A 57,102-nucleotide genomic window follows, 5' to 3' on the forward strand; every position below is an offset into this window, starting at 1 on the left:
CTCAGAGGGTGTTGAGAAATGTCAACTTGGCCGAAGCCGACGGAGCATGAGACCCGACATCGCAAGATGGATCCATGCTTCGCTACTCTCCGGCAGGCCCTCGTAGTCCTTGCTCAAACGGCGGCAGCGCCCCAGCCAAGCGAACGTCCTCTCCACAACCCAGCGCTTCGGCAGCACCGAGAAGCCCTTCTGGTCCTTCGGTCGCTCCACGATCTCCAGTTTCCAGCCGAGCGCATGCGTAATCAGTCGCGCACCCCGATAAATCGTGTCTGCGTAGATTACCTCCAGACGCGGACAACGTCCGACCAGCTTCGGCAGCACCTTGAACGCCCCATGAGAGTCCTGCACGTCGGCTGCATGCACCGTGACCGCCCAGAGGAGCCCCATCGTGTCGACGACGATGTGCCGCTTCCGCCCCTTTACCTTCTTGCCCGCATCATACCCACGGACCCCCCTTTTTCAGTCGTCTGAACCGACTGGCTGTCCAGCACTGCTGCGCTGGGCGTTGCCGGCCGGCCTTCGGACTGTCGGGTCCAGGTGCGAAGTACGTCGTGCACGCGCTCGAACGTGCCGTCCTTCTTCCACCTGCGGAAATGATCGTACACGCTGTCCCACGGCGGGAGGTCTGACGGCATCATCCGCCAGGAAATTCCTCCCCGGAGCACGTAGAAGAGCCCGTTGACGATCTCCCGGAGCGGATGGGTACGCGGCCGCCCGCCTCGTGATTTCGGCTTCTCGATGAGCGGGCGCAGCAGCTCCCACTGCGAATCGGTCAAGTCTGTCGGATATCTGAGGCTAGTCATGCCAGCCGCATACACCGTCTACTTGTGCATGTTCGCACTTTGTTCGGTTATCTCAACACCCTCTCAGGATGACACGGCGTTGTGTGCGGGGGAAGTACGGTAGCCCCAGTGATGACAGATGCGTAACTCCGGGAATGTTGACACACCCTCGGGCGCGCACGGCACTGGCTCCTTTCCCCCGCGGCAGTTTGCGGGGGAAGGGTTGGGGATGGGGGGCGCCGGCCCGCGCATCCGAAGTTCGAGTTTCCTCGCGGGCGCGTGTCAGCGCGGACGGGTGAGGGCCCCACGGCAGCTGAGGCCTCGGGCTTCGTGACCGCTGCCGCGCCCAAGTTGAGAAGTGGCCGCGGCTAGATCCTTCGGCCCGCGTAGTGTTGTGTGGGAGCGAGTGCGGGGCGCTTGGGCCTCAGGATGACACGGTGTCGTGTGCGGGGGAAGTATGCGGTACGGATGGGCCTCAGTGATGACAGATGCGTGACTCTGGGAGTGTTGACACACCCTCGGGCGCGCACCGGCACTGGCGCCCTTCCCCGCGGCAGTTTGCGGGGGAAGGGTTGGGGATGGGGTGGCACCGCCCGCGCACCGAAGTGTGAGTGTCCTCGCGGACGCGTGTCAGCGCAGCTCGGTGCGCGCCCGCTCCAGCGTCCACTCGTCCACGTGCGCCGGGGGCCAGGCGCCCTGCCGCGCCCCCTGCACCAGCCGCTCGCCCTCGGTAAACGCGCGTTCCGCGACGGCTGGCGTCAGCAGCCCGGCGCCCACCGCCTCGTCGAATTCGTCGCGGTCGAGCAGCTGGATCTCGCCATCCGCCCCGCGCCAGACGTCCAGGTACAGGTCCGTCGTATCCCAGCGGGTGCCCTCCATCTCCACCGGCGTGAGCACGTTGGCGTACACGCCGGTGAACGTGCCATCCGCCAGGTGAAAGCGTCCCACGTCGTGCCACACGTCGCCCCGGTAGGTGAACCAGACGACGGGCGCGCCCGGCTCCAGCACCACCCGCCCCTCCACCATCACCGGCTTCTTCAGCTGCGCCGCGGGAAGGTAGGTGACGACGAACAGGCCGGCGTCGTGGACCACGGCCTGTTCGAAGAGCTGCACCCGGTCCGGCGGGCGCGTGTAGTGGATGCGGACGGTGTCGCCCGGCGCGTACGCCGGATCAGGCGGCATCGTGCCGGCCGGCGTGCTCCTGCGCATCCACCACGGCCAGCGCCGTCAGGTTCAGCACGTCCGCGGCCTCGCTCCCCCGCTGCAGCACGTGGATGGGGTGCGCCATCCCCAGCAAAATGGGCCCGAAGGCCTCGGCGTTGCCCATGCGCCACATCAGCTTGTAGGCAATGTTGGCCGCGTCCAGGTTGGGAAAGATCAGCACGTTCGGCCGGCCGCGGAGGCTGGTGAACGGGTAGTTCGCCAGGCGAAACTCGTCCATGGTCGCCGTGTCGGCCTGCATCTCGCCGTCGATCTCCAGCTCCGGCCGGCGCTGCTTCACCAGTTCCGTCGCCACTCGCACCTTGTCCGACGCGGGCCCGCGCGCCGAGCCGAAGTTGGAGTACGAGAGCATCGCCACCCGCGGCTCGATCCCCAGCCGGCGCACGAAATCCGCCGAGAGCAGCGCGATGTCGGCCAGGGTCTGCGCGTCGGGATCGGGGTTCACGGTGGTGTCGGCGAAGAACACCACGTCCTGCTGCATCACCATCATGTACAAGCCCGCCACCCGCCGCACCCCGGGCGCCGTGCCGATGGTTTCCAGCGCGGGTCGGATGGTTTCCGGGTAGTACATGTCCTCACCCGCCAGCAGCGCGTCGGCGTCGCCCTCCATCACCATCATGCAGCCGAAGAACACCGGCTCGTGCATCCGCTCGCGCGCCTGCGCCAGCGTGACGCCCTTTCGCTGCCGCCGCTGGTACAGCTGCTGGGCGTAGCGCTCGCGAAGCGCCTCGTCGTGGCGGAAGTCCACGATCTCCGCGCCCTCGATGCTCACGCCCAGCTCGACCGCGCGCTGGCGGATGGCGTCCGCGCGGCCCAGGAGGACGGGGCGGGCCACCTCCTCCGCCAGCACCAGGGCACAGGCGCGGATGATCCGCTCGTTCTCGCCCTCGGGATAGACGACGCGGCGTGGATCGCGGCGAGCGCGGCGCATGATGTCGCGCATCACCTCGCGGCCGCGTCCCAGGCGGGCGATCAATTCCGCGCGGTACTGCTCCAGGTCGATGGTCAGCCGCGCCACGCCCGTTTCCATCGCGGCCTGCGCCACGGCGGGCGCCACCCACAGCATGATGCGCGGATCGAAGGGCTTGGGGATCAGGTAGTTCGCCCCGAAGCGGAAGCGATCCCCGCCGTACGCCTTTTCCACCGCCTCGGGGACATCGCGCCGCGCCAGCTCGGCCAGGGCGCGGGTGGCGGCCATCTTCATCTCGTCGTTGATGGCGCGCGCCCGCACGTCGAGCGCGCCGCGGAAGATGAAGGGAAAGCCCAGGACGTTGTTGATCTGGTTGGGATAGTCCGTTCGCCCCGTGGCCACCATGGCGTCCGGCCGCACCGCCAGCACGTCTTCCGGCAGGATCTCGGGATCGGGGTTCGCCAGGGCGAAGACGATGGGCGCGTCGGCCATCCCCGCCACCATCTCCCGCGTCACCGCGCCGGCGACGGACAGGCCCACGAACATGTCGGCGCCGCGCAGGGCGTCCTGCAGGGTGTGGATGTCGCGCGTGGTGGCGAACCGGGCCTTGTACTTGTCCAGATTGGCGCGGTCCGCGCGGATGACGCCCTTGCTGTCGGTCATCGCGATGTTCTCGCGCCGCATTCCCAGCGAGAGGTACAGCTCGGCGGTTGCGATGGCGGCCGCGCCCGCGCCGCTGAAGACGCACTTCAATTCCTCGATCTTCTTGCCGCTGATCTCCAGCGCGTTCAGCAGGGCGGCGCCGCTGATGACGGCGGTTCCGTGCTGGTCGTCGTGAAAGACGGGAATCTGCAGGCGCCGCTTGAGCTCTTCTTCGATGTAGAAGCAGTCCGGCGCGCCGATGTCTTCCAGGTTGATGCCGCCGACGGTGGGCTCCAGCATCTCGCAGAAGCGGATGACCTCGTCGGCGTTCTTGCTGGCCACCTCGATGTCGAACACGTCGATGTCGGCGAAGCGCTTGAAGAGCACGCCCTTGCCCTCCATCACCGGCTTGGCCGCCAGCGGGCCGATGTCGCCCAGCCCCAGCACGGCGGTGCCGTTGGTGACGACCGCGACGAGGTTGCCGCGCGCCGTGTACCTGAACACGTCTTCGGGGTTCTGCGCGATGTCGCGGCACGGTTCGGCCACGCCGGGCGAGTACGCCAGCGACAGGTCGCGCTGGGTGCTGGCCGGCTTGGTGGGCACCACGGCGATCTTGCCGGGGCGGCCCTCGCTGTGGTAGTCGAGCGCGTCCTGCCTGCGAAACGACATCGGCTTCTGCTTCTTCCGGGTGGGTCCAAATGCGAGGGGGTAGACTGGGACGGGCGGCGGGGAGTGTCAAGGAAACGTCCCGGAAGATGAAAGACGGGCGCGGATGGCAGTGAATCGTCCGGAATTGCGCCTAGGATGATGAGGGGGACGCGCGCTCCCCCGCTCTCCCGCCCGCCGTTCACCCCGGCGGGCTCCCCGCCGGCCCGTCCGGCCTCATCCGGAGGAAACCCCATGAACCGCATCGCCCTCATGCTGCCCGCGCTGCTGCTGGCGGCCTGCGCCGACCAGCCGTCCGCCCCCCCCTCCGCGCCCGCCGGCGCCCTGTCGTCGGCCTCCGCGGCGGACGGATACATCGTGGTGCTGCGCGACGGGGCGGATCCGCGCGCCGTGGCCGCCGCCGCCGGGGTGAATCCCCGCTTCGTCTACACCGCCGCGGTAAACGGCTTCGCGGGAACGCTGAACGCCGGGCAGCTGAACGCGCTGCGCCGCAATCCCCGCGTGGAGTACGTGGAGCCCGACGCACCCGTGCAGCTGTTCACCACGCAGCTGGCCCCGCCCAGCTGGGGGCTGGACCGCATCGACCAGCGCGACCTGCCGCTGAGCGCATCGTTCACCTACGGCTCCACCGGCAAGGGGGTGAACGCGTACGTGCTGGACACGGGGGTCAACAGCAAGCACACCGACCTGTATCCCCGCACGTCGTTCATCCCCAACGGCAGCAACGGCGACTTCGTGGGAGACGGCCACGGCAGCGCGGAAGACTGCCATGGCCATGGCAGCCACGTGGCGGGCACCATCGGCGGCACCAGCCACGGCGTGGCCAAGAACGTGTGGATCTACGCGGGCCGCGTGGTGAACTGCACGGGTGGCGGCAATGCGTCGATGGCGATCGCGGGGATGGACTGGATCGCCCGCAACGGAAAGAAGCCGGCCGTGGTGAACATGAGCCTGGGCTACGGCGACGTGCAGTCGGTGCGCGACGCGGCCGAGCGGCTGGTGAAGGCCGGCTTTTTCGTGGCCGCCGCCGCCGGCAACGGCGACTTCGCGGGAACGCCGCAGAACGCCTGCTTCCAATCGCCGGCAGGTGCGCCCAGCGTGATGACGGTGGGCGCCACCACCAGCACCGACTACGAGTCGTCGTTCAGCAACTACGGCCGCTGCGTCGACATCCTGGCGCCCGGCAGCAGCATCACCTCGCTCGCCGTCGGCAGCTACACCGCCACCGGCGTGCGCAGCGGCACCTCGATGGCCGCGCCGCACGTGGCCGGGGTGGCCGCGCAGTACCTGTCCATCGTCCCCACCGCGACCCCGTACGAGGTCACCTCGAGGCTCGACTACTACGCCACGGTCGACCGAATTCGCCTGCACTCGGCCAGCCTGTCCGGGGGAACGCCCAACCGGCTGCTGTTCACGCGCTTCTGAGCGGATCGCCCCGCTCCGGTGCACTCATTTGTTCCCGGGTGCACCGAAGCGGGGCGCCAGCCGTTTCCGTGCAAAACACTCAAACGCGCTCCAGGCAACGACTTGCGCGTTCGGAGCCGTGTGGCGCGATCGGTGCCTTACCGGGACCCGTTCACCACCACGGCGCACAGCTCCATTCCGGAGCCCCCGCCCGAGAAGCTCTTCGAGGAGTCGTTCCATGAAGCGCACCACGTTCGCTCTCGCCTCCCTGGTTGCCCTGACCGCCTGCTCCGACGGGGAAACGCCGATGTCGGCCGACGCAGGCGCGCCGGTTCTTTCGCAGTCGGCCAGCGGCCGCTACGTGGTGGTGCTGAACGACGACGCCGATCCGCGCTCGGTGGCCGCCATCGCCGGGGTGAGCCCGCGCTACGTGTACACCGCGGCGCTCAAGGGCTTCGCCGGCACGCTGAACGCCGGCCAGCTGAACGCGCTGCAGAACAACCCGAACGTGGCCTACATCGAGGCCGACCTGCCCATGCAGGCGTCGACCATCCAGACCGGCGCCACCTGGGGCATCGACCGCATCGACCAGCGCTCGCTTCCCCTTTCCACCAGCTTCGCCTACACCAACACCGGCGCGGGCGTCAACGCCTACATCCTGGACACCGGCATCCGCCTGAGCCACGCCGAGTTCGCGGGCCGCGCGGTCTCGGGCTTCGACGCGGTGGACGGCGGCAGCGCCGATGACTGCAACGGGCACGGCACGCACGTGGCCGGCACCGTGGGCGGAACGCTGTACGGCGTGGCCAAGGGCGTGAAGCTGGTGGCGGTGCGCGTGCTGGACTGCGCGGGCAGCGGCACCACCTCGGGCGTCGTCGCGGGCATCGACTGGGTCACCGCGAACCACGTGAAGCCGGCGACCGCCAACATGAGCCTGGGCGGCGGCGCGAGCACCGCCATCGACGACGCGGTGACTCGCTCGATTGCCGCGGGCGTGTCGTACGGGGTGGCGGCCGGAAACGGCAACCGCGCCGGGCGCCAGGACGACGCGTGCAAGTACTCGCCCGCCCGCGTGCCGACCGCCATCACCGTGGGCTCCACCACCTCGACCGACGCCAAGTCGTCGTTCTCCAACTACGGCACCTGCGTGGACCTGTTCGCGCCGGGCAGCAGCATCAAGTCGGCCTGGTACACCGGCGACACGGCCACGAACACCATCAGCGGCACCTCGATGGCCACCCCGCACGTGGTAGGCGTGATCTCGCTCTTCCTGCAGAGCAACCCGGGCGCCTCGCCGGCGGCCGTGGAAGCGGCGATCGAAGGCAACGCCACCACCGGCAAGGTGACGTCGGCCGGCACCGGCTCGCCCAACCTGCTGCTCTTCACGGCGTACTGAGCCGCGAACGGTTCCAGCAGTCCTGAACGAGAGGAGCCCCGCCGGATCTTCGGATCCGGCGGGGCTCCTCGCGTGCGGGCCAGGGTTCTGCTTGGGGGGGATCAGATCCCCAGGTACGAGCCGATCGCGAACACCCGGGCCGGGCCCTCGCCGTCGCCGACGCGCCAGTAGTGGCCGATGGTGACGCCCAGGATCATCCCAACGGCGATCTCCGGCCCGATGTACGTCTGGTCCGCCCGAACGTCACCGTGGGGATCCCAGGTACGGATCACGCTCACCTGCGCTCGTTGCGAGCCGAACCACACGGCTCCGGCCCCGAGGGAAGCGCGCATGCCGTCCCGCCCCACCTCGGCGGCCAGCGTTGGGCCGGTGTAGCCCAGCGCGTTTGGCCGGGCCAGCATGACGGCGCCGTAGATGGAGCCGCCCAGCGGAGCCCCGTAGCGCAGCCCCCCGAAGAGACGGGGCTTCGTCTTGGCGCTGCTCGTATCGGCCGGCGCCGGCGCCGGAGTTTCCGTGTCTTGCGCGCGAAGTGGGGCAGCAGTCATGGCCAGGCCCAGGAGGAGCGCCCAACGGAGAAGAGGCAGAGTCATCGGCGTCCAGTTCCGTGGGTGTCGGGTGGGGTGCCGGGGAGCGAGGAGGCGTCGTGGTGCGGCCGGGAGCCGCCGCAACGTAGGCGCGGTGCGGCGCTCCCTGCAAGCATGTCATGTGGGGCGGAAGCGCGACCAGTGGATGCCCAGCTTTCGCATCCGCGCTCGCAGCGTGTGGGGATTCAGCCCCAGGAGCGCGGCGGCGCCGAAGGGGCCCTCGATGCGCCCGTTCACCTTTTGCAGCGCGGCCTCGATGTGCCGCGCCATGGCTGCGTCCAGCGTCTGGAACTCCTCGCCCCGTGGCGCCGCTTCGGCTGCCCCGGGGCGATTCTCCGTCGTCGCGGCGACGCTCGGGGCCGCGGGCCCCAGCGCGGCGGCGATCTCCAGCTGGTGGCCGTTGCCCAGGATCACGGCGCGTTCGATGACCGCGGCAAGCTCGCGCACGTTGCCCGGCCAGGGGTAGGCGATCAGCCGTTCCTGGTCCGCCGCCGTGGGCGCCAGCGGATGGCCGCCCAGCCGCTGCCCCGCGCGCCAGGCGAAGTGCGCGGCCAGCACGGGAATGTCCGCCGGGCGCTCGCGCAGGGGCGGCAGGCGGATGGGAAAGACGCTGATGCGGTACCACAGGTCTTCGCGAAACGTCCCCGCCTGCACCATGGTGTGAAGGTCGCGATTCGTGGCGGTGACGATCCGCACGTCCACGGTGTGCGTCGTACGCCCGCCCACCCGCTCGAAGCTGCCGTCCTGCAGCACGCGCAGCAGCCTCACCTGCGCCTCCAGCGGCAGCTCGCCGATCTCGTCCAGGAAGAGCGTTCCGCCGTCCGCGCGCTCGAACCACCCCGCCCGGTCCGCCACCGCCCCCGTAAAGCTGCCGCGCTCGTGCCCGAACAGCTCGGAGTCGATGAGCCCCGGCGGAATGGCGCCGCAGTTCACGCGCACCACCGGCCCGCGCGACCGCGCCGACTGCCGGTGGATCTCGCGGGCGATCACCTCCTTGCCCGTGCCCGTTTCGCCCAGCAGCAGCACGGGGGCGTCCGTTCCCGCCACCTGTGCAACACGATCCACCACCGCACGCAGCCCGCCGTCCGCGCCCACGATGGCGTCGGCGATCTCCTGCCGCCCCAGGCGCGAGAGGAGCGCGCGGTTGTCCGCCTCGGCCGCCTCGCGCAGCCGGGTGAGCTCGTGCAGCTGGATGTCGCTGCGGAGCGCGGACGACACCGGCTCCAGCACCTGCGCGAACAGGTCCTCGTGCGCCGGGCGGAACGCGGGACCCACCGCCACCAGCGCGCCGATCACCTGCTCGCCATCCAGCAGCGGCCCGGCCAGCACCTCGCCCCGCGCCTCGCCCGCGGCAAGGACGCCGGCCAGCCCCTGCGGCGCGCCTCGCAGCACCTCGCCGGCGTGCGCCCACGAGACCAGCGCGTGAAAGTGCGACTTCGACAGCTCCGTGCGCGTTCGCCCGGGTGGCGCCGCGCCGGGCGCGCCCGCCGCCACCGTCTCCAGCCGCAGCCGCTCGGCATCCAGCCTGCGGATCAGCAGGGCCTGCAGCGGCATCTCGTCCACCAGCCGGTGTGCGATCCGCTCCACCGTCTCCTCCAGCGAAGCGTGCCTCCCCGCCTCGCGCCACACGTCTACAAGCAGCATTCCTGATCCTGATCCCATTGAATATGACGGAAATTCACAACGTTCTCAGCAAATATGCTGGGTAGTCCCGGAAATGTCACGGGCAGAGTTCCTCCCCTGGATGCGGATTTCTCCATCCGCATGTGCAGCAACGGCTTGCGATTCCTGAGTAGATGCGGCACGCCGGGTGCCTTGGAGTGCCTCGTCTCTGCTCCGCTCCGGTCCGCACATCCGCAGGTCCGCAGCCTTCCCGCTCCGAACTCACGTCAGTGCTCTTCATCCACAGGTCCCTTCTTGCCGCCACGCTGCTGGCGGCCACCGCTGCCGCGCGCCTGGACGGCCAATCGACCACTCCCGCGCGTCCTGACAGCACGCCACGTCCCGCGCCTCCCACCGTCACGGCGGGCGAGGACGGCTTCGGATTTCGCTCCGTCGACGGCGCGTTCACCCTGCGCGTGCGTGGCGGGGTGCAGTACGACGGCCGCTTCTTCGCCGAAGACACGGCGGGCGCCGCGGTGAACACCTTCCAGATCCGCCGTGCCCGCGCCGACTTCCAGGGCGCGGTCTACAGCCGCTACGACTACCGCCTGCAGATCGATGTCGCCAACAGCCAGATGGAGCTGCTGGACGCCTACGTCGACGCCCGGGTGACGCCCGCGCTGCGCGTGCGCGCCGGCAAGTTCCGGTCGCCGATGGGACTCCAGCGGCTGCAGACCACTTGGGTCGTGCTCTTCCCGGAGCGCGGCTTTCCCACCGCGCTGGTGCCCAACCGCGACGTCGGCGTGCAGGTGCACGGCGTGCTGGGCGGCGGCGCGCTGGAGTACGCAGCCGGCATCTTCAACGGCGTGACGGACGGCGCCAACCAGGACGTGGACGCTTCCGACGGCAAGGACGTGGTCGGGCGCGTGTTCGTGCACCCCTTCCGCGCGACGGCGGGGCCGTTCAAGGGGCTGGGACTCGGGGTCGCGGCGAGCACCGGCAACCAGCAGGGCAGCATCGCCGCGCCCCTGCTGCCGTCGTTCCGCACGCCGGGACGGGAGATCTTCTTCCGCTACCGCACGGACGGCACCGCCGCCAACACCGCCATCGCGGACGGCGGGCGCACGCGCCTGGCGCCGCAGGGCTACTGGTACTGGGGCCCCGTCGGCGTGCTGGGCGAGTACACCGTCAGCCGCCAGCGGGTGCGCCGCGACGCCACCGAGGCGGAGCTGAAGAGCACCGCCTGGCAGGTGGAGGGCGCCTACGCGCTCACCGGCGAGGCCGAGTCGTACCGCGGCATCACCCCGCCGCGCCCGGGCCCGGGCGGCGCCGGCCGGGGCGCGGTGGAGCTCGTGGCCCGCGCGCAGCAGCTGACGGTGGACGACGACGCCTTCCCCCTGCTGGCCGATCCCGCCCGCTCCATGCGCTCGGCGACCTCCTACGGCGCCGGCGTGAACTGGTACCTGAACCGCGCCGTGCGCGTCCTGCTCTCGTACGAGCACACCACCTTCGATCCCTTCGGCACCGCGGCCGCGCGCCCGGCCGAGAACGCCGTCATCGGGCGCATGCAGGTCGTGTTCTGATCATGAATCATCCCTCATCCGCGAATCCCATGAAGCGAGTTCTGACCGCCGCCGCGCTCCTGCTGGCGGCTGCCTGCGGCGACGGCGGCAGCAGCCCCGAGGGCGCCGCCAAGGCCCCGGCGGTGCGCACCCTGGTGCTGGGCGCCTACACCACGCCGCGCGAGGTGTACGGGCGCGAGATCATCCCCGCCTTCCAGCGGCACTGGAAGGCGAAGACGGGGCAGGAGGTGAAGTTCCAGGAAAGCTACCTGGGGAGCGGCGCCCAGTCGCGCGCCGTCATCGGCGGCTTCGAGGCCGACGTGGTGGCGCTCTCGCTGGAGCCCGACGTCCAGAAGATCGCCGACGCGGGGCTCATCACCCACGACTGGAAGGCCGGCCCCGCGGGGGGAATGGTGTCGCGCTCCGTGGTGGTCCTCGGTGTTCGCCCCGGCAATCCCAAGGCGATCCGCGACTGGGACGACCTGCGTCGCGGCGGCGTGCAGGTGCTCACCCCCAGCCCGCGCACCAGCGGTGGCGCCATGTGGAACATCGCCGCGCTGTACGGCGCCGTGTCGCGCGGCAGGGCCGGCGGCGGCGCACAGCCCGAGGCGGTGCTGCGCGACGTGCTGGGCCACGTTTCCATCATGGACAAGGGCGCGCGCGAGTCCATGCTCACCTTCGAGGGCGGCGTGGGCGACGTGGCCATCACCTACGAGAACGAGGTGCTGGTGGCGCGGCAGGCGGGGAAGGCGATGGACTACGTGATCCCCAGCTCCACCATCCTCATCGAGAACCCGGTGGCGATCGTGGACGAGTACGTGGAGAAGCACGGCACCCGCGACGTGGCCGAGGCGTTCGTGGCGTTCCTGCAGACGCCCGAGGTGCAGCGGATGTACGCCCGCTACGGCCTTCGCGCCATCGACCAGAACGTGGCGCGAGAGACGGCGGCGCAATATCCGGCCATCCCGGACCTGTTCACCATCGCCGACCTGGGCGGCTGGCCCGCGGTGACGAAGAGCATCTTCGACAAGGGCGCCCTGTTCGACCGCGCCTCGGCCGGCGTGAGGTCCGCGCAGTGAGTGCCGGCTCGCCCGTGCTGCGGCCCGGGCGCGGCGGGGTCGCGGTACGATCGGTGTTCATCATCGCCATCGGCCTGCTGGTGGCGGTGCCGCTGGCGGCGGTGGTGGCGCGCGGGGCCAGCGCGGGGTTCGGCGGCGTGTGGGAGGCCGTGAGCGCCCCCGCCGCCGCCGACGCGGTGCTGCGGACGCTGTGGACCGCCGCCCTCGTTGCCGCGCTGAATGCCGTGATGGGAACGGCAACGGCGTGGCTGCTGGTGCGCCACCGCTTTCCGGGGCGCGAAACGCTGGACGCCATCGTCGACCTGCCCTTCGCGGTCCCCACGCTGGTCGCGGGGCTGATGCTGGTGATCCTTTTCGGCCCGCAGGAGCCGGCCGGCGCGGCGCTAGCCGGGTGGGGAATCCCCGTCGCCTACGCCAGCCCCGGGATCGTGCTGGCGCTGGCCTTCGTGACCCTGCCGTTCGTGGTGCGCGCGGTGGAACCGGTGCTCCGCGAGCTGGACCCGGCGGAGGAGGAGGCCGCGGAAACGCTGGGCGCGGGGCGCTGGACCGTCTTCCGGCGCGTGACCCTTCCCGCGCTGGTTCCCGCCATCGCGTACGGAACGGTGCAGTCGTTTGCGCGCGGGCTGGCGGAATTCGGCTCCATCATCGTGGTGTCGGGGAACATCCCCTTCCGTTCGCTCACCGCGCCGGTGCTGGTGTTCGGCGAGGTGGAGGCGGGGCGCACAGCGGAGGCGTCCGCCATCTCGCTCGTGCTGCTGGTGCTGGCGCTGACCCTGGCCATCGTGGCGCACGGGCTCCGCCGGCGCGCGGGAGGCACCGGTGGCTGAGGCGACCGTCATCGAAACGCGGGCTCCCTGGCTGCCGCCCGCCGACGACGAACCGATCCTGGCTCCGCCCCCGGCACGGCGCGCGGGACGTGTCCCACTGGGCACGGTGCTCCTTTTCGCCGCGGTGATCGGCTACCTGGCGCTGGTGCTCGTCGGTCCCCTGGCGGCGCTGGCGGTGCGGGCGCTGGAGACGGGCCCCGGCCCCGTGCTGCGCGCCGTCACCTCGCCCGAGGCGCTTTCGGGGCTGTGGCACTCGCTGATCATCGTCGTGGTCACCCTGGTGGTGAACGGCACGCTGGGAGTCGCCGGCGCCATCGTCCTGGTGCGCCACCGCTTCGTCGGCCGGCGCGTGCTGGACCTGCTGGTCGACCTGCCGCTCGCCGTGTCGCCCGTGATGGTGGGGCTGGCCTTCCTCCTGGTCTTCGGGCGCGGGGGATGGCTTCACCCGGCCATCGACGTCATGGGATTCCAGGTGGCGTTCGCCTTTCCCGGCATCCTGCTGGTGACGCTGTTCGTCACCCTGCCGTACACGCTGCGCGAGGTGGCGTACGTGCTCGACGAGCTGGGGACGGCCGAGGAAGAGGTGGCCGCCACGCTGGGCGCCTCGCCCTGGCAGACCTTCCGGCGGGTGACGCTTCCCAACGTGGCGCATGCGGCGCGATTGGGATTGACGCTCACCGGCGCCCGCGCGCTGGGCGAGTTCGGCGCGGCCGTCGTGGTAGGCGGCGCCATCAGCGGCCGCACGCAGACGGCCACCACCTTCATCTATGCCGCACTGGAGGAGCGCAACCCCGCGGGCGGGTTCGGGATGGCGCTCCTCCTGGCGCTGCTCAGCCTGGGGCTGCTGCTGCTGCTCCGCCGGCTCAAGTCCCGTCAGGAGCACGTATGAGCATCCAGGTACGCAACCTTACCAAGCACTTCACGGGATTCACCGCGGTGGACGACGTGAGCTTCGACGTGAACCCCGGCGAGCTGGTGGCGCTGCTGGGGCCGTCCGGTGGCGGAAAGAGCACGCTGCTGCGCATCATCGCCGGGCTGGAAGAGGCCGACGCGGGAACGGTGAGCCTGGACGGCGAGGCGGTGGACCACCTTCACGCCCGGGCCCGCCGCGTGGGTTTCGTCTTTCAGCACTACGCCCTGTTCCGCCACATGACGGTGGCGCAGAACATCGGCTTTGGGCTGGAGGTGGCCGGCGTGGCCCCGGCCGAGCGGCAGGCGCGCGTGGAGGAGCTGCTGCGGCTGATGGGGCTGGCGGGGCTGGGGGGACGGCGCCCGAGCGAGCTTTCCGGCGGGCAGCGGCAGCGCGTAGCCCTGGCCCGCGCGCTGGCGCCGCGGCCGCGCCTGCTGCTGCTGGACGAGCCCTTTGCCGCCATCGACGCCAAGGTGCGCGAGGAGCTGCGCCAGTGGCTGCGCGCGCTGCACGACGAGGTGCACGTCACCTCGCTCTTCGTGACGCACGACCAGCAGGAGGCATTCGCGCTGGCGGACCGCGTGCTGGTGATCAACCAGGGGCGGCTGGAGCAGGCGGGGACCCCGGCCGAGATCCTGGATTCGCCCGCGACGGAGTTCGTCGCCCGCTTCGTGGGCGAGGTGAACGTGCTGGACGGGCTGATGCACCAGGACCACGCGCACGTGGGCGAGCTGCGCGTGCCCCTGCACCACCCGCCCGCCGGCCGCGGCGTGCGCCTGGTGATCCGCGCGTACGACCTGAAGTTCTGGGCGGCGCACGACGGGCCGGCCACGGTGCGGCGCGTGCTGCCGCTGGGCGACCGCGTGAAGGTGGAGGCGCAGATCCACGGCGCCGGGCCCGTGTTCGCGCAGTTCCCCCGGCGCAGCAGCCTGCTCGAAGGCATCGAGCCCGGCACGCGCATCGCCATCGAGGTCACCCATGCCCGGGCGTATCCGCGCGCGGCATGAGTGTCGGATGAACGAAAGGAGCCCCGCCGAATGGCATCCGGCGGGGCTCCTTCGTCGTATCGATAGACGGTCAGCCGCGCATCCAGCGGCCGTGGTAGAAGCGGGTGTAGAACTTGGCGCCGGTGCTGTCCTTCACGTCGAACTGCCCGTCGCCGTTGCCATAGATGTCACCCGGGTCGTTCGCCCGGCAGCTGACGCAGCGCAGCCGGTTGGGCCACACGGTGTTGCCGCCGTAGGGCTGGCCGTTGTACGTCAGCGACTCGCCGTAGGCCACGCGCGAGTGCACGTGCTCGTCCCAGGGCCCGCCCGTCTTCCCCGCGTAGCCGATGATGGTGTTCATCCCCACGGTGGCGCCCCAGGTGATGCCCGACGCCACGCTGGTCAGGTGCGCCATCAGCGCGCGGTAGCTTCCGTTCCGCACCACCACGTAGTTGCCCAGCGTGTAGTAGCCTTCGCTGTCGTAGTAGTCCCACCCCGCCCACTCCACCGTGCCCTTGATGGCGGAATACACGTTGGCGTTCTTGTGCGCCGGCCAGTCGTTGGCGTAGAACTGGTTCAGCAGGTACGGCTCGCACTTGCGGATGTGGTAGTTCTGCCCCCACCAGCTCCCGTAGTTGCCGCTCATGGCGCTCCATCCCGGATCGCCCGGCCGCATGTTGTAGTAGGTGCCGGAATACGTGGTCGTGTAGCCGCTGTAGAACTTGTTGGTGGCGTCCCACACCGTCTGCCAGAAGAACCCGCTCGGCTGGCCGAACTCACACGCCGCGGCGCTCACCTGCGGCGCGGGCGCGGCGGAAAACCGCGGCTCCCCGCCCTGCTCCGCCACCATCGCCACACGCTCCGCCCGCAACTGCTCGTTCATCGCCCGCTGCGCGGCATCCGGCTCCGCGCGCATCGCTTGGCGGACGGGGACGAGGCCCAGGGAGGCGATCGGCTTGCGCGGCGCCTGCAGCCTCACGTTGCGCAGCACCCCCAGGGCGCGCTCGTCCAGCCCGGGCTGCTCGGTCCACAGCCCGATGCGGTACACGCGGCCGCCATCGGCCACGTAGACCAGGGTGTACGGGTCCGTCCCCGGCAGCCCGCTCACCGCCACCCCGCGCAGCCCCTGGCCCACGGCCACCTCGGTGCGCGTCAGCGGAAACTGCGGATACTTCGCCATCAGCGCGCTCACCAGCTCGCCGATCTGCTCGGGCCGGGCCTCGTACGCCAGGGCGATGCGCGCCACGGGCGACCGCTCGTGCCCGTTCTGCTGGGGGCCGGCCGGATCGAAGAGCGCGAACCCGTAGGTGTTGAACAGCACCGGGTCCTGCACCACCCGCCAGTCCATGGGAACGGCGATGGACACACCCGCGGCCTCGTCGCGGACGGTCTTCGTCGCGACGGCGGATGCGGGATCGATGGCGGTGGGCGATTGGTCGCCGCAGGCGGACGCGAGCAGCGCCACCGCGGCGAGGGCGAGCGGACGGTTCATGGGGCTCCGAACGTGAGGGAAAGAAAGGAGTGATGGGGAGAGCACTTCCGCCGCCGCATGGATGATACCAGCAGGGTACGCGATGTCGGATTCTGGATGCCTGCCTTCGCCCGACGGACGATTCGACCCCGGAAATCACTACCCGCGCGCCAGCCTGTCGCGCCCCACGTAGCTGGAACGGTACAGGTCCACGAGTCCTTCGCCGTTGAAGGGATGGAAAACGCCGGCCAGGCGCGAGTGCCTGGCCGGCCGTACCGCGGACGCGAAGGTGGATCAGCGCCGGACGTTGCGCATTCCGCCCTCCGGATAGCGGTCGCCGGCAGCGGCACCCGCGGGGAAGACGGCGTCGATCCGCCGCAGATCATCGTCCAAAAGCCGCACGTTCGCCGCGGCCGCGTTCTGCTCCAGGTACTTCACGTGCTTGGTCCCGGGGATGGGCACCACGTCCTCCCCCTGCGCCATCACCCACGCCAGCGCCAGCTGCGACGGGGTGGCGCCCTTCTCGGTGGCGATCACCTCCACCTCGCGCACCAGGTCCAGGTTCTTCTGGAAGTTCTCGCCCTGGAAGCGCGGCTGGTTGCGCCGGTAGTCGTCCTCGGGCAGGTCCTCGAATTTCGTGAACCGGCCGGTCAGGAAGCCGCGCCCCAGCGGGCTGTACGCCACGAACCCGATCCCCAGCTCGCGCACCGTGTCGAGCACGCCGTCCGTCTCCACGTCGCGCGTCCACAGCGACCACTCGGTCTGCAGCGCGGCGATGGGGTGCACGGCGTGGGCGCGGCGGATGGTTTCCGGCGCCGCCTCGCTGAGCCCCAGGTGGCGAACCTTGCCCGCGGACACCAGCTCCGCCATGGCCCCCACCGTTTCCTCGATGGGCACGCGCGGGTCCACGCGGTGCTGATAGTAGAGGTCGATGTGGTCCACGCCCAGCCGCTGCAGCGAGGCGTCGCACGCCCGTCGCACGTACTCCGCGTCGCCGCGGATGCCCAGGAAGGCGCCCTCTTCCGAGCGCTCGTTGCCGAACTTGGTGGCCAGCACCACCTCGTCGCGCCGTCCCTGGATTGCCCGGCCCACCAGCCGCTCGTTGGTGAACGGGCCGTACATGTCGGCGGTATCCAGAAAGGTGATCCCCATGTCCAGCGCGCGGTGGATGGTCGCGAGGGACTCGGCCTCGCTTCCGCCGGAGTAGAAGTCGCTCATTCCCATGCACCCCAGCCCCATCTCCGAAACCACCAGCCCCTGCCCCAGCGTCCGCGGCTTCATCATTTCGCCTCTTCAATCCGATCCATTACCCTCCCCCGCCCGCCTGGAGAGCGCCGAAGACCCAGGGATGCATCAAGGATCAGGCCCTGCCCGCCCGTGGACGACGTTCAGCGGTACGCGCGCGCCGATCCATGTCGCGTGAGCGAGCACCGTCCGGATCAACTGGATCCCTGACCCGTAGCAGGCGCGCGGGTTGCTTCTATTCTGCTCAGACCTGATCGTCCCGAGCCGAACCCATGTCCGATCTGCGCGTCGTAGAAGCGTCGCCCCTGCGCTACCTGCTCTCCGTTCCCGACGGCGCGCCCGACGACCCGCGCCCGGTCCTCTGCTTTCTGCACGGGTACGACGAGGCCGCGCCCACGGAGATCATCGAAGGCGTAACCCGCCACGGGCCGCTCAGGCCGGGGAGTGATGGGGTTGCGACGCGGGAAATGATCGTCGTGGCGCCGCAGCTGCCGGCGGCGGGCGACATCTGGCGCCGCTACGCCGACGTGGTGCGCGACATCGTGAGCCGCGTGCAGGCGGAGCACGGGGGTGGTCCGGCCCGCACGTACCTGACCGGGTTCAGCTTCGGCGGGAACGGCGTGTTCGACCTGGCGCTCTGCCAGCCAGGGTTCTGGGCCGCGCTCTGGCCGGTGGATCCCACGCGCGTGCCGGGCGGTGATCCCGGGCTCCCGGTGTGGATGTCCTCCGGCGAGGTGTCGCGCCGCGGAGAGGGACGGTTCATCGAGCAGCTGAACCTGGCACCCGCGACGGACCCGCCCGGCGACCGCGTGTACGTGGACCAGGGGATGGACCACGTGGGCACGGCAACGCTCGCCTACCAGGACGAGCGCATCTACCGCTGGCTCCTCGCCCGCCGGAACCCGGACGCCTGACTCGCGACAGTCCATCTCGTCCGTTCCCGACCCGCCACCGCTTGCCCCGGCCCCGGTTGCATCCGAGCTTCAGGCACGCGTCCCGCTCCGCCGCCGAACCCCGACCATGTGGCGCTATCCGCTCAGCTTCCTGGTCCTGCTCGCGTTCCTGTTCACGGGAGACGCGCTGGCCCACGCCGCGCGCCTGCCGCTGCCCGGGAGCGTGCTCGGCATGCTGCTGCTGGCGGGCAGCCTGCGCCTGGGGTGGATCAGGCCGGTACTCGTGCAGCCCGCCGCCGAGCTGCTGATCCGCCACATGGCGCTGCTGTTCGTGCCCGCGGGGGTGGGGCTGATGACGTACTTCGGCCTGCTCGGGCGGGAGTGGCTGCCCATCGTGGCCGCGAGCGTCGTGAGCACGGTGGCGGTGATGGCGGTGGTGGGATGGATGCAGCAGAGGCTGGAGCCCGATGCGTGACGTGGCCGCAATCGTCCTTTCCCTCGCCGCCACGCTCGCCGTCTACGCCGCCGCGCGAGCATTTCAGCGGCGGATCGGCTCCGTGGTCCTGCACTCGGTGCTGGTGTCGATCGTCGTCCTGATCGTCGCCCTCCGGATGCTCGGCACCGAGTACGAGGACTACGACCGCGGCGGGCGTGTGCTGACGTTCCTGCTGGGCCCGGCGGTGGTCGCGCTCGGGCTTCCACTCTTTCGCCAGATGGAGGAGATCGGGCGCAAGCGCAACGCGGTGCTGATCACGCTCCTCGTCGGCAGCGTGGCCGGAGCGCTGACGGCCACCGTTGCAGCCGCGCTCCTCGGCGCCTCGGACGAGGTGATCCGCTCGCTCATTCCACGCTCCGTGACCACCCCGATCGCCATCGGCATCGCGGGCCCGGTGGGCGGCCTCCCCGCTCTCTCCGCGGCCGTGTCCATCCTCACCGGCGTGCTGGGCGCGGTGATCGGCCCGCCGCTGCTGCGCGCCCTCGGCATCCGCAGCCGCACCGCGTTCGGTCTGGCTTTGGGCGCCGCGGCCCACGGCGTAGGCACCGCCCGCGCCGCGGAGGAGGGCGACGCGGAAGCGGCGAGCGCCGGCCTCGCGATCGGGCTGATGGGCGTCTTCACCGCCGTGCTGGGCCCCGTTGCAGTGGCGGTCCTGATCGCGCTGGATCTGCTCGGGTAACGAGAAGCTTGCATCACGCGAGTTGTTCCCTAAATTTGGGGAACACTGCCCAAAAATGGGGAACAAGACCCACAAACGGGGAACGAGCCCACTTCCGGGTACCAGCGATGCTCTTCCGAACTTTCGACGCCGTCCTCGGGTCCGTGGCAAAGGTCCGCATCCTTCGCGCGCTACTGCCGCTTTCATCCCCGGTGTCGGGGAACGAGGCCCGGCTGCTGGCGGGGATCCGGTCCAAGAGCGGAATGCGAGCCGCCCTCGACGAGTTGACGGACTTGGGCATTTTGGCATGCGACCAGACCCGGCGCATCCGGCTGTTTCGCGTGAACGGCGCCCACGAGCTCGTGGAGCCGTTGAGGGCCCTTTTTCGCGCCGAATCCACACGGCTGACGACACTTCGCGGACAGGTTCAGGACACTCTTGACAGGGCGGGGCTGGCGGAGCACACTCTGTCCGTCATCCTCTTCGGAAGCAACGCCCGGGGCGACGCCCGGCCGGCCAGCGACGTGGACCTGCTGGTCGTCACGTCGTCTCCGGCACACGCGGCGCCGGTGCTGGAGGCGCTCATGGAGGCGGTTCCCGGGTTTCAGGGTAGGCTCGGACTGCGGATTTCTCCCTACGTGCTGGACGAGAGCCGCGCCGTAGAACGGTACCGCGCCGGCGACCCGCTGATGCAGAACGTGCTTTCCGAAGGGCGTACGCTGTACGGAACCCCCTTTCACGAGATGGTCGGCGCATGGTAAGACTGGGCAGCACCACGACGGAAGACGTCTCGCGCGCGGCCAAGTACCTGTCCATCGGCCGCGCGCTGCACCGCAACAGCCAGGAGCTGGAGGCCATCAGCGAAACGCGTTACGGGAACGGGCTGGCCATCATCGCCATCCACGCCGCCATCGCCTACACCGACGCGCTCACGATCGCCTACCGGGGCATCAAGTCGCAGGATGGCGACCACTCGCGCGCCGCCGACGTGCTGGCCCATGCGCTGGGCCAGGACCGCGCGCACGCCGGGCATGTGGCCAAGCTGCGCGGAATCCTGCAGGCCAAGAGCGACGCCTCGTACAGCGGGCAGTACTACACGCTCGACGACGGGCGCCGCATCGTGCGCGAAACGACGGAGTTCGTCCGCTGGGCCGAAGAGATGCTGGCAAGGCGACCGTTCTGACGCTGCCACCCGCACGCTGCCAGGCGCGGCCAAAACGGCAGGAAAGCCGCCGCGATAGCAGGAAAAACCTGGAAAAACGTGGCATGTGCGTTGCCTTGTTCCCTGGCAGCGCTTGCGGGCGCCCCGGTGCTTGATGGCATCGCGAGGCGCCCTTGTTCGTCCCTGACACCCGAATCTGAAGGAGCACCCATGGCGAAGGTCATTGGGATCGATCTTGGAACCACCAACTCCGTGGTCGCCGTGATGGAAGGCGGCGATCCGGTAGTGATTCCCAACGCCGAGGGCGGCCGCACCACGCCCTCCGTCGTGGCGTTCACCAAGGACGGCGAGCGCCTCGTCGGCCAGGTGGCGCGCCGCCAGGCGATCACCAACCCCACCAACACGCTCTTCTCCATCAAGCGCTTCATGGGCCGCAAGGAGGCCGAGGTGAAGCAGGAGGAGAAGCTGGTTCCGTACAAGGTCACCGCGGGCCCCAACGGCCTGGCGCAGGTGGACGTGCCCAACGTGGGCAAGACGTTCACCCCGCCCGAGATCTCGGCGATGATCCTGCAGAAGATGAAGCAGACCGCCGAAGACTACCTGGGCCAGGGCGTCACGCAGGCCGTGATCACCGTGCCCGCGTACTTCAACGACGCCCAGCGGCAGGCCACCAAGGACGCCGGCAAGATCGCGGGCCTCGAGGTGCTGCGCATCATCAACGAGCCCACGGCGGCGGCGCTGGCGTACGGCCTCGACAAGAAGAAGGACGAGAAGATCGCCGTGTACGACCTGGGCGGCGGCACCTACGACATCTCCATCCTGGAGCTGGGCGAGGGCGTCTTCGAGGTGAAGGCCACCAACGGCGACACGCACCTGGGCGGCGACGACTTCGACCAGAAGGTCATCGAGTGGCTGGTGGAGGAGTTCCGTCGCGACCAGGGCATCGACCTGAGCAAGGACCCGATGGCGCTGCAGCGCCTGAAGGAAGCCGCCGAGAAGGCCAAGATGGAGCTGTCGACCACCATGTCGACCGACATCAACCTTCCTTTCATCACGGCCACGCAGGAAGGACCCAAGCACCTGAACGTCAGCCTCAGCCGCGCCAAGTTCGAGCAGCTGGTCGACGACCTGGTGCAGCGCACCAGGGCGCCGATGGAGCAGGCGCTCAAGGACGCCGGCCTTTCCAAGGGCGACATCGACGAAGTGATCCTGGTGGGCGGCAGCACACGCATCCCCAAGATCCAGGAAGTGGTCAAGGAGTTCTTCGGCAAGGACCCGCACCGGGGCGTGAACCCCGACGAGGTGGTGGCCGTGGGCGCCGCCATCCAGGGCGGCGTGCTGGCCGGCGAAGTGAAGGACGTGCTGCTGCTCGACGTGACCCCGCTGTCGCTGGGCATCGAGACGCTGGGCGGCGTGTTCACCAAGCTGATCGAGCGCAACACGACGATCCCCACCAAGAAGTCGGAGACGTTCTCGACGGCCGAGGACAGCCAGACCACGGTGGAGATCCACGTGCTCCAGGGCGAGCGCGAGATGGCGATGTACAACAAGACCATCGGCAAATTCCAGCTGACGGGCATTCCGCCGGCACCCCGCGGCATGCCGCAGGTAGAGGTGACGTTCGACATCGACGCGAACGGCATCCTTCACGTGTCGGCCAAGGACCGCGCCACGGGCAAGGAGCAGAAGATCCGCATCGAGGCCTCGTCGGGCCTGTCGGAGAGCGAGATCGACAAGATGGTGAAGGACGCCGACGCCCACGCGGCCGAGGACAAGGAGCGCCGCGAGCAGGTGGAGGCGCGCAACCAGCTCGACTCGCTGGTCTACACGGTCGAGAAGGACTCCAAGGAGTGGGAGGACAAGCTCGACGACGCCGCCAAGGAGGCGCTGAACACCGCGCTGGAGCGTGCGCGCAAGGCGCTCAAGCAGGACGACATCGGCGAGGTGCGCGGCGCGGCCGAGGGGCTGAACCAGGCCTTCATGGCGGCGGGCTCCGCGATCTACCAGGCCCAGCAGGCGGCCAGCCCCGGTGCGGACGCCGGCTTCAGCGGCGGCGCCACGGCGGGAGCGGGCTTCGACGGTGACGCCACGGCCACCGCGGGCTCCGGTGCCCGCGCCAACGACGACGTGGTCGAGGCCGACTACGAAATCGTGGACGACGACAAGCGCTGATCGCTCGCGACAGCGAATGACAGGGCATTCGGCCCCGCTTCCCGAGCATCGGAAGCGGGGCCGATCTCTTGCAGGCGCTCCTCGGTCGCAGGGACGCATCACTCGGCCCTGCTGGGGCGACTGAAGTCGCGGCAACAAGGGCCCAAAGTCCGCCTGCGCGGACTGCACGGGCGAGTCGAGTGCGCGAGGCCAGCCGGAGCGCATCGAAGGTCTCCCTCTCCCCTGCGCAGCGGGGAAGAGGACCGGGGAGAGCGGGCTCCCCGCGGCATGCGCCGACACTCGTCGAACCTCGCGCGAAGTTCTCCCCTCTCCGCACGTAGTTTGTGCGGGGAGGGGCCGGGGGAGGGGCAACCGGTGAGGTGTCCAGCCTGAATATGACGACCGGGGCCACCCTAACCCCCGCCTAATCGCCGGGCCCTGTCGCGCGCGGTGCAGATGCGGGATGTTGGATTCGGCCAGGACCCGACACGAATGAAGAACGACCAGGAAAACACGATGCTCGATCCCGTACGTGCCAAGCTCAGGATGATCGGCGTCACCGCCGGCGCATTCGCCGGCGGCGTCCTCGTGGCCAGCGGCCTGGACTGGACCACCCGCTCGCACGCGTCGCTCCTGCAGACCACGGGGCGCCCCCCCGCGTCGGAGGTGCGCCCCGTCCAGGAGCTCAGCCAGGCCTTCATCACCATCGCCGAATCGGTGACCCCGGCCGTCGTTTCCATCGAGACGGAGCGCGCCCCAGGCAGGTCCCGCCGCGGCGGCGACGAGGGAGACGAGGAAGGCGGCGAGCGCGGCCAGGGCATGCCCTTCCCGTTCCCCTTCCCCATGCCCGAGGGGCACCCCGACATGCCGCAGCAGGCCAGCGGCTCCGGCTTTCTGATCACCGAAGACGGGTACGTGGTCACCAACAACCACGTGGTGGCCGACGCCGACCAGATCACCGTGGTGCTGGCCGACAACCGGCACCTGCGCGCCCGGCTGGTGGGCCGCGACCCGCTGACCGACATCGCCGTCATCAAGGTGGAGGGAACGGGCTTTCCCGCGGTGCGCATCGGCCGGTCGGAGGGGGTGCGGATCGGCGAGTGGGTGCTGGCCATCGGCAACCCGCTGGACCTGGGCACCACCGTCACCTCGGGCATCGTCAGCGCGCAGGGCCGCTCGCTGAACAACCTGATCGGGCAGAACGCGGGCGCGAACGGGCGGTGGGCCATCGAGGACTTCATCCAGACCGACGCCCCCATCAACCCCGGCAACTCCGGCGGCCCCTTGGTGAACCTGCGCGGCGAGGTGGTGGGGGTGAACTCGGCGATCGCGTCGCCCACCGGGTTCTACTCGGGGTACGGCTTCGCGGTGCCCATCGACCTGGCCCGCAAGGTGGCCGACGACCTGATCCGCTACGGCCGCGTGCGCCGGCCGGCCGTGGGCATCCAGGTGAGCAACGTGACGCCGGAGGACGCCGAGGTCTTCCGCCTGGAACGCATCGAGGGCGTGGTCATCCAGGACTTTCCGGATGACAGCCCGGCGCGCGAGGCCGGGCTGCGGCAGGGCGACGTGATCGTGGCGGTGGATGGAGCGCGGGTGCAGCGCGTGGGCCAGTTCCAGCGGCTGATCGCCACCCGCCGCCCGGGCGAGTCGGTGGCGCTGGACGTGATCCGCTACGGCGACCGCCGCCGGGTGGAGGTGAGGCTTTCCGAGGCGCCGGCCACCGCGCTGGAGGCCCCCGTCGCGCAGGCGCCCCGCGCCGCGGCGGGCGCGTCGAAGCTGGGGCTGGGCGTGCAGCCGATTTCCCCGGAGCTGGTGCGCCAGTACGACCTGGGCGGCCCCGCCGAGGGGCTGGTGGTGACCGACGTGGAGCGGATGAGCGTGGCCGCCCGCAACGGCGTGGGCGAGGGAACGCGCATCGTGGCGGTGGACGGGCAGGCGGTGCGCGACGTGGAGGGTTTCCGCCGGCTGGTGGAGCGCAAGGGCCCCGGGCAGGTGATCTCGCTTCGCATCCGCTTTCGCACGGGCGAGGGCAGCATCATCAACATCCGCCTGCCGGACTGACGTCTGGCGGGACGGACGGAATCGCGGCCCGGAGGCGAACCCTCCGGGCCGCATCTTTTTCCGGCATCGCGCTCGTCTCAACGGCGATACGTAACCCGCCACGGCAAGATTGCACCGCTCGCCCGCGGCGGAACGCCTGCCCCGCTCGCAACACGCGTCCCTTCAAGGTCCGGCGCGTCTACTCCGATTTACGCGCGATGGGAATTCTTCAGCCCCTGCCCGACAATGAACAGGTGTGACAACTCACCTCATGAGCCGTCACCCGGTGAACACGTCTCTTTCGTCTACGATTTGCGTTCGGAAAGAAATGCTTGACGCGTTCGGATGGCGACTTTAATGTGTTTAGCCAGGTCGGTGTGGCTGCCGAACGATGAATTACCGTTGCGCGCTTTATGAGTCACCACGGTTGGAACGCCTTCTTCTGACCATCTCCCGCAAGACATCATGGCCACCCTTGGAAACACGATAGATCTGGCCCGCCCCGAAGCTGATCTTCAAACCAGCCAGTCCCGTGGGGCGCGGCTCGCGGAACTGTCGCCTGCGCGGTTCCGGCTGCTCCTGCTCGGCATCGCGGCCGCCGCTTCGGCCATGGCCGCGGAGGGCGTGCAGTCCTTCGCCGAGCTGGCCGAGCGCAACGCCGTCTCGCATGCCCGGATGAACGCCACGTCCCCCCTTCCCTATCGTACGCCGCTCCCCGCGCTTCACGCCCTGGCTCCCGCCGCGGGTGAAGGCGTGCGCGTGCTGGTGCGCGCGGACTCGGCGGGGCCTGGAGCGGAGGCGCTGTGCACGCTGGCCCGCGCGGGCGGGAGCCAGGCGGACGTGCGATGGGTAGCGCTCTCGAGCGCGGTGGAGCCGTGCATCGCGACCGCCGTCGGGTCTGCCCTGGTGCGCGCCGGAGCGCCGGCCGCCGCCGAGCTGGGCGCGGCGCGGTGGGTGGTGCTGGATGCGGGCGGCGCGGCGCTGTACAGCGGCCGCGCGGCGCCGTCTCCTCAGCGTTTGCTTACGACCGCGGCCCTTCTGGCGCCCGCCGGCCCGGAGCCCCGCACGTGAGGCGGGGGATGGTGATGCTGGGCGCCGCCGCGGCGGTGGCTGCGATCGCGGCGCTTGCCGCCTTCCGCCGCAGCGGGCGCATGGACGCGGAGCTCGCGTCCGTCTTCTTCGCCGCGCCGGTACAGGTTCGCCTGGCCGCGGACCGCGCGCTGCCGCCCGCATCCGGCGAGCCGCGCGACGTCGATGCCTCGGGGCGCGTGCTGAGGATCGACGGCGACGAAGATGGATTCGGCCGTATCGCGGACCTGGCGCGCAACCGAGGCGGCGACACGCTGTACGTGCTGGACGGAATGGCGAAGTCGGTCGCGGCGTTCGACGCAGGCGGGCGCTGGCTCTTTGCGTTCGGCGGCGAGGGCGGCGGCCCGGGCGAGTTCCGCGACCCGGCGGCGGTGATGGTGCTTCCGTGGAGCGGCGAGATGGCGGTGTGGGACCTGGCGACCCAGCGGCTGGCGATCCACACCTCAGCGGGAAAGGAGACGCGGGCGCTGAAGCCGGCGGGGGGCGCGGACGAGCTGGTGCACCGGCTGGAGGCGGTGGACGGGGGCTTCGTCGCGGAGCTTCGCTCCAACCCGCTGCGGGTGGGGGCAGCGGCGCAGCGAGGCAGGCTGGTGGCGATGGACACCGCCAGCCGCATGACCGCCACGCTCCTGCGCTTCGCCCTCCCCGGCGTCGATGCCACCCATCGCGAAAGCGCGGCGGGACGCAGCAGCGTCACCACCTGGCTGAAGCCGCCCACCTGGTCTCCCGAGCCGCGGTGGGACGCCCTGCCGGACGGCACCGTCGTCTTTGCGCCGGGGGGCCCGGACGAGGCATATCGGGTGGACCGTTCCGGCCGCGCCGTTCGGCTTCACCGCCCCCTGCGGCCCGCCGGGGTCACGCGCCAGGACCGGCTCCGCAACCTGGACGGCCTGCGGCAGCGCCGGATGATCGCGTCGCCCGGCACCTCGCTCGCCGTGCTGGAACCGCTGAACCGCCGGTTCTACGCCGCCGTGCGCCCCTCGGTGACCGGCGTGCTCGCCGGGCCCGCCGGCGCGGTGTGGACGCGCGGGTTCGACACGGGCGAAAGCTGGCGGGGGTTCAGCCGGGTGTGGAACGTGGCGGCCGATGCAGGCGCCGTGCGCCGCGTGCGCCTGCCCGCCGGGTTCGAACCGCTCCAGGCGGAGGGCGGAGTGATCTACGGCGTGAGCACCGACAGCCTGCAGGTGGAGCGGGTGGAAGCGTACCGCATGGAGGAACGATGAAACGATGGCTTCCGGGGCTGGCCACGGCGGCGCTGGTGGCGGTGCTGCTGTGGAGCGGGGTGAAGACCGCGCGCGCGGCCGCCGCGCTGGCCGCGGCGCCGGGTGCCGGAGAGCGGGCCGGGCTCGTGGAGCCCGTGAACACCCCCGTGCGCGCCACCGCGCCCGGCCTGGAGACCATCGCCGCCGCGGAGCGGGCCCTGGTGTTCGTGTACGCGCCCGACTGCGCCGTGTGCCACGCCAACATGGCCAACTGGACGGACCTGGTGGCCGACCTGCGGGGCGGCCCCGTGCGACTGTTCGCCATCGCACCTTCCGGCACGCCGGCCGCGCTGGCCTACTGGGGCGCGCTTTCGCGCGAAGTGCAGATCATCACCGGGACCCCGGCGCAGGTGCACGGGGCGTTCGGGGTGGGTTCTACACCCGCGACGCTGCTGGTGGAGCGCGGCGTCGTGCGGGGAAAGGTGACCGGCTCCCTCACAGGGGCCGCGCGACGGCAGGTCCGCGCATTCGCGGGCCTTTCGCAATCATGACGGTATCCATCATCGCCACACGGACCCGGCCGGGGCCCACATTCATCTCTCGGACAGAGGAACAGACCATGAACCAGCAGAACCGGCGTCTTCGGCAACTCAAGATCGCGCTCCTGTCGCTGTTCGCCGCGGCGGCGCTCCTTGCCTCCCCGCGGCTGGCCCAGCGCGTGTACGCGCAGGACACCACGTGCTCGGCGAACTGCAGAAACGGCTCGTGCTCCGGCACAGGCAACTGCACCTGCAGCTGCAGCTTCTGGACGGGTACCCCCACCTGCACCTGCCAGACCGACGTAACGCCCCCGCCGACCGGCGGCTGAGCCGTAGCGGATCCACCATCATTCCCCACCCCCGGCCGGGCATGGGGCTTTCCGAAACGGTCCGACAGCATCCAGGGGTACTCATGCATCGTTCATTGATTTTCGCCACTCTCGGCCTCCTTGCCGCATGCGGCCGGGGCGAGCCATCGCAGGCATTGCGGGTAGACACGCTGCCAAACGGCACCGTGCGCGTCAAAAACCCCGAGCAGGGATTGTGGGCCGGCGCCAGCGCCTGGCGCGCCGTCGAAGACCTGCGCCTGGGCGCCGCCGACGGTGGCGGGGCCGACGTGTTCGCGTTTCCCGCCGCGCTGGAGGCGGACGCCGCGGGCCGGCTGTACGTGCTGGATGCGCAGGCGGCCCAGGTGCGCGTGTTCGGCCCCGACGGGACCCACGTGCGCAGCCTGGGGCGGCAGGGGCAGGGTCCGGGAGAGCTGTCGCAGCCCATCGGCTTCGCCCTGGCGCCCGACGGGGCGGTCTGGGTGGTGGACCCGGCAAACCGGCGATACACGGTGTGGGACAGCACGGGCGCCCTGCGCGAGTCGGTGCCCCGCCAGAACGACTTCGCCATGGTTCCCTGGCCGGGCCGTTTCGACCGCCGCGGGCGGCTGTGGGACGTCGGCCCGGGCTCCGGCCGGGCGGGCGCGGGGCCCACGCTGCTGCGGCGCGACGGCGTGGCGGCGGCTGGCGCGGTGATTCCGCTTCCCTCGGTGTCGCCCGAACAGTTCACCACCCATAACGGTCCCGTAGCCTCCACCGCACCAGTACCATTCTCGCCTCGTTTGGAATGGGCGCTGGATCCCGACGGGCGCGTCTGGTCCGGCGTCACGGGGAGCTACCGCCTGGCCCAGTGGCAGCCCGGAGGCGACACCCTGCGCGTCGTGGAGCGGGAGGCCGCGCCGGTACCCGTGTCCGACGCCGAGCGCGACTCGGTGCCGGCGCAGCTCAAGTGGTTCACCGACCAGGGCGGAAAGGTGGACCTGTCGCGCGTGCCCCGGAACAAGCCCGCGTTCGCCTCGATGTCTACCGACGACCGCGGGTGGGTGTGGGTGCGCCCCTCGGTTCCGGCCGGCACGAGCGGCACGCCGCTGGACGTGTTCGACCCCGAAGGCCGCTACCACGGGCGGGTGGCCCTTCCCATCCTGGTGATGGAAGGCATGCCCCTCGTGGTCCGGGGCGACCGCATCTATGCCGTCACCCTGAGCGACGCGGGGGTACCCCAGGTGGTGCGGTACCGTCTCCAGGGGCGCACCGCGGGGGCCGCGGAGCGGAAGGTGGCCGCCCGGTAGCGCCCGGGGCGGAACGCAACGTCGCGCCACACGCGGCCCGGGCACAGCGCCCGGGCCGCCTTTCCGTTCCGCCGATCCCGGGGAAGTCGTCCCTCGTGCGCACCTTCGGTTGACCCTCCCATACGCGGGGTCTATATTTTCCCGTTCGTCCCGCGCGAAAGTGGCGGAATGGTAGACGCGCTGGTCTTAGGAACCAGTGGCTCAGGCCGTGGGGGTTCGAATCCCCCCTTTCGCACCTCGCATACAGCAACGCTTCAGCAGATAGATTCAGCCGGATGTCCGAGACCACCATGCCCAGCACCGATCTGCAGATCGACGCCCAGGAAACGGGCGCCTGCACGCGCAAGCTTTCCGTCACCGTGCCGCCGGAGCGCGTCCGCCGCGTGCGGCAGTCGGTGGCGTCGCGCATCGCCAACTCCGTGCGCATGCCCGGCTTCCGCAAGGGCAAGACGCCGGCGTCCATCGTCGAAAAGCAGTTCGGCCAGGCCATCGAGCAGGAGACGGTGGAAAAGGTGATCCAGGAGGCCTACCGCGAGGCGCTGGAGTCCGGCGACCACCGGCCCATCGAGCAGGGGCAGGTCGACAACGTTCACTACCACGCCGGCGGCGAGCTTCACTTCGAGGTCACCTTCGAGGTGAACCCCACCCTGGAGCTGTCGCGCATCGACGGATTCCAGGTGGTGCGCCCGGCCGACGTGGTGGGCGACGAGGAGGTGGACGCGGTGCTCGAGCGGCTGCGCCAGGACCGCGGCACGCCCGCCCCCGTGGACGGCACCCCCGACTACGGCGACCAGGTGCAGGTGGAGATCACCCAGCTCGACGCCGAAGAAGAGGCCGAGGCCAGCAACTACCGCTTCGAGCTGGGCGAGGGGCAGGCCATCCCCGACATCGAGGCCGCCATCATGACGCTGGCCCCGGGCGGGGAGGGCGAGTTCACCGTCACCTTCCCCGAGGACTTCGCCGACGAGGCGCAGCGCGGCAAGCAGGAGCGCCTGCACATTCGCCTGGTGGATGCGCAGCGCAAGGAGCTGCCGGCGCTGGACGACGAGTTCGCCAGGGGGCTGGGCGACTTCGAGAGCATGGACGCGCTGCGCGAGCGGGTGCGCAACGACCTGGCCGAGGATGCCAAGCGCCGCGCCGACCAGGCAGAGCGTGACGGGCTGATCGGCCAGATCGTGGACGCCAACCCCTTCGACGTGCCGGGGAGCATGGTGGAGCGCTACCTGGACTACATGACGGGCGACGTGCCCGACGAGAGCGGAAAGCGCCCCGCGCGGGGTGGCGAGGAGCAGGAACGGATCTCGCAACTGCGCACCTTCATGCGGCCGCAGGCCGAGGCGGGGCTCCGGCGGATGATGGTGGTGGAGCACCTGGCCGACCGCGAGGGGCTGCGTGCCACCGCCGACGACGTCGACGCGCGCGTGGAGCAGCTGGCCGAAAAGGCGGGCCGCTCGCCCAGCGACGTGTGGGTGGAGCTGGAGCGTTCCGGCCAGATGCAGGCGCTGGAATCGGAGATCACCGAGGAAAAGGTGTTCGAGCACCTGCGGTCGCGGAACACCGTTTCGCACGGCTGACGCGGCATCCGCGGGCGCGAAACCTTCATTTCAAGAAAGCAGAAGACCAGCACATGGCCATTTTTCCGCCGTACGTGATCGAGCGGTCCAGCCGCGGCGAGCGCAGCTACGACATCTTCAGCCGCCTGCTGATGGACCGCATCGTCTTTCTGGGCAGCGCGGTCGACGACACGGTGGCCAACATCATCATCGCGCAGCTCCTTTTCCTGGACGCCGACAACCCGGAAAAGGACATCTACCTGTACATCAACTCCCCGGGCGGGGTGGTGACGGCGGGGCTGGCCATCTACGACACCATGCAGTACATCCGCTCGCCGGTGCACACCATCTGCATCGGCGGGGCGGCCAGCATGGGCGCCATCCTGCTCGGGGCGGGCGCCAAGGGCAAGCGCAGCGCGCTTCCCAACGCGCGGATCATGCTTCACCAGCCGTCGGGCGGCAGCCAGGGCAACGCGGCCGACATCGAGATCGCGGCCCGCGAGATCCTGGGGATCCGTGACAAGCTCAACAAGATCCTTTCGCACCACACGGGGCAGACGGAGGAGCGCGTGGCGACCGACCTGGACCGCGACCGCTACATGTCGCCCGAAGAGGCAAAGGAATACGGCCTGATCGACGAGGTGATCAGCCATGGCGGCAAAACGCCGCTGGTGGCGGTGACCCACGAGACGGCCGAGACGGGCTCCTGATTTCCGGGAGCCCCGTCTCCCCCCTTTCATTTCTCCAGCAGGTTCAGGCATGCCCAGCGACAAGCATCTCCGCTGCTCGTTCTGCGGAAAATCCAAGGACTCGGTGAAGCGGTTCATCTCCGGGCCCTCGGTGTACATCTGCAACGAGTGCATTTCGCTCTGCAACGAGATCCTGGCCGAGGAGGAGATCAAGGAGGCCACCAGCGCCGCCACGCCGGTTCCCACGCCGCTGGAGATCAAGGAGGTGCTGGACCAGTACGTGGTGGGGCAGGAGCAGGCCAAGAAGTCGCTGTCGGTGGCGGTGTACAACCACTACAAGCGGGTGAACAACCACGGGGTGATGGACGAGGTGGAGCTCGACAAGAGCAACATCATGCTCATCGGCTCCACGGGCGTGGGGAAGACGCTGCTGGCCCAGACGCTGGCGCGCGTGCTTCACGTGCCGTTCACCATCGTCGACGCCACCACGCTCACCGAGGCGGGGTACGTGGGCGAGGACGTGGAGAACATCCTCGTCCGCCTGCTGCAGGCCGCCGACTTCAACGTGGCCGAGTGCGAGCGGGGCATCATCTACGTCGACGAGATCGACAAGATCGCCCGCAAGAGCGAGAACCCCTCCATCACCCGCGACGTCAGCGGCGAGGGGGTGCAGCAGGCGCTGCTGAAGATCCTGGAGGGGACCACGGCCTCCGTTCCGCCGCAGGGGGGGCGCAAGCACCCGCAGCAGGAATACATCCAGATCAACACCAAGCACATCCTGTTCATCTGCGGCGGCGCCTTCGACGGGCTCGAGAAGATCATCGAGGCGCGGCGCGGCAAGCGGCAGATCGGCTTTGGCGCCAAGGCCGACGCGCGCGACACCGACAGCAAGGACGCCAACCCGTTCCGCGACGTGGAGCCCGAAGACCTGCTGCGCTTCGGGCTGATCCCCGAGCTGGTGGGCCGCCTTCCGGTGATGGTGACGCTGGAGAACCTGGACGAGGATGCGCTGGTTCGCATCCTGACCGAGCCGAAGAACGCGCTGGTCAAGCAGTACCAGAAGATCTTCGGGATGGACGGCGTGGGGATCACCTTCGACCCGGCGGCCATCCGGGCCATCGCGAAGCAGGCCATCGAGCGGGGAACCGGCGCCCGCGGCTTGCGCGCGGTGATCGAGAACCTGATGCGCGACATCATGTTCGACATCCCCAGCCGTCAGGACGTGCGCGAGGTGGTGGTCACCCCCGAGTGCGTCACCGAGGCCGTGCCGCCGCTGCTGGTGCTGGCGCCCGAGCCGCGGCGGAAGAAGGAAGCGTGAGGATCAAGTCGGTCGAGTTCGCCGGGGCCATCGGACAGCTGGGGCAGGCGCCTCCCGAGAGCGCGCGGGGAATGCCGCAGGTGGCGTTCTCCGGCCGGTCAAACGTGGGCAAGTCGTCGCTCATCAACCGGCTGCTGGGGCGCACGCGAACCGCCATCGCCCGCGTGTCGCAGCAGCCCGGCAAGACGCAGGAGATCAACTTCTACCACGTCCGCTCGGACCTGGGCGACTTCTTTCTGGTGGACCTGCCCGGCTACGGCTACGCCCGGGTGCCCGACGCCCTGCGCAAGAAGTGGGAGGGGGTCATCCACGGCTTCATCTCCACCGCCAAGGACCTGGCCGGCGTCGTTCAGCTCATCGACCTGCGCACCGGCCCGTCGCCCGACGACCTGCGTTCGGTGGACTACCTGGCCGAGCTGGGCATTCCCGTGCTGTTCGCCTTCACCAAGGCCGACAAGCTGAACAAGACCAAGCGCGAGGAGCAGTTCGCCGCCTCGGTGCGCAAGCTCGACATCACCCCCGACCAGGCCATCGCCTTTTCGGCGCTGAACGGCGAGGGGCGCGACGAACTGCTGGAAACGCTGGGTGCCCTCCTCTTCCCCGCGCCGGACGATGCCGCGGAAGACGGCGGCCCGGCGGAGGATCCTGGCGAGGGCGAAGGTTCCGCGCTGATCCCGGTCTAAAAACCGAAAAGCATCACGCAGAGGACGCAGAGAAAAAGGAGAGGACGCAGAGGCTGGCCGAGCCCTCTGCGTCCTCTCTGTCTTCTCTGCGTCCTCTGCGTGAAACGGCCGTTCCATCAGCTCGCCGGCGTCAGGGCGAAATCGCTGATGAACACGATCCGCTGGTCGTTGCTGGCGCCGCCTTTCACGGCGACGTTGATGATCTCGGGAAAGCCCTTCGCGTCGTCGTAGCCCACCTGCAGCACGTTCGCGTCACGGTCGATGGCGTCCTCGATCACCTCGAACAGCTCGTCGACGGTGTCGTACGGGCCGAACACCTCGGCGGACGCGGCGACCGATGGGTCCGCCGCGTTGGCCTTCTCGTAGATGCGGCTGACGGGCTGACCGTTCTTCACGGTGACCAAGACCGGGGCCAGCGACGTTCCGGCCGCGCAGTAGCACTGCAGCTCCACCGTGAACGTGTACGAGGGGCCGCCCTCGCGGGCCCACAGGGCGCGGGCCCGGGCGAGCTCTTCGCGCTGGAACTGGTCGTTGTCGAACGGGTTGTCGCAGCCTGCGGCCGCAACGGCCAGCAGCAGCGCGACGGCGAGCTTGCGGATCTTCATCAGACGCTCCGTGGGGCTAGGGTCACGCCGGCCGGGCTCCCGCCCACGCCGTCGGTCGTGTTTCGTCATCCAGGCCGGCGGTGCCGGCGCCGCGCACCATACCACCCGCTCGCCGCGCGGTTCCCTTTCGGTGGCCGCGGCACCTCTGCAACGCACGACGGTGCTGCATCGTGACGCGGAGGCGCCCTACCCAAGGCCTCGGCTCCGTCGGGCGAATGGATTCGCTGCAACGACTACACGAAGTCCGCCTTCGCGGACTGGCTTGTTCTCGTGTGAGGAGGACCGTGTGGCGCGCCCGAGCATGGTGCAGTTCTCCCCCTCTCCCGCTTGCGGGAGAGGGGGCCGGGGGGAGAGGGCAGCCGGGAAATGCACCGCCGATCTCGAATCGCGCCGTCCGCCGCCAGGGTCCTGGTCCGGGCATGCCGACGGGTCACAATGTCGTGGCCTCGGCCCGGTCGGGCGAATGAATTCGCTGCAACGACCACACGAAGTCCGCCTTCGCGGACTGGCCTGTTTTCGTGTCAGGAGGACCGTGTGGCGCGCCCGGTGTGTGTGGCGGATCCCTCGGTCGCTGCGGAGTATCGGTGTGGCGCAGGTTGCCCGTGGCCGCTCCGTCGGGATGACAAATCGCGCTTCGGCAGGTGCGGTGCGCGTGCGGTTTACCCGCTCTTGGGCCGGGTGCCCCACCCCTCCCGCGCCACGTCGTCCGTGTGCTCTCCCAGCGCGGGTGCGGCGTGGTGCAGGCCCGCAGGGGTGCGGTCCAGGCGCAGGGGCGAGGCGATTGTATCCACAGATCCGTAGCCGGCGCCCTCCATCGGCCAGAGGCCCGCGCGCTGCAGGAGGACGGGGTCGCGCAGCGCCTCGCTTACTGTCTGCACGGGGGCGCAGGGCACGCCGGCCGCCTCCATCCGCCCCAGCCACTCCGCCGCCGGTGCGCCGCGGAAGAGGGCGGCCAGCACGGGGACGAGTTCGTCGCGGTGCTCCACGCGGCCCGGGTTGGTGGCGAAGCGGTCGTCGTCGCGCAGGGCGTCCGCGCCGATCGCCTCGCATAGCCGCCGCCACTGCGCGTCATTGCCCACGGCCACCACGAACGCGCGGTCCGCCGCGTCGAACGCCTGGTAGGGGACGATCGTAGCGTGCGCGTTTCCCCAGCGCCGCGGCTCGCGCCCGGTGACCAGCGCCGCCTGCGTGACGTTCACCAGTCCTGCGAGCGCGGAATCGAAGAGCGACACCTCCACCCGCTGCCCGCGCCCCGACGCCGCACGCTCCGCCAGCGCCGCGAGGATGGCGATCGTGGCGTTCTGACCCGTCAGCACGTCCACCACCGCCACGCCCACCTTGGCCGGCGCGCCGCCGGGCTCGCCCGTGATGGCCATCCACCCCGCCCGCGCCTGCACCGCGAAGTCGTAGCCGGGCCGCCCCGCCTCTGGCCCGTCGCCTCCGTATCCCGTCACCGAGCAGTAGATCAGGCCAGAATTCTCTGCCGAGAGGTCCTCGTATCCCAGCCCCCAGCCGTACATCATCCCCGGCGCGTAGTTCTCCACCAGCACGTCGGCCTCGCGCGCCAAGCCGCGGACGAGCGCGCGGCCGTCATCGCCCTTCAGGTCTACCGCGGCCGAGCGCTTGTTGCGGTTGACGCACAGGTAGTAGGCCGATTCGCGGCCCTGCGGCCCATCCGCCCAGGGCGGGCCCCACGCGCGGGTGTCGTCACCGGCGCCGGGGCGCTCTATCTTGATGACCTCCGCGCCCAGGTCGCCCAGCGTCATGGTGCACAGCGGGCCCGCCAGCACGCGGGTAAGGTCCAGCACGCGGACGCCGGACAGGGGGCCGCGCGGACGATCGGGATCGGGCATGGGATGGACACGGATCGGAGGAAACGGGGCCGAAGCGTAGCCCCGCGGCCGAGGCGCTGCAAGCGCGGCGGGCACACATCGTGTAAGTTGGCGCGGGGCGGACGACGATTCGGCGAAACCGGGGCGGCTGATGGCGGAACTGGCATCGGGGCGGCTGGCGCGGCTGGTGGGCGCGGCGCGGGAAATCGCGGACACGGTGATCGCGCCCAGCGCCGAGCGCGAGGATCACGAAGCGCTCTGGCCGGCCGAGTCCATGCGCGCCCTGGGCGACGCCGGGCTGCTGGGGCTGAACGTTCCCGAGGCGCTGGGCGGCCACGGCGAGGGGCTGGTGGGGCTGGTGGCCGTGTCGGAGACGCTGGCGTCGCAGGGCGCATCCACCGCCATGTGCTTCGCCATGCACTGCGTGGGCACGGCGGTGATCGCCGCCAAGGCCACCGACTGGCAGAAGGAGGCGTACCTGCGCCCCATCGCCCGGGGCGAGCACGTCACCACGCTGGCGCTCAGCGAGCCCGGCACCGGCGTTCACTTCTACGTTCCCGAAACCCGGATCGCGGCCGACCGCGACGACTTCCTGGTGACGGGGATCAAGAGCTTCGTTACCAACGGCGGGCAGGCGCAGTCGTACGTCGTCTCCACCCGCGCCGCGGACGACGCGGGCGGCGAGGGCAGCTTTTCGTGCGTGCTGGTGGACGAGGGCACGCCGGGGCTGGAGTGGTCGGAACCGTGGCACGGGCTGGGGATGCGGGGCAACAGCTCGCGGTCCGCCACGATGAACGGGGTGCGCGTGCCCTGGCACAACCTGCTCGGTGAAGAGGGCGACCAGCTGTGGTACGTGTTCGAGGTGGTGGCGCCCTACTTTCTGATGGCGATGGCGGGCACCTACCTGGGCGTGGCCGCCGCCGCGCTCGAAGCCGCGCGCGAGCACCTGGGCTCGCGCCGCCACTCGCACTCCGGTGAGCTGCTGGGGAGCCAGCCCGTGCTTTCTCACCGGTTGGGCGAGCTGTGGATCGAGGTGGAGCGCACCCGGCAGCTGGTGCACTCCGCCGCCCAGCGCGCGGACGCGGGCGAGCCCGGCGCGCTGCTGGGCGTGCTGGGGTGCAAGGCCGCGGCGGGGGAGACGGCGGTGCACGTGGCCAACGAGGCGATGACGCTGTGCGGCGGCATCGCCTACCGCGAGAACGCCCGCCTGTCGCGCATCCTTCGCGACGCCCGCGCGGCCCACGTGATGGCGCCCACCACCGACGTCCTCAAGACGTGGGTGGGACGCGCCCTGCTGAACCTGCCGCTGCTCTGATGGACGGGCCGCGCGCGCTGGTGCTGGCCGCGGGGGACGTTCCCTGGCGTTCGGCGCTCGGGGCCGGCGACGCCGTGCACCCGGGAGTCGCCAACGACAACCTGGCGGCGCAGGTGGAGGGGGCCGACGCGGCGTTCGTGGACGGGTCGCCACGCGAAGCGCTGGCCGTCGCGCGGCGGCTGCGGACGCTGGACCCCACGCTGCAGGCGGTGATCGTCGCCGAGGCGGGGAGGCGGACCGAAATGGAGCGGGCGCTGCTGTTCGCCCCCGGGCTGGGCGAGCTGTGGGTGGTGGAGCCCGAGCAAGTGGACGCCGACCTGCTGCGCCGCGCCGCCTCGGTGACCGCCCAGCGGCGCCGCTTCCGCGGGACGGAAAAGGCCGTGGCGCGCGACCTGGCCCGCGTGGAGCCCCGGCGCGGGGAGCGGGCGCTGGTGTCGGACGCGTTCCTGGCCGCGCTGCTCGACGTGCTGCCGGACCCGGTGGTGTCGCTGGACGACGACGGCAACGTGCTCTCGTGGAACCCCGCCGCCGAGGCCACCATCGGCCACGCCCGGGCCGACGCGCTGGGACGGCCGCTGCTGGACCTGCTGCGGCCGGAGCCGCGCGAGGACTTCGAAGCGCTGCTCGAGGCGGCGCGCAGGGGGGCCGCCCGGGGCGAGGTCACCTACCGCCGGCGCGCGGGCGAGCCCGCCGTGGGCGAGGTGGCCGTGGTGCCGGTGATGGCGTCGGGCCACAGCGTGCGCGCCCTGGTGCTTCACGACGTCACCCACCTGCGCGAAACGCAGTCGGAGCTGGAGGCGCAGGCGGGGGAGCTGGAAAGCCAGGCCGCCGAGCTGGAGATGGTGAACGTGGACCTGGCCGAGCGCTCCGCCGAGCTGGAGCGCGCGCTGGCCACGCGCAGCCGGTTCTACGCGGCCATGAGCCACGAGCTGCGCACGCCCATCAACGCGGTGATCGGCTACACCGAGCTGATCCTGGAGGGCATCTTCGGCCCCGTGGTGGAGCAGCAGCGCGACGCACTGGAGCGGTCGGCGCGGGCCGCGCGGCACCTGCTGGAACTGGTGAACGACGTGCTGGACCTGTCCAAGATCGAGGCGGGCCGCATCGAGGTAGAGGTGGAGGAGGTCGTTCCCGGCGACCTGGTGGCGGAGCTGATGGACACGGTGCGGCCGATGGCCGAGGAGAACGGCGTGGCGCTGGAGATGACGCCGGGCGGGTCGCCCTGCCTGCCGGTGGTCACCGATCCGCGGCGGGTGCGCCAGATCGTGCTGAACCTGCTCTCCAACGCCATCAAGTTCGGCGGCGGCAAGCCGGTGAGCGTGTCGTGCCGGGGGCTGGGCGACGGCGGGGTGGAGATCGTGGTGGCGGACCAGGGCCGCGGCATCGACCCGGCCGACCAGGCGCGCATCTTCGAGGAGTTCGTGCAGATCGACCGCCAATCGGGCACGGGCACGGGGCTGGGGCTGCCCATCTCGCGGCGGCTGGCGCAGCTCCTGGGCGGTTCCATCCGCGTGGCCTCCGCGCCCGGCCAGGGCAGCACCTTCACGCTGCGGCTGCCCGCGCGGGCCCCGGGTGGAGGGGCGTAAGGCAGGTTACTTGCTGGACAACGAGTGCCAAGTGACAAGTGCCAAGTACCAAGGATAAACTACGGCACCAGGCACTTGGTACTCCGTACTTGGCACTTGGTACTTTTTCTCTCTGACTGACGACGGTTATATGGCTTCATTCAACGACCTCGGGCTTGGCGAGCCGCTGCTGGCCGCCCTGGAAGACGCGGGGATCGAGCATCCCACCGGCCTTCAGCAGGCCGTGATCCCCGTTCTGCGGCGCGAGGGAAACCTGGTGGCGCGCGCCAGCAGCGGCGCCGGCAAGACGCTGGCGTACGGGCTGGGCGTGCTGGACCGGCTGCCCGCGCGCGAGCCCGCCGCTGACGACGACGAGGGCGATGAGTCTGCGTCACTCGACGAGGCGCCGTCCGGCGTTCGCCTGCTGATCCTTACCGCCACCCCCGAGGCCGCGGCCCGCGCAGCGCTGGAGCTGGTGCCCTTCGCCCAGGCCGCGGGGCTCACCGTCAGCGGGTCTGGCGGGGGATGGGGGACGGGCGCGGGCGAGGCCGAGGTGCTGGCCGCCACGCCCCAGGAGGTGATGGAGGGCGTGCGCACCTCCGAGGTGAAGCTGGAAGGCGTGGAGGCGGTGGTGGTGGATGGCGCGTCGGAGATCCACGCGCTGGGCGGATGGGAAACGCTGGAAACCCTCTTCGACCACCTGCCGCGCGACGCGCAGCGGGTGATCGTTACCGCCGAGGTCAGCGAACCGGTAGAAGACCTGGCCGGCCGCCGGGTGAAGCGCGCCCTGCGCTACCCGTCCGAGCCCGCCTCGCCTGACCTTCACGAGGCCGCGGCCGAGCCCACGTCCACCGTCGGCTACGTGGCCGTCGCGGAGCGCGACAAGCTGGGGACCGTGGCCCGCCTGCTGGGCGGCGGCCCGGCGCCGGTGCTGTACTGCCGCACGGACGAGCGCGCGGCGCAGGTGTCCGAGGCGCTGACCCTTCGCGGCTTCCTCGTCGGCGACGCGGAGGATCCCGACGCCGACGTGGTGGTGCTGGGCTCCACGGTGGACGAGGACGCGGATGCGCCGGAGGGGCAGGTGATCAGCTTCGACGTTCCTGCGGACGAGGCCACGCTGCGGGCGCGCCACGGCGGCGAAGACCCGGGCTTCGTGCTGGTGGAGCCGCGCGAGCTGGCGCACCTTCGCCAGATCGCCAGGCGCGCGGGGTTCCATGCGCAGCCGGGGGGGATCGAGGGCGAGGCGCCGGTCGGCGGATCGGCGGAGCTGCGCGCCTTCCGCGGCGACCTGCGCCGGGCCCTGCGCGAGGAAGACCTGGCCGCGCAGATGCTGATCCTGGAGCCGCTGCTGGAAGACTTCACGGCGACCGAGATCGCCGCGGCGGCGTCCGCGCTGCTGCGCAAGAAGCGCGCGGCCGAGCCGGCGGCGGCCTCGGCGGCGGACGCCCTTCCCGCGGCCGCGGCGGCCGCGCGCAACCGCCTGGCCCGTCCGGCGCCGGGCGGGCACGCCGAGTCGGGCGCCATCCCGGGCGCGTTCGCGCGGCTGTTCATCAGCGTGGGCGAGCGCGACAACGTGCGCCCCAACGAGCTGATGGGCGCCATCGCGGGCGAGGCCGACATCCCGGGGAGCAGCATCGGCAAGATCGACATCCGCGACACCTTTTCCGTGGTCGAGGTGCCGGCGGAGATGGCCGAGCGGGTGATCAGCGCGCTGAACGGCACCAGCATGAAGGGCCGCAGCCTGCGCGTGGACTACGATCGCCAGAAGAAGGCGGGCCCCGGCGGCGGCGGGCCGCCCATGCGCCGCATGCAGCGCGGGCCGGGGGCGGGGGGACCGCGCGAGGACCGGCCCCGCGACGACCGGCCGCGCGACCGCGACGATCGTCCCCGTGGCGGATCCGGTGGCCCCGGTGGCCGTCCCCGCCCCGGGGGCGGCGCAGGCGGTCCCCGTGGCGGTTCCGGCCCGCGCGGCGGCGCGGGTGGGGGCGGCTTCCGGCGCCCGCGCGACGAGTGACGGCGCGGGGATGAATCGGGAAAGGGCGGCGCGCAGCCATTGCGCGCCGCCCTTTTCGTCGGCTACACTCTTGCCCGCCGCTCAGCCCTCGTCCAGCAGGCGGCGGATCTCCGCCTCCAGCAAGGCGGGGGTGGAGGCGATGCCCAGGTCGGCGAGCGCTTCCTCGGCCCGCAGGCGCAGGGCGGGTTCGGCGTCGCGCAGCAGCGGCGGCACGGGGGCGGGGGGCCGGGACGCATGGGTGCGGGCGGGGCGGCGAAGCTCCACGCGAAAGCTGCCGCCCAGGTTCTCGGCGCTCCAGCGGCTGACGAGCGTGCCCTTCAGCACGGCCAGCAGGTGCTCGATCTCGTTGCGGACCACGGGGATGCCGCCGGAGTGGAGGCCGCGGCCGGTGACCACGACCACCGTGCGGACGTTCTCGGCCTGGCGAGCGCGCAGCCATTCCGCGGCGCGGCGCCGCGCCTCGTCTCCGCTAAGGCCGTGCAGGTCCAGCACGGGATGCACCGTTCCCCACGCCTCGCGGGACACGCCCCCGACGGGCGGACGCTTCTTCCTTGGCATGGTGGGACGGCGGCGGTTGGGTGGAACGTGGATGAAAACACGAGGGGCCGCGGTACGAACCGTGGCCCCTCGGGATGGAGAACCGGCACGGGCCTGTCAGGCGCCGAGCATGTCCTTGAGGCGCTTGCCGATCTTGAACGCCGCGCTGGTGCTGGCCGCGATGTCGATCTCGTTGCCGGTGCGCGGGTTACGACCCTTGCGGGCCTCGCGCTTCTTGCTCTCGAAGCTGCCGAACCCCGTGATCTGCACCTTGTCCCCGTTCCGCAGCGCGTCGGCGATGATGCCGCCCTCTACGCCGAACAGCGCGTCGACCGCCTTGGTGGCCTCGGCACGGCTCAGATCGGCGCGGGAGGCGAGCTGCTGAATGAGTTCAGACTTGTTCACGAAGGAGCTCCTGTCTTTAAGAGGGTGTGACCTGGCGAAAAAACCAAACGGCGGCGCCGTTCGCACCGTAGAGTAGGTGCACCCTTCGCACTCGTCAAGAGAGTTGCCGTGCAAGAAACCCCAGTAGCTGCGCCGATTCCCGCTCATGAGCGCCATCTTCGCGAGCTGACGGCGGCCCGCGAGATCGCCCACGCCTTCCTGACGGCGCGCACGCCCGACGAGGTGTATCGCCTTGCCCTGGAACGGGTTGCCCCCGTCGTGGGCGCGGCGTTCGGCTGCGTGTACCTGCGCGAAAGCGACGACGTGCTGCGCCTGGTGGCCGCCTGGAACTGGCCCACGGCGTACCGCAGGTTCCTTGGGGAAATGCGGGTACGCGTGGGGTTGGGCCCCACCGGCAGCGCCGTGGCCGAGGGGAGGCCGGTGGAGGTGTACGACGTGTTCGCCGATCCCGAGCTGGCCGACTGGTGGGACGCGGCGGGCGAGCTCGGATTCGCATCCTCCGTGTCGCTACCCATCATCCTGGCCGGCCAGGCCGAGGGCGCGCTCACCTTCTACTTCGCCCGCACCGACCCGCTGGACGAGGCCGACCGCTCGCTGCTGCGGCTGGTGGCCGACCAGCTGAGCGCCACGGCCGAGAAGGCGCACCTGATCGAAGACCTTCAGCGGGCCAACGTGCAGCTTCGCGAGCAGAACGTGGAGCTGGAGGCACGCTTTCGCGAGGCCGAAGAGGCGCGCCGGCTGAAGAACGAGTTCCTGGCCAACGTGTCGCACGAGCTGCGCACGCCGCTCACCGCCATCCTGGGCTTCACCTACCTGCTGCGCGAGCGCCACGCCGGCCCGCTGACCGACGAGCAGGCGCAGAGCGTGGAGCGGGTGGAGACGGCGGCCATGCAGCTGATGGAGCTGATCGACGACCTGCTGAACATGGCCAACCTTCAGCTGGGCCGCCTGGACGTGCGCCCGGAAACGTGCGACGCGGTGGCGCTGGCCCGTGCGGCCATGTCGGGGCTGGCGCCCCCCGCGCCCGAGGTGGAGGTGCGCACGCTGGCCCCCGATGCGGCCGTGCCGGTGCGCACCGATCCAAGCCAGGTGGTGCGCATCCTTCGCAACCTGGTGGGCAACGCGTTTAAATTCACGCCGGCGGGGCGGGTGACGGTGCGCGTGCGCGTGAGCAGCGGCTCGCCGTGGACCCCCGAGGCGCGCGCCGGAGGCGACGCGCGGCACTCCATCGTTTGGGAGGTCGAGGACACGGGGATCGGGATCGACGAGGCCGACCAGGAACGCATCTTCGCGCAGTTCCTGCAGATCGACGGGTCGGCGACGCGGCGGTACGGGGGGACGGGGATGGGGCTGGCCTTGTCGCGGCAGCTGGCGCGGCGGCTGGGGGGAGACGTGACCGTGCGGTCGAAGCGGGACGTGGGGTCGACGTTCACGCTGTCGCTGCCGGCGGGGTTCGGGCCGATGCTGGTACCGTAGGAGGCCCTCACCCGTCCTCGCCTAGGCTCGTCCACCCTCTCCCACAAACACCGTGGGAGAGGGGATACACCCCAGAGTCGAGGCGTGGGTGGCAATGTCGGGTGCTCGGGCCGGCGCCCCCCATCCCCAACCCTTCCCCCGCAAACTGCGCGGGGGAAGGGAGCCAGTCCAGTGCGCCTCTCAAACCATTGTCGCGCAACGACCTGTCATCCTGAGGCCCAGGCGAGCGACACCTGCCAGTACCCCATCTTTCGCGGGCCGAAGGATCTAATCGCGGACGCCTCTTAGCCCGGGCGCGGCAGCGGTCACCAGTGCAGAGGCCGCCACATCCGTTCCGGCGGTTGAAACCGCAGCTGGCAAATCACGAAGTCCGCCTGCGCGGACTGCACGCGTAGTCGAGTGCGCTAAGGCCACCGGAGCGCGATCGAATTCTCCCTTTCCCCCGCTTGCGGGGGAAAGGGCCGGGGAGAGAGGGCGGCCAGGGGGCATGCGCCGCTTTGTCCGAAGCGCACCGCTCCTGGCCCCGGCCTTCTTTTTCGACTGCGCCCGGGCCAGCCGAAGCGGAGTTCAGGTCTCCCCCTCCCCTGCGCAGCGGGGGCCGGGGGGAGGGGGCTCCCGAGGTATGCGAGGTAGTCCGTCGAACCGCACCGGGCTGGCTCCCTTCCCCCCGCGGGGTTTGCGGGGGAAGGGCTGGGGTTAGGGGGCGGCCGGGGCATGCGCGGAAGCCAGCCGACATGCCCATCATCCGCCACACCGCGACGAGGCCGAGGCCCACGCAACCGTGCTCGCTGCCGCGCCCAAGCTGTTACGTAGCCGCGGCTAGAGCCTTCGGCGCGCGAGGTCTGGCGTACGGGATGGAACGGTGCGCCTGCGCCTCAGGGTGACAGATTGCCCGCGTTGGGGCCGAATACGCCTGGGCCTCAGGCTGACAGATGGCTCGCGTTCGGGACGGGCGCGCGGAGCCGGCCCAGGATGTCCGCCCGCACGGCGGTGAACTCTTCGTCCGTCAGCACGGGGCGGAGGCCGACGGTGGGGATCGGCTGGTCCAGCTCCACCCACGACACGCAGCCCTCGTAGCGGTGCACGTCGGGGAGCGTCACCGGCTCGTCCAGGCGGTACGCGCGGACGAGCAGCGCGTGGACGTACGGCCGGTTGCGGTAGTTGAAGCGATAGTGCGCGGCGGGAGGCGAAAGCGGGTGCAGCCCTTGGAGGCGGTCCAGCACCTCGGGGCTCTCGATCCGGTGCACGCCGTTGACCACGCAGTACACGCGGAACGGAATGGTGCCGCGCGGCTGCGGGCCGATGGCGTTCAGCAGCGGATGAAGCTCGTCCGCGAGGTCTTCGGGGTTCTGGTGCCAGCCGCTCGGAAAGATCCAGAACTCTCCGTGCTCCACGTCGAAGTCGCCCGCGCGTTCGTGGATGCCGCCCTTCCGCACCAGCAGCGACACGCGACCGGTGGCAAGCGCCTCGTCCGCCACCGCCCACTCCTTGAGCGCCGACGCGCTGCTCTCTTTCATGCCAGGTCGAATGGCAGCTTGACCACGCGCGCGCGTCCCTCCCCGCCCTCGCCCACCTGCACGTCCTCGCCGGGCTGAACCTCGCGCCGCACGTAGCCCAGCGCGATCGTCTGGCCGAGCATCGGCGAAAAGGCCGCGCTCGTCGTCCAACCGACCTGCTTGCCCGTATCAACATCCGTCAGCGGAGTGCGGGGTGCCGGCACGGGAACGTCGCCCAGCAGCAGTCCGCGCAGATGGCGGTTCACGTGGCCGCGGTGGGCGATGCGGATTACCACCTCCTGCCCCGTATAGCATCCCTTGGTGAACGAGATGGCGTGGCTCATCAGCCCCGCCTGCTCGTAGGCCTCGGTCGGGATCGTTTCTTCGGTGATGTCGATGCCGTAGCGCGGGCGCCCCGCCTCGATCCGCAGCGTCTCCAGCGCCCCGAAGCCCACGGGCCGCGCTCCCATCTCCGCCCCACGCTCCACCAGCGCGCGCCAGAGCTCCGCCGCGTGGTCCGCGGGGACGAAGAGGTCGAAGCCCTCCTCGCCACCCGCCTCGCGTGTGGCCGCCACCAGCAGGCGCGCACCGGCGAACTCCGGCTCCACGAACGCATCCTCCTCCAGCGGGGGGACGTCAGCCCCGAGCGCGGACGCCAGCAGCTCGCGGGAGCGGGGGCCGTAGACCCCGAGCGCGATGATGTCGTCCGTCGCATCGGCCCAGCGGGCGAACATGGGCGGGACGAACTTCTTGAAGTGGTCGCGGACACCCTCCAGCGCCTCGGCGGCGACGTCCACCAGCACCTCCGGGCCGCCCGCACCCTCGCGGCGGAAGACGCGAAGGTCGGCGATGGTGCGCCCCTTGGGGGTGAGCATGGCCGCGTAGACGCCCTGGCCAGCGGGCGCCTTGAGCAGGTCGTTGGTGATCAGGCCGTGGATCATCCGCGCGGGGTCCTTGCCCCACAGCCGGAAGCGCGCGCGGTCGCCGCGCTCCGCGATTCCGGCGGAGTCCCGGACGGCCCGGTATTCCGCCATGCCGTCGCCGAAGTGGCGGGCCACGTCGCGCCCGGCCACCTGGCCGAAGACGGCGCCCGCGCTCTCCAGCAGGGGACGGATGGGCGCGGCGGGGGGCGCCTCGGTCATTTCGCTCATGCAACCTCCTTCATCGTGCCGCCGGATGGCGACAAAGGCCGCCCGCGGGGTGCCCGGGGCGGCCGTGAATTCGTGGATGCGTGATGGCGCGGGGGATCAGGCCCGCGCCGCGCCCTGGCCGCAGAGCTCGCGCAGGCGGTCCTCGGCGCCTTCGTATTCGGTCACCAGCCGGCGAACCTCGGCGGTGGAGGCTGCGTTGGGGAGATCGACCTTGATCTCCTGCCCCTCGTCGCGCGGCAGGTACACCACCGTGACCTTCCATCCCTCGACGCCAGTGGCCTTTCGCGCCACCAGGTCTACCGAGTACTCCGTCCCTCCGCACTCCAGCTTGTTCGCCAGCCGGTGCTCCTTCCAGGAGGAGCTTCGGGATAGTGCCATCGACCGTCTTCCGCTCGTCGTAAGTCCGTATCCGAGCGGGGGAAAATAGCTTTCGCCGGGCGTGCGGGCAATCGGGTGCGGCACCGATAGGCGGGGGGAACCCTGGAAGCGAATCGGGGCGTTTCGATGTGGGGCGGCGCATTTCCCGGCCGCCCCCTCTCCCGGCCTCTCCCCCGCAAACAGCGCGGGAGAGAGGAGCACTTCGATCGAGGTTCGACACACCGTGCCCGCATGCCGCGGCTGGCCCCTCCCCCAGCCCCCCCAGCCCCTCCCCCGGCAAAACTGCGCCGAGAGAGGGGAGAACTTCGATCGGGGTTCGACTTGGTTCGGTGCATGCTTTTGGAGCCCCCTCCCCCCGGCCCCCTTCCCCCGCTGCGCAGGGGAGGGGGAGAACTGCACGCAGTTCAGGGCGCGCCACAACCCCCAACTCACACCGCCGCAAGCCAGTCCACGAAGGTGGACATCGTGTGGTCGTTGCAGCGAATTCATTCGCCCGACAGGGGGCAGGCCCTACATCCCCATCCGCCGCTTCATCTCCCGAAGGCGCTCCTCGACGTCATCCGCAGGGGAGGCGGGAGGGGGCGCGGGGTTCATCCCGGAAAGCTCGTCGAGCGCATCGCTGTACGCGGCTTCGCTTTCGATGCGGTCGGATGCGCGGGCGAACTCGTCGTCCGTCGCGGCGCCGGCCTGGCGGAGGCGCTGGCCGGATTGGGCGCGGCGCATCTCGCTCAGTAAGGCGAAGCGGTTGAGGTCCGCCTCCTTGTAGCGGCGCATCATGTCCTGCACCTCCAGCCCGCGCAACTCGTGCTCGGCGCGGGCGGCGCGCACCTTTTCCTCCAGCACGGCAATGCGGCGGCGGTGGCGGTCGGCGAACTCGGCGGCCACGCGCACCGTCTCCGCATCGCCGATCTTCTGCGCCAGGCCGCCCCGGCGGACGGCGTCGTCCAGGGCCGTGCGCTCGCGCGCCAGCTCGCGTTCGGCGGCGGCGATGTTCTCCTGCAGCAGCGGCAGGGTGGCGCGCGCGTCCACCATTTCGCGCCGCATGGCCGAGAGAATCTCGGCCACCTGGTCTTCGGGCTCGCGGCGGCTGGCTTCGGCCACGAAGGCGTCCCACGTCCGCGCGAACAGCTTCTTGAGGTCGGTGAGCATGCGGCAAGCTACGCACGCGGCGGGGCCCGGGTCAACGCGCGGCGGAATCAGGTCCGATTGTTGCTTTTCCGCCGCCCAACGCTTCAACCACGGACTGCATCGGATGGCCAAAGTAGAGCCGGGACCGCCTAATTTTCCTGGGTTCGACACTCTCACCAAGGAAGAGCGGAAGTCGGTTACCCACAGCGAATTCTGGATCCCCGAGGACGAGCGGGAGAAGTACAAGGTGGCTCTCGCCGCGCTCAACGAGGCCGGGGTTCCCTTCGTGGTGGCTGGGGCATACGCCATCTACGAGCACACGGGCATCTACCGGCAGACCAAGGACCTGGACCTGTTCCTCACGCCCGAGGCGGTCGTGCAGGCCATGCGCGTGCTGAGGAACGCGGGGTTCACCACCCGCCTGGAGCAGCCGCACTGGATTGGCAAGGCCATCAGCAAGGCGAACCGGGACCACTTCATCGACATCATCTATGGGATGGGCAACGGCCTGGCCCTGATCGACGATGACTGGTTCCGCTACAGCACCCCGGCCATCCTGGCGGCCACCCCGGTGCGCGTGGCGCCGGTGGAGGAGCTGATCTGGCACCGGCTGTTCATCCACGAGCGGCACCGCCACGACATGGCCGACGTTGCGCACCTGATCCTGGACAAGGGCCACGTGATGGATTGGACGCGGCTCTTGGTCAAGGCGGGCGAGGATTGGCCGCTGCTGCTGTCGCAGATCCTGTTGTTCCGCTACGTCTATCCGGGAGACCGTGAGAAGGTGCCCGAGGTGGTACTGAACGAGTTGCTGGACCGGGCCAAGAATGGCAGTCATCAGCGCTCGGACGACGGCGACGTGGACAACGTGACGAACGGGACGATGATCTCGCGCTTTTCGTTCGCCATCGACGTGAACGAGGGGGGAAAGCGCGACATTCGCGAGGAAAGCATCGCGCGGATGCAGCAGCATCCCGAGATCCTGAAGCTGCTCGAGGCCGACGTGTGGGACGAGCGAGCGCCGGACACGGAGCAGGAGATCGTTCCCGACAGCCTGGGCGTAGAGGAATGACGGACCATCCGAGCACGACGGAGGGGGAGCCCGGGACGGAGAAAGAGCCTCGCTTCGGGCGGCGCAGGGAAGACCGGGCCGGCCGCTCCGTGCGGGTGGCGGCGGTGGGTGACTTTCACTGCGGCGAAAAGGACGGCGGCCTGTACCGCGATCTCTTCGCCCGGGTGAACGACGAGGCCGACATCCTGCTTTTGGCTGGCGACCTCACCCGCCGCGGCATTCCCGCCGAGGTGGAGGTGGTGGTCAAGGAGCTGTCCGACGTGCGCGTGCCCATTTTGGCCGTGCTGGGCAACCACGACCACGAGTCGGGCAACGTCGACAAGGTGAACTCCATCCTGCGCGCGCGCGGCGTCCACCTGCTCGACGAGTCGCCCTTCGAGTTGAACGAGCACGTGGGGTTCGCGGGGGTCAAGGGCTTCATGGGCGGGTTCGGGCGCTACACGCTCACGGCGTTCGGCGAGCAGGAGACCAAGGACTTCGTGGGCACGTCGCTGGACGAGGCGCAGAAGCTGGAGTACGCGCTGCGGCGTCTTTCCACGCCGGTGCGCGTGGTGCTGCTTCACTACGCGCCCATCATGGACACGGTGATGGGCGAGCCCGAGCAGATCTTTCCGTTCCTGGGCAACGACCGCCTGGTGGAGCCCATCGACCGTTTCAAGGCGGCCGTGGCGTTCCACGGCCACGCTCACCACGGCACCTTCAGCGGCAAGACGCCGGGCGGGGTGCCCGTGTTCAACGTGTCGCTGGTGCGCGTTCGGGAGGACGCGAAGCACGACATGTTCTACGTGCACGAGATCCCCATCCCCGCCGACTCCGAGAGCGAGCGCGTGTCCGAGCCCGGGGTGGAGCAGCCGACGGAGCAGGAGAGGACGGCCGCTGGGAGTGCGTGAGTGGGAAAGTGCGTGAGTGCGGAAGTTGATCGGCCCTCTCCAGGATATGGGGAGGGCCGATGCTTTCGTGACCGAGGAATCGGGCGCCGTCGGCCCTGCACGGGCGAATGAATTGAATTCGCTGCAACAAACACACGAAGTCCGCCTTCGCGGACTGGCTTGCGGCGGTGTGAGTTAGGGCTTGTGGCGCGCCCCGGACCGGGTGTCATCCTGAGGCCCAGGCGCGCCTCACTTGCCCGTACCGGGCACCTCGCGGGCCGAAGGATCCAGCCGCGGCCACTTCTCATCCCGGGCGCCGCAGCGGTCACGAAAGCCGAGGCCTCTGCCCGGCTGGGGCGACTGAAGTCGCGGCAACAACGGCCCGAAGTCCGCCTTCGCGGACTGCACGCGCAGTCGAGTGCGCGAGGCCAGCGGCACCACAATCGAATTCTCCCCTCTCCGCATGCGCAGCATGCGGGGAGGGGCCGGGGGAGGGGCCAGCCGAGGCATGCGCCGGCCCCTGTCGAACCACCCCGATCCCCGCGGGTCCCCCTGCTCGGCGGCAGGGATGGTTCACCCGCTCCGCCTCGGACGGCCGGCCCAATCCCACGGAGGCCGGAGACGCAAAAACCTGCCTTTGCGCCGAAGTTCCGCCCGTTCATCTACTTGCAAAGCCTTGTAGAAGCTGCTCCGAAAAGTGCACGGAATACGGTGCGGACCTTGCTACTCTGCCCAGTCCGCTCCGTGAGCACGTCGCACGACCCAGGGCCCGGAGCCCGCACATTCCGACCACCCGGTGGGCACTGCATGAAGCTGGTCATCTTCGGGCTGACCGTCAGTTCGTCGTGGGGCAACGGGCACGCCACGCTCTGGCGGGGGCTGATCCGCGCCCTCGCCGCACGCGGGCACGATGTCGTGTTCTTCGAGAAGGACGTTCCGTACTACGCCGACAACCGCGACCTCGATTCAATTTCCGGCGCCACGCTGGTCCTGTACCCGGACTGGGAGGCCAATCTACCCCTCGCCCGTGCGCACCTGGCCGATGCCGACGTGGCGATGGTCACCAGCTACCAGGCCGACGCCCTCGCCGCCACGGAGCTCGTCCTCTCGTCGCCCGCGGCGGTGAAGACGTTCTACGACCTGGACACGCCCGTGACGCTCGATGCGCTGGCCAGCGGCCGGCCCGTTTCGTACGTGGGCGAGCGGGGGCTGCGCGACTTCGACCTGGTGCTCAGCTACACCGGCGGCGCCGCGCTCCGCGAGCTGCGCAGCCGGCTGGGCGCGCGCCGCGTGGCGCCGCTGTACGGCCACGTGGATCCAGACGTCCATCGTCCCGCCGTAGCAACGGAGGAGTATCGCGCGGACCTCTCGTACCTGGGCACCTACGCCGACGACCGGCAGGCCGCGCTGGAACGGCTGTTCATCGACGCCGCCCGGCAGCTGCCCGGCCAGCGGTTCCTGATCGCAGGCGCGCAGTATCCCCAGGGCTTTCCGTGGACCCGCAACACCTGGTTCCGCCGCCACCTGGCACCGGGCGACCATCCCACGTTCTACAGCTCGTCGCGGTTCACGCTGAACGTCACCCGCCGGGCGATGGCGGAAATGGGCTGGTGCCCCTCCGGCCGCCTGTTCGAGGCAGCGGCGTGCGGCTGCCCCGTCGTCAGCGATGCGTGGGAGGGGCTGGACGCCTTCTTCACCCCCGGCGCGGAGATCGTCGTCGCGCATGACACGGCCGACGTGATCGCGGCCATGGAGATGGACGACGGCGAGCGCGACCGGCTGGCGCGGGCCGCCCGGGAGCGCACGCTCGACGAGCACACCTCCGAGCGGAGGGTGGCGGAGCTGGAGCAGGTGCTGGACGCCGCCTTCGGCGCGGCCGAGGGCGCGGCGGAGTGGGACACACCCGCGGCGGGGGAGGCGTGAGCATGTGGGGAATCGTGCCGGCGGCGGGCGCGGGAAGCCGCATCCAGCCGCTCGCGTTCAGCAAGGAGCTGCTTCCCGTGGGCAGCCGCGTGGACGGCGACGGGGTGGAGCGGCCCAAGGCCGTCAGCGAGTACCTGGTGGAGCGGATGATCCGCGCCGGGGCCAGCAAGATCTGCTTCGTGATCTCGCCCGCCAAGAGCGACATCGTGCAGTACTACGGCGGCGGATTCGGCACGGCGGACGTGTGCTACGCCGTACAGCCCAAGCCGGCGGGGCTGTGCGACAGCATCTTTCGCGTGCTTCCGTTCATCCACCGCGACGAGCAGGTGGTCGTCGGGCTGCCCGACACCGTCTGGTTTCCGGAGGACGGCCTGTGCGCGCTGGGCGACGACTCGCTGTCGTTCCTGCTCTTTCCCGTGGAGCGCCCCGATTTCTTCGACGCCGTGGTGACGGACGACGACGGGCGCGTGCAGGAGATCCAGGTGAAGCAGCCGGGAGCCACCACGCACTGGGTGTGGGGCGCCTTCAAGCTTCCCGGGTGGTGCTTCGCCGAGCTCCACGACCTGTGGCAGGAGCGCGGCAGGCAGGACGAGTACATCGGCACGCTGGTCAACGCGTGGCTGGCGCGCGGCGGCGTGGCCCACGCCGTGCGCGCGGGGCAGACGTACGTGGACGTGGGTACGCTGCACGGGTACCGCGAGGCCATCCAGGCGCTCACCGGCCACGCGGCTCCCGAGGGGCCCACGCCGCTCTGCGCGCTGGGCACCGCCATCGCCGCCGCGCACGTTCCCGTCGTCGCCGGCGTTTCGCCTGCGTGAGCGGAACCCCATACATCCAATCGATCCGGAGGAGACGTTGATCTCGCCCCACACCCCAGGCACCGCGAACGGCACCGAAGAGCTGGAGCGCAAAATCCGCGAGCTGGGCCCCTGGTTCCACAACCTGAAGCTGCGCGGCGTGAGCACCGCGCCCGAGCACTTCCTGGGCGACTACCCGGCCGTGAAGTGGCAGTCGTTCGCGCACGCCATCCCCACGGACCTGACGGGGAAGACGGTGCTGGACGTGGGGTGCAACGCCGGCTTCTACAGCATGGAAATGAAGCGCCGCGGCGCCAGCCGGGTGGTGGGCATCGACAGCGAAGACCTGTACCTGACACAGGCCCGCTTCGCCGCCGAGATCGAGGGCTACACCGACATCGAGTTCCACAACCTGTCGGTGTACGACGTGGCCAAGCTGGGCGAGAAGTTCGATTTCGTGATCTTCATGGGCGTGCTGTACCACCTGCGCCACCCGTTGCTCGCCCTGGACCTGCTGCACGAGCACGTGGTGGGCGACCTGCTGCTCTTCCAGAGCATGCAGCGCGGCGCGACGGAGGTGGAGCCGGTGGACCCCGACTACCACTTCTGGCAGCAGGACCACTTCCAGCGGCCGGGCTATCCGCAGATGTACTTCATCGAGCACCGCTACTGCGGCGACCCCACCAACTGGTGGGTGCCCAACGCGGCGGGCGCCGAGGCCATGCTGCGCAGCGCGGGCTTCGACATCCTGGAGCATCCCGAGCAGGAAGTGTATCTCTGCCGCCGCGGCACCATCACCGACAACGAGCCGCGGGCCGTGTATCCCGCGCGGGGAGGCTCGGGTTCGTGATCGAAGCGGCGATGGTATGGAACGAACCGAACAACACGTCGCACTGGGACTTCGGGGTAGACCCGGGCTGGCACATCTTCGCGCAGATGGCCCGCGCCGCGGGTGACGCCATCCACTCGGAGGCGCCGGGTGTGCAGCGGGTGCTGGGGGGCATTTCGCCCATCGACGCCCGCTTCATCGCCCACATGAAGGGGCTGGGGGTGCTGGACTCGATGGACGTGGTGGCGGTGCACGGGTTTCCGCTGGACTGGAACCTGTGGAGCATCGAAGACTGGCCGCAGCGGCTGGCGGCCGTCCAGGCGGTGACGGAGCTGCCCGTGTGGGTGACGGAGGTGGGCATCAGCACCTTCGCCGGCGACGCCGTGCAGGCCGAGGGGCTCACGCGCACGGCCGAGGTCCTGCGCGGCCGGGCCGACCGGGTGCACTGGTACAGCCTGTTCGACCTGCCGGGGCAGTGGGAAGCCACCACCCGCCACAAGCAGCGCGAGGGCTCGTCGTACTTCCGCCACTTTCACATGGGGCTGGTGCGTGAGGACGGGACGCCGAAGCCCGCGATGGACGTCTTCGCCCAGCACGCGGGCGAGCTGGGCATCTGCCAGTGGTTCCACTACGAAGACCACCGGCTGGACGATGCCGTGCGCTGGCTGCGGAAGCTGGGCGTCAAGAAGCTGCGGACGGGCCTCAGCTGGTCCGACGACGACCGGCCCAACTCGCTGGCCTGGTTCGACCGGCAGATGAAGGCGCTGGAGGAGTTCGACGTGACCGTCACCTTCTGCTTCACGCCCGAGCACCGCGGCATGGTGCCGCACTACACCAGCCCGCCGAAGGACGTCGGCGAGTTCGTGGATTTCTGCGCGCGGATGGTGCGCCGCTATGGCCGCTGACGCCCAGACCTTCTTCGGCTGGCTTCGCGGCTACGGCGCCACGCCGCGGGTGCTGGTAGCCATCGCCCACCCCGACGACGAGACCGCCGGGACGGGCGCCGTGCTGGCGCGCCTGCCCGACGTGCGGCTGGTGTGCGCCACGGACGGCGCCCCGTTCGACCGCGCACTCTGGGGAGACCCCACCCCCGCCACGCGCGAGGACTACGCCGCGCTTCGCCGCCGCGAGCTGCGGTGCGCGCTGGCGATGGCGCGTCTTGGATGGGACTGCGTGGAGCAGTGGGACATCCCCGACCAGGACGCGTCATCGGACCTGGCGGACCTGGCGCTGCGGATGCGCGACGCGCTGGCCTCCGACCTTCCCGAGGTGGTGCTGGCCCCCGCGTACGAGGGCGGCCACCCGGACCACGACGCCGTCTCCTTCGCCGTGCACGCCGCCTGCGCGCTGATGGCCCGTGATGGAGACCCGTATCCCGGCATCGTCGAGTTCCCCCTGTACCACGCCGTGGACGGCCGCGTGGTGGCCGGCGCCTTCGCTCCGGGGCACGGGGGCGAGGAGGTGACGCTCACGCTGTCGGAGCGCGAGGTGGCCAACAAGGAACGCATGATGGCCTGCCACGCCTCCCAGCGCGACACGCTCGCCCTCCTCCCGCGGGACGTGGAGCGCTTCCGCCTCTCCCCCGGCCACGACTTCACCCGTCCTCCCCGCCCCGGCAAGCTGAACTACGAACTCTGGGGATGGATGACGGGCGACGAGTGGCGCGCCCGGGCCGCCAAGGCCATCACGGAGCTGGGGCTGGCGAGCCTCGACCTGCCGCGGGATAAGGGGAGCGCACAATCGGCGAAGCCGGATCTCGTGCTGTCGATGCCCCGGATCTATTCGCCCCCGCCAGGCCTCGATCTCCGCCCGGCGCCTCCAGGGGGCGAAGCCGCCGCATGAGGCTGACGGTCATGACCATGGCCTTTCCGTTCGCCCCCTTCAGCGGGGACGCGTGCGGCGGAGGCGGGCCTTCGCGCGCGGATGCACGGCGCGGCCGAGCTGTAGATGGACGACGTAGGCGGGAGGGATGCTCTTCGTGACGAACCGGGACTGACGACTTACGTGCAGAACGCGATGGATAGCAGGGCTTCGCTGCCGCAGGCGGAGGCGAGCCGCCGATGACGATGGTGGCCACTCGCCGGCGCGCACCCGCGCCGGCACTCGCGCCGCTGGAGGCGGTGGAGCTTCCGTGGATTTCGGTCGCGGGATCGTACTTCCAGGACGACACCGGGGCGGCGTGGACGCCCATCGGCTACAACGATGCGCTGACCTGGCGGGAATTGAGCCCGCTGTACGGCCGCAAGGACGTGGAAGCCGCCGACCGGCACCTGCGCTGGCTGGCGGAACATGGGGTGACCGTCATTCGCATGATGCTGGAGTGCGCGCACCAGGGAAAATACCTGGAGCGGCCCATCGGCCGGTTCTCGCGTCCCGTGGTGCAGTTCTGGGACGACCTGGTGGCCCTCTGCTCGCGCCACGGCCTGCGGCTAATGCTTACGCCGTACGACACCTTCTGGACCTGGATCCGCTGGGCGAAGCACCCCCTGAACCGCGACAACGGCGGACCGAGCAGCGGCGCCAACCACCTGCTGCGCTGCCGCGACACGCGCAAGGCGGTAAAGGACCGGTTTAGCTTCATGGTGGAGCGGTGGGGCGGCAGCGGCGTGGTGATGTCGTGGGACCTGTGGAACGAGATCCACCCCGCCCACGCCGACTCGCAGCTGGACTGCGTCGACGTGATGAACGACTTCATCGCCGAGATGTCGGAGCACGTCCGTACGCTGGAAAGGCGGCTGTACGGCCGGACGCGCCCGCAGACGGTGTCGATGTTCGGCCCCGAGCTGCGGGGGAGTCCGGAGTTGCCGCTGGCCGACGCCGTCTACCGCCACCCGTCGCTGGACTTCGCGACGACGCACATCTACATGGCGGGCAGCATCGACGACCCGGCCGACACGGTGGCGGCGGCCATCGACACGGGGCGGCTGGTGCGCGAGGCCCTGGGCGAAATCCGGGACGGGCGCCCGTACCTGGACACGGAGCACGGCCCCATCCACGCCTTCAAGGACAAGAACAAGACGCTGCCGGAGGCGTTCGACGACGAGTACTTCCGCCACATGCAGTGGGCGCACCTGGCGTCGGGCGGGGCCGGCGGCGGCATGCGCTGGCCCAACCGCAAGGTGCACAAGCTGACGCCTGGGATGCGCCGGGCGCAGCAGGCCGTCACCGGCTTCCTGGGGCTGATCGACTGGCCGCGGTTCCGCCGACGGAACCTGAACCTGGAAATCCAGCTGGGAACGCTGGGGCTCACGGTGTGCGGCTGCGGTGACGAAACGCAGGCGATCGTGTGGCTGCTCCGCACCGAGTCGCTGACCCCCGACGGCCGCGTGCGCACCGACGCCGAGCCGCTGGTCACGCGGGTCGGCGTGCCGGGGCTGCAGCCGGGCCGCTACTCGATCGTTGCGTGGGACACCCGCGCCGGCGCAGAGCACTCCCGTTTCGAGCTGGCGGTCACGGGCGATGACGGATTGTGGATCGAGAACGTGTCCGTGACCACAGACCTCGCGCTCGCGGTTCGCCGGGTGGAGTAACTGCGGGTGTCACGCGGAGGTGCGGAGGTCGCGGAGAACGGCGGAGGGGTTCATACGCGAAACGACTTCTCGTGAAACGCGAAGGTCGCGGAGAACCGGAGATGCCTCTCCTGTATTCTCCGCGACCTCCCGCGTGAGACGTTCTGTTCCTAGCGGACCGGTGCAGCCTCCGCACTCGGCGGGTTGCGGATGATGATGGTGTCGCGCGGAGCAGGCGTCGGCGGCGGCGGCACGGGCTGCTGCGGCTGTGGCTGCGGCGTCGGCTGCGGCGGCTGAGGCGGCGTCGGTTGCTGCGGCTGCGGCTGAGGCGGCTGCTGGGGCTGCGGCTGCTGGGGCTGCGGCTGTTGAGGCTGCGGCTGCTGGGGTTGAGGCTGCTGCGGTTGCGGCTGGGTCTGCGGCGGCCGCTGGGGCTGCTGCGCAGGCGGACGCGCCGGCTGGCGAACCGGTTGACGCACGGGCTGGCGCACCGGCTGCCGGGGCTGCTGAGGCTGTGGCCGCGGGGCGGGCACCTGTGCGCCTGGTGCGCGCGGCTGCTGCGGCGCAGGCTGGCTGGTCGCCGGGGGAAACGCCGTTCCAGGATTCGACGGGGTGCTGCCGGACGCGGCGGGTTCAGCGAGCTCCTCGCCCGGCGAGGGCGCGGAGCCCTCGCTCGGGTTGTTGGACGACACAGGCGTGGAGGGCTCGATCTCCGTGCCGGTCACCACCTCGCCGGTCTCGCCGCTGCCCTCCACGGGCTCGCCTTCTTTCAGCGCGGTGCCGGTCGCCGCCTCCTTCTCCGGCTCTCCCCCTCCGCCGCCCGACA

Annotated in this window: 51 protein-coding genes and 1 tRNA gene (1 of these 52 only partly in view); 36 read left to right on the forward strand and 16 right to left on the reverse strand. The window is 70.4% G+C overall.

The features are described from left to right. Positions 1-21: 21 nt before the first annotated feature. The 3 genes from VF632_RS06855 to VF632_RS06865 all read right to left on the reverse strand — a co-directional run bounded on the left by VF632_RS06855 (position 22) and on the right by VF632_RS06865 (position 4,224). A protein-coding gene (locus VF632_RS06855) for an IS5 family transposase (RefSeq protein ID WP_331022123.1) occupies positions 22-803 on the reverse strand; the annotation gives its coding sequence in 2 pieces (ribosomal slippage) (positions 22-449 and positions 449-803; 783 coding nt in all). Positions 804-1,412: 609 nt separating this feature from the next. Further along, the gene (locus tag VF632_RS06860; RefSeq protein WP_331022124.1) at positions 1,413-1,964 is read right to left on the reverse strand and encodes a DUF402 domain-containing protein; all 552 of its coding nucleotides are present in this window, start codon (positions 1,962-1,964) and stop codon (positions 1,413-1,415) included. After that, positions 1,954-4,224 (reverse strand): NADP-dependent malic enzyme, encoded by a 2,271-nt coding sequence (locus VF632_RS06865; RefSeq protein WP_331022125.1) that lies wholly within the window; start codon positions 4,222-4,224, stop codon positions 1,954-1,956. The genes VF632_RS06860 and VF632_RS06865 overlap by 11 nt, the downstream gene beginning before the upstream one ends. A 231-nt stretch (positions 4,225-4,455) precedes the next feature. Between VF632_RS06865 and VF632_RS06870 the strand changes: the two genes are divergently transcribed. Next, positions 4,456-5,646, forward strand: coding sequence for a S8 family peptidase (locus VF632_RS06870; protein WP_331022126.1), 1,191 nt, complete (start codon positions 4,456-4,458; stop codon positions 5,644-5,646). 217 nt (positions 5,647-5,863) lie between these two features. Further along, complete coding sequence (locus VF632_RS06875) at positions 5,864-7,021, forward strand: S8 family peptidase (RefSeq protein WP_331022127.1); 1,158 nt, start codon at positions 5,864-5,866, stop codon at positions 7,019-7,021. Positions 7,022-7,122: 101 nt separating this feature from the next. On the opposite strand, the gene VF632_RS06880 is transcribed toward VF632_RS06875, so the two are convergent. After that, positions 7,123-7,566: a hypothetical protein gene (locus tag VF632_RS06880; protein WP_331022128.1), complete on the reverse strand. Its 444-nt coding sequence runs from the start codon at positions 7,564-7,566 to the stop codon at positions 7,123-7,125. A gap of 156 nt (positions 7,567-7,722) precedes the next feature. Continuing rightward, entirely contained in the window at positions 7,723-9,249 is a 1,527-nt protein-coding gene (locus VF632_RS06885; RefSeq protein WP_331022129.1) for a sigma-54 interaction domain-containing protein, read from the reverse strand. Between the two features lie 248 nt (positions 9,250-9,497). Here VF632_RS06885 and VF632_RS06890 point away from each other — a divergent pair, with 248 nt between their 5' ends. Genes VF632_RS06890 through VF632_RS06910 form a run of 5 tightly spaced genes read left to right on the forward strand, consistent with a single transcriptional unit; the run spans position 9,498 to position 14,592 of the window. Continuing rightward, complete coding sequence (locus VF632_RS06890) at positions 9,498-10,790, forward strand: OprO/OprP family phosphate-selective porin (RefSeq protein ID WP_331022130.1); 1,293 nt, start codon at positions 9,498-9,500, stop codon at positions 10,788-10,790. A gap of 29 nt (positions 10,791-10,819) precedes the next feature. Then, complete coding sequence (locus VF632_RS06895) at positions 10,820-11,848, forward strand: sulfate ABC transporter substrate-binding protein (RefSeq protein WP_331022131.1); 1,029 nt, start codon at positions 10,820-10,822, stop codon at positions 11,846-11,848. A gap of 53 nt (positions 11,849-11,901) precedes the next feature. Continuing rightward, positions 11,902-12,675 (forward strand): ABC transporter permease, encoded by a 774-nt coding sequence (locus VF632_RS06900; protein WP_331022132.1) that lies wholly within the window; start codon positions 11,902-11,904, stop codon positions 12,673-12,675. Further along, entirely contained in the window at positions 12,668-13,564 is an 897-nt protein-coding gene (locus VF632_RS06905) for an ABC transporter permease subunit (RefSeq protein ID WP_331022133.1), read from the forward strand. The genes VF632_RS06900 and VF632_RS06905 overlap by 8 nt, the downstream gene beginning before the upstream one ends. Beyond that, positions 13,561-14,592, forward strand: a complete 1,032-nt coding sequence (locus tag VF632_RS06910; protein ID WP_331022134.1) for a sulfate/molybdate ABC transporter ATP-binding protein — start codon at positions 13,561-13,563, stop codon at positions 14,590-14,592. Before VF632_RS06905 ends, VF632_RS06910 begins: the two co-directional genes overlap by 4 nt. A gap of 70 nt (positions 14,593-14,662) precedes the next feature. Here the strand turns inward: VF632_RS06910 and VF632_RS06915 are convergent, their stop codons facing one another. Further along, positions 14,663-16,063 (reverse strand): M23 family metallopeptidase, encoded by a 1,401-nt coding sequence (locus VF632_RS06915; protein ID WP_331022135.1) that lies wholly within the window; start codon positions 16,061-16,063, stop codon positions 14,663-14,665. Between the two features lie 273 nt (positions 16,064-16,336). Continuing rightward, positions 16,337-17,323 (reverse strand): aldo/keto reductase, encoded by a 987-nt coding sequence (locus tag VF632_RS06920; protein WP_349263978.1) that lies wholly within the window; start codon positions 17,321-17,323, stop codon positions 16,337-16,339. A gap of 236 nt (positions 17,324-17,559) precedes the next feature. Between VF632_RS06920 and VF632_RS06925 the strand changes: the two genes are divergently transcribed. From VF632_RS06925 to yihA, 17 genes are all read left to right on the forward strand, one after another. After that, positions 17,560-18,201: a hypothetical protein gene (locus VF632_RS06925; protein ID WP_331022137.1), complete on the forward strand. Its 642-nt coding sequence runs from the start codon at positions 17,560-17,562 to the stop codon at positions 18,199-18,201. 106 nt (positions 18,202-18,307) lie between these two features. Then, positions 18,308-18,655 (forward strand): CidA/LrgA family protein, encoded by a 348-nt coding sequence (locus VF632_RS06930; RefSeq protein WP_331022138.1) that lies wholly within the window; start codon positions 18,308-18,310, stop codon positions 18,653-18,655. Continuing rightward, positions 18,648-19,355 (forward strand): LrgB family protein, encoded by a 708-nt coding sequence (locus tag VF632_RS06935; protein ID WP_331022139.1) that lies wholly within the window; start codon positions 18,648-18,650, stop codon positions 19,353-19,355. Before VF632_RS06930 ends, VF632_RS06935 begins: the two co-directional genes overlap by 8 nt. A 107-nt stretch (positions 19,356-19,462) precedes the next feature. Further along, positions 19,463-20,095: a nucleotidyltransferase domain-containing protein gene (locus VF632_RS06940; RefSeq protein WP_331022140.1), complete on the forward strand. Its 633-nt coding sequence runs from the start codon at positions 19,463-19,465 to the stop codon at positions 20,093-20,095. Further along, on the forward strand, positions 20,089-20,517 hold the full coding sequence (locus tag VF632_RS06945; RefSeq protein WP_331022141.1) for a hypothetical protein: 429 nt from the start codon (positions 20,089-20,091) through the stop codon (positions 20,515-20,517). The genes VF632_RS06940 and VF632_RS06945 overlap by 7 nt, the downstream gene beginning before the upstream one ends. 189 nt (positions 20,518-20,706) lie before the next feature. Further along, the gene (dnaK, locus tag VF632_RS06950) at positions 20,707-22,668 is read left to right on the forward strand and encodes a molecular chaperone DnaK (RefSeq protein ID WP_331022142.1); all 1,962 of its coding nucleotides are present in this window, start codon (positions 20,707-20,709) and stop codon (positions 22,666-22,668) included. Between the two features lie 471 nt (positions 22,669-23,139). Then, a complete protein-coding gene (locus tag VF632_RS06955) occupies positions 23,140-24,711 on the forward strand; it encodes a Do family serine endopeptidase (protein ID WP_331022143.1) in 1,572 nt (523 codons plus the stop codon). 444 nt (positions 24,712-25,155) lie between these two features. Next, a complete protein-coding gene (locus VF632_RS06960; protein WP_331022144.1) occupies positions 25,156-25,761 on the forward strand; it encodes a hypothetical protein in 606 nt (201 codons plus the stop codon). Continuing rightward, positions 25,758-27,002 carry a hypothetical protein gene (locus VF632_RS06965; protein WP_331022145.1) on the forward strand — a complete coding sequence of 415 codons (1,245 nt, stop codon included), beginning with the start codon at positions 25,758-25,760 and terminating at the stop codon, positions 27,000-27,002. Before VF632_RS06960 ends, VF632_RS06965 begins: the two co-directional genes overlap by 4 nt. Further along, positions 26,999-27,532, forward strand: a complete 534-nt coding sequence (locus VF632_RS06970) for a hypothetical protein (protein WP_331022146.1) — start codon at positions 26,999-27,001, stop codon at positions 27,530-27,532. The genes VF632_RS06965 and VF632_RS06970 overlap by 4 nt, the downstream gene beginning before the upstream one ends. Positions 27,533-27,600: 68 nt before the next feature. Then, positions 27,601-27,849, forward strand: a complete 249-nt coding sequence (locus tag VF632_RS06975; RefSeq protein WP_331022147.1) for a hypothetical protein — start codon at positions 27,601-27,603, stop codon at positions 27,847-27,849. 185 nt (positions 27,850-28,034) lie between these two features. Next, positions 28,035-29,135: a 6-bladed beta-propeller gene (locus tag VF632_RS06980; protein ID WP_331022148.1), complete on the forward strand. Its 1,101-nt coding sequence runs from the start codon at positions 28,035-28,037 to the stop codon at positions 29,133-29,135. 154 nt (positions 29,136-29,289) lie between these two features. Next, positions 29,290-29,370 (forward strand) — tRNA-Leu (locus VF632_RS06985). A gap of 55 nt (positions 29,371-29,425) precedes the next feature. Continuing rightward, entirely contained in the window at positions 29,426-30,709 is a 1,284-nt protein-coding gene (tig, locus tag VF632_RS06990; protein ID WP_331022149.1) for a trigger factor, read from the forward strand. A 53-nt stretch (positions 30,710-30,762) separates the two neighbouring features. Continuing rightward, the gene (gene clpP, locus VF632_RS06995) at positions 30,763-31,398 is read left to right on the forward strand and encodes an ATP-dependent Clp endopeptidase proteolytic subunit ClpP (protein ID WP_331022150.1); all 636 of its coding nucleotides are present in this window, start codon (positions 30,763-30,765) and stop codon (positions 31,396-31,398) included. A 49-nt stretch (positions 31,399-31,447) separates the two neighbouring features. Continuing rightward, a complete protein-coding gene (gene clpX / locus VF632_RS07000; RefSeq protein WP_331022151.1) occupies positions 31,448-32,695 on the forward strand; it encodes an ATP-dependent Clp protease ATP-binding subunit ClpX in 1,248 nt (415 codons plus the stop codon). Further along, on the forward strand, positions 32,692-33,378 hold the full coding sequence (gene yihA, locus VF632_RS07005) for a ribosome biogenesis GTP-binding protein YihA/YsxC (protein WP_331022152.1): 687 nt from the start codon (positions 32,692-32,694) through the stop codon (positions 33,376-33,378). The genes clpX and yihA overlap by 4 nt, the downstream gene beginning before the upstream one ends. A 116-nt stretch (positions 33,379-33,494) precedes the next feature. Here yihA and VF632_RS07010 read toward each other — a convergent pair whose 3' ends face one another. Then, on the reverse strand, positions 33,495-33,983 hold the full coding sequence (locus VF632_RS07010) for a DUF6174 domain-containing protein (protein WP_331022153.1): 489 nt from the start codon (positions 33,981-33,983) through the stop codon (positions 33,495-33,497). A gap of 659 nt (positions 33,984-34,642) precedes the next feature. After that, positions 34,643-35,836 carry a CoA transferase gene (locus VF632_RS07015; RefSeq protein ID WP_331022154.1) on the reverse strand — a complete coding sequence of 398 codons (1,194 nt, stop codon included), beginning with the start codon at positions 35,834-35,836 and terminating at the stop codon, positions 34,643-34,645. Between the two features lie 130 nt (positions 35,837-35,966). Here VF632_RS07015 and VF632_RS07020 point away from each other — a divergent pair, with 130 nt between their 5' ends. From VF632_RS07020 to VF632_RS07030, 3 genes are all read left to right on the forward strand, one after another. Next, positions 35,967-37,130: an acyl-CoA dehydrogenase family protein gene (locus VF632_RS07020; RefSeq protein ID WP_331022155.1), complete on the forward strand. Its 1,164-nt coding sequence runs from the start codon at positions 35,967-35,969 to the stop codon at positions 37,128-37,130. Further along, on the forward strand, positions 37,130-38,716 hold the full coding sequence (locus VF632_RS07025; protein ID WP_331022156.1) for a PAS domain-containing sensor histidine kinase: 1,587 nt from the start codon (positions 37,130-37,132) through the stop codon (positions 38,714-38,716). Before VF632_RS07020 ends, VF632_RS07025 begins: the two co-directional genes overlap by 1 nt. A gap of 130 nt (positions 38,717-38,846) precedes the next feature. Continuing rightward, the gene (locus VF632_RS07030) at positions 38,847-40,709 is read left to right on the forward strand and encodes a DbpA RNA binding domain-containing protein (protein ID WP_331022157.1); all 1,863 of its coding nucleotides are present in this window, start codon (positions 38,847-38,849) and stop codon (positions 40,707-40,709) included. 81 nt (positions 40,710-40,790) lie between these two features. Here the strand turns inward: VF632_RS07030 and VF632_RS07035 are convergent, their stop codons facing one another. Together VF632_RS07035 and VF632_RS07040 are read right to left on the reverse strand one after the other, a co-directional pair. Beyond that, entirely contained in the window at positions 40,791-41,267 is a 477-nt protein-coding gene (locus VF632_RS07035) for a Smr/MutS family protein (protein WP_331022158.1), read from the reverse strand. A gap of 96 nt (positions 41,268-41,363) precedes the next feature. Beyond that, the gene (locus VF632_RS07040; RefSeq protein WP_331022159.1) at positions 41,364-41,651 is read right to left on the reverse strand and encodes an HU family DNA-binding protein; all 288 of its coding nucleotides are present in this window, start codon (positions 41,649-41,651) and stop codon (positions 41,364-41,366) included. Positions 41,652-41,759: 108 nt separating this feature from the next. Between VF632_RS07040 and VF632_RS07045 the strand changes: the two genes are divergently transcribed. Then, entirely contained in the window at positions 41,760-43,127 is a 1,368-nt protein-coding gene (locus VF632_RS07045; protein WP_331022160.1) for an ATP-binding protein, read from the forward strand. 920 nt (positions 43,128-44,047) lie between these two features. On the opposite strand, the gene VF632_RS07050 is transcribed toward VF632_RS07045, so the two are convergent. The 4 genes from VF632_RS07050 to VF632_RS07065 form a co-directional block, all read right to left on the reverse strand. Further along, positions 44,048-44,644: a DUF1802 family protein gene (locus VF632_RS07050; RefSeq protein WP_331022161.1), complete on the reverse strand. Its 597-nt coding sequence runs from the start codon at positions 44,642-44,644 to the stop codon at positions 44,048-44,050. Beyond that, positions 44,641-45,774: an aminomethyltransferase family protein gene (locus VF632_RS07055; protein WP_331022162.1), complete on the reverse strand. Its 1,134-nt coding sequence runs from the start codon at positions 45,772-45,774 to the stop codon at positions 44,641-44,643. The genes VF632_RS07050 and VF632_RS07055 overlap by 4 nt, the downstream gene beginning before the upstream one ends. Before the next feature lie 96 nt (positions 45,775-45,870). Further along, complete coding sequence (locus VF632_RS07060; protein ID WP_331022163.1) at positions 45,871-46,152, reverse strand: hypothetical protein; 282 nt, start codon at positions 46,150-46,152, stop codon at positions 45,871-45,873. 510 nt (positions 46,153-46,662) lie between these two features. Continuing rightward, positions 46,663-47,301: a hypothetical protein gene (locus tag VF632_RS07065; protein ID WP_331022164.1), complete on the reverse strand. Its 639-nt coding sequence runs from the start codon at positions 47,299-47,301 to the stop codon at positions 46,663-46,665. A 103-nt stretch (positions 47,302-47,404) separates the two neighbouring features. Between VF632_RS07065 and VF632_RS07070 the strand changes: the two genes are divergently transcribed. From VF632_RS07070 to VF632_RS07105, 8 genes are all read left to right on the forward strand, one after another. Further along, positions 47,405-48,352, forward strand: coding sequence for a nucleotidyltransferase (locus VF632_RS07070; protein ID WP_331022165.1), 948 nt, complete (start codon positions 47,405-47,407; stop codon positions 48,350-48,352). After that, positions 48,349-49,242 carry a metallophosphoesterase family protein gene (locus VF632_RS07075; RefSeq protein WP_331022166.1) on the forward strand — a complete coding sequence of 298 codons (894 nt, stop codon included), beginning with the start codon at positions 48,349-48,351 and terminating at the stop codon, positions 49,240-49,242. The genes VF632_RS07070 and VF632_RS07075 overlap by 4 nt, the downstream gene beginning before the upstream one ends. A 786-nt stretch (positions 49,243-50,028) precedes the next feature. After that, positions 50,029-51,144: a CgeB family protein gene (locus VF632_RS07080; RefSeq protein WP_331022167.1), complete on the forward strand. Its 1,116-nt coding sequence runs from the start codon at positions 50,029-50,031 to the stop codon at positions 51,142-51,144. 2 nt (positions 51,145-51,146) lie between these two features. Next, the gene (locus tag VF632_RS07085) at positions 51,147-51,962 is read left to right on the forward strand and encodes a sugar phosphate nucleotidyltransferase (protein WP_331022168.1); all 816 of its coding nucleotides are present in this window, start codon (positions 51,147-51,149) and stop codon (positions 51,960-51,962) included. Positions 51,963-51,999: 37 nt separating this feature from the next. Continuing rightward, entirely contained in the window at positions 52,000-52,791 is a 792-nt protein-coding gene (locus tag VF632_RS07090; RefSeq protein WP_331022169.1) for a TIGR04290 family methyltransferase, read from the forward strand. Then, on the forward strand, positions 52,788-53,675 hold the full coding sequence (locus VF632_RS07095) for a glycosyl hydrolase (protein WP_349263977.1): 888 nt from the start codon (positions 52,788-52,790) through the stop codon (positions 53,673-53,675). The genes VF632_RS07090 and VF632_RS07095 overlap by 4 nt, the downstream gene beginning before the upstream one ends. Beyond that, the gene (locus VF632_RS07100; protein WP_331022171.1) at positions 53,665-54,612 is read left to right on the forward strand and encodes a PIG-L family deacetylase; all 948 of its coding nucleotides are present in this window, start codon (positions 53,665-53,667) and stop codon (positions 54,610-54,612) included. Before VF632_RS07095 ends, VF632_RS07100 begins: the two co-directional genes overlap by 11 nt. Positions 54,613-54,830: 218 nt before the next feature. Continuing rightward, complete coding sequence (locus VF632_RS07105; protein ID WP_331022172.1) at positions 54,831-56,300, forward strand: hypothetical protein; 1,470 nt, start codon at positions 54,831-54,833, stop codon at positions 56,298-56,300. A gap of 149 nt (positions 56,301-56,449) precedes the next feature. Here the strand turns inward: VF632_RS07105 and VF632_RS07110 are convergent, their stop codons facing one another. Then, on the reverse strand, positions 56,450-57,102 hold the end of the coding sequence (locus VF632_RS07110) for a serine/threonine protein kinase (protein WP_331022173.1). 1,168 nt of this gene lie beyond the right edge of the window; only the last 653 of its 1,821 coding nucleotides appear in the window; the start codon falls outside the window, past its right edge — the gene reads right to left on this strand; it ends in the stop codon at positions 56,450-56,452.

The organism is Longimicrobium sp., assembly GCF_036388275.1.
Lineage (GTDB): Bacteria > Gemmatimonadota > Gemmatimonadetes > Longimicrobiales > Longimicrobiaceae > Longimicrobium.

Bases quoted from the DNA above. Each gene is read 5' to 3' on its own strand.
- VF632_RS06860 (WP_331022124.1), bottom strand. From the start codon at position 1,964: ATGCCGCCTGATCCGGCGTACGCGCCGGGCGACACCGTCCGCATCCAC.
- VF632_RS06865 (WP_331022125.1), bottom strand. From the start codon at position 4,224: ATGTCGTTTCGCAGGCAGGACGCGCTCGACTACCACAGCGAGGGCCGC.
- VF632_RS06870 (WP_331022126.1), top strand. From the start codon at position 4,456: ATGAACCGCATCGCCCTCATGCTGCCCGCGCTGCTGCTGGCGGCCTGC.
- VF632_RS06875 (WP_331022127.1), top strand. From the start codon at position 5,864: ATGAAGCGCACCACGTTCGCTCTCGCCTCCCTGGTTGCCCTGACCGCC.
- VF632_RS06880 (WP_331022128.1), bottom strand. From the start codon at position 7,566: ATGACTGCTGCCCCACTTCGCGCGCAAGACACGGAAACTCCGGCGCCG.
- VF632_RS06885 (WP_331022129.1), bottom strand. From the start codon at position 9,249: ATGCTGCTTGTAGACGTGTGGCGCGAGGCGGGGAGGCACGCTTCGCTG.
- VF632_RS06895 (WP_331022131.1), top strand. From the start codon at position 10,820: ATGAAGCGAGTTCTGACCGCCGCCGCGCTCCTGCTGGCGGCTGCCTGC.
- VF632_RS06910 (WP_331022134.1), top strand. From the start codon at position 13,561: ATGAGCATCCAGGTACGCAACCTTACCAAGCACTTCACGGGATTCACC.
- VF632_RS06915 (WP_331022135.1), bottom strand. From the start codon at position 16,063: ATGAACCGTCCGCTCGCCCTCGCCGCGGTGGCGCTGCTCGCGTCCGCC.
- VF632_RS06920 (WP_349263978.1), bottom strand. From the start codon at position 17,323: ATGAAGCCGCGGACGCTGGGGCAGGGGCTGGTGGTTTCGGAGATGGGG.
- VF632_RS06925 (WP_331022137.1), top strand. From the start codon at position 17,560: ATGTCCGATCTGCGCGTCGTAGAAGCGTCGCCCCTGCGCTACCTGCTC.
- VF632_RS06930 (WP_331022138.1), top strand. From the start codon at position 18,308: ATGTGGCGCTATCCGCTCAGCTTCCTGGTCCTGCTCGCGTTCCTGTTC.
- VF632_RS06935 (WP_331022139.1), top strand. From the start codon at position 18,648: ATGCGTGACGTGGCCGCAATCGTCCTTTCCCTCGCCGCCACGCTCGCC.
- VF632_RS06940 (WP_331022140.1), top strand. From the start codon at position 19,463: ATGCTCTTCCGAACTTTCGACGCCGTCCTCGGGTCCGTGGCAAAGGTC.
- VF632_RS06945 (WP_331022141.1), top strand. From the start codon at position 20,089: ATGGTAAGACTGGGCAGCACCACGACGGAAGACGTCTCGCGCGCGGCC.
- dnaK (WP_331022142.1), top strand. From the start codon at position 20,707: ATGGCGAAGGTCATTGGGATCGATCTTGGAACCACCAACTCCGTGGTC.
- VF632_RS06955 (WP_331022143.1), top strand. From the start codon at position 23,140: ATGAAGAACGACCAGGAAAACACGATGCTCGATCCCGTACGTGCCAAG.
- VF632_RS06960 (WP_331022144.1), top strand. From the start codon at position 25,156: ATGGCCACCCTTGGAAACACGATAGATCTGGCCCGCCCCGAAGCTGAT.
- VF632_RS06970 (WP_331022146.1), top strand. From the start codon at position 26,999: ATGAAACGATGGCTTCCGGGGCTGGCCACGGCGGCGCTGGTGGCGGTG.
- VF632_RS06975 (WP_331022147.1), top strand. From the start codon at position 27,601: ATGAACCAGCAGAACCGGCGTCTTCGGCAACTCAAGATCGCGCTCCTG.
- tig (WP_331022149.1), top strand. From the start codon at position 29,426: ATGCCCAGCACCGATCTGCAGATCGACGCCCAGGAAACGGGCGCCTGC.
- clpP (WP_331022150.1), top strand. From the start codon at position 30,763: ATGGCCATTTTTCCGCCGTACGTGATCGAGCGGTCCAGCCGCGGCGAG.
- clpX (WP_331022151.1), top strand. From the start codon at position 31,448: ATGCCCAGCGACAAGCATCTCCGCTGCTCGTTCTGCGGAAAATCCAAG.
- VF632_RS07010 (WP_331022153.1), bottom strand. From the start codon at position 33,983: ATGAAGATCCGCAAGCTCGCCGTCGCGCTGCTGCTGGCCGTTGCGGCC.
- VF632_RS07015 (WP_331022154.1), bottom strand. From the start codon at position 35,836: ATGCCCGATCCCGATCGTCCGCGCGGCCCCCTGTCCGGCGTCCGCGTG.
- VF632_RS07020 (WP_331022155.1), top strand. From the start codon at position 35,967: ATGGCGGAACTGGCATCGGGGCGGCTGGCGCGGCTGGTGGGCGCGGCG.
- VF632_RS07025 (WP_331022156.1), top strand. From the start codon at position 37,130: ATGGACGGGCCGCGCGCGCTGGTGCTGGCCGCGGGGGACGTTCCCTGG.
- VF632_RS07030 (WP_331022157.1), top strand. From the start codon at position 38,847: ATGGCTTCATTCAACGACCTCGGGCTTGGCGAGCCGCTGCTGGCCGCC.
- VF632_RS07035 (WP_331022158.1), bottom strand. From the start codon at position 41,267: ATGCCAAGGAAGAAGCGTCCGCCCGTCGGGGGCGTGTCCCGCGAGGCG.
- VF632_RS07050 (WP_331022161.1), bottom strand. From the start codon at position 44,644: ATGAAAGAGAGCAGCGCGTCGGCGCTCAAGGAGTGGGCGGTGGCGGAC.
- VF632_RS07055 (WP_331022162.1), bottom strand. From the start codon at position 45,774: ATGAGCGAAATGACCGAGGCGCCCCCCGCCGCGCCCATCCGTCCCCTG.
- VF632_RS07060 (WP_331022163.1), bottom strand. From the start codon at position 46,152: ATGGCACTATCCCGAAGCTCCTCCTGGAAGGAGCACCGGCTGGCGAAC.
- VF632_RS07065 (WP_331022164.1), bottom strand. From the start codon at position 47,301: ATGCTCACCGACCTCAAGAAGCTGTTCGCGCGGACGTGGGACGCCTTC.
- VF632_RS07070 (WP_331022165.1), top strand. From the start codon at position 47,405: ATGGCCAAAGTAGAGCCGGGACCGCCTAATTTTCCTGGGTTCGACACT.
- VF632_RS07075 (WP_331022166.1), top strand. From the start codon at position 48,349: ATGACGGACCATCCGAGCACGACGGAGGGGGAGCCCGGGACGGAGAAA.
- VF632_RS07080 (WP_331022167.1), top strand. From the start codon at position 50,029: ATGAAGCTGGTCATCTTCGGGCTGACCGTCAGTTCGTCGTGGGGCAAC.
- VF632_RS07085 (WP_331022168.1), top strand. From the start codon at position 51,147: ATGTGGGGAATCGTGCCGGCGGCGGGCGCGGGAAGCCGCATCCAGCCG.
- VF632_RS07100 (WP_331022171.1), top strand. From the start codon at position 53,665: ATGGCCGCTGACGCCCAGACCTTCTTCGGCTGGCTTCGCGGCTACGGC.
- VF632_RS07105 (WP_331022172.1), top strand. From the start codon at position 54,831: ATGACGATGGTGGCCACTCGCCGGCGCGCACCCGCGCCGGCACTCGCG.